At 62.5% G+C, this 57,671-nt stretch carries 49 protein-coding genes (1 of these 49 only partly in view); 21 read left to right on the top strand and 28 right to left on the bottom strand.

The annotated features are described in order from the left end of the window. The first annotated feature begins 101 nt into the window (after positions 1–101). The 5 genes from ACRTG1_RS05000 to pdeM all read left to right on the top strand — a co-directional run bounded on the left by ACRTG1_RS05000 (position 102) and on the right by pdeM (position 5,901). On the top strand, positions 102–809 hold the full coding sequence (locus ACRTG1_RS05000) for a DUF1045 domain-containing protein (RefSeq protein WP_206544476.1): 708 nt from the start codon (positions 102–104) through the stop codon (positions 807–809). A gap of 2 nt (positions 810–811) precedes the next feature. Then, entirely contained in the window at positions 812–1,951 is a 1,140-nt protein-coding gene (locus ACRTG1_RS04995) for an alpha-D-ribose 1-methylphosphonate 5-triphosphate diphosphatase (RefSeq protein ID WP_297564263.1), read from the top strand. Next, entirely contained in the window at positions 1,948–2,580 is a 633-nt protein-coding gene (gene phnN, locus ACRTG1_RS04990; protein ID WP_206544474.1) for a phosphonate metabolism protein/1,5-bisphosphokinase (PRPP-forming) PhnN, read from the top strand. The genes ACRTG1_RS04995 and phnN overlap by 4 nt, the downstream gene beginning before the upstream one ends. Positions 2,581–2,665: 85 nt before the next feature. Next, positions 2,666–5,197, top strand: a complete 2,532-nt coding sequence (locus ACRTG1_RS04985; protein ID WP_432515842.1) for a ligase-associated DNA damage response DEXH box helicase — start codon at positions 2,666–2,668, stop codon at positions 5,195–5,197. Further along, complete coding sequence (gene pdeM / locus ACRTG1_RS04980) at positions 5,194–5,901, top strand: ligase-associated DNA damage response endonuclease PdeM (RefSeq protein ID WP_432515841.1); 708 nt, start codon at positions 5,194–5,196, stop codon at positions 5,899–5,901. Before ACRTG1_RS04985 ends, pdeM begins: the two co-directional genes overlap by 4 nt. Before the next feature lie 24 nt (positions 5,902–5,925). Here pdeM and ACRTG1_RS04975 read toward each other — a convergent pair whose 3' ends face one another. The 3 genes from ACRTG1_RS04975 to ACRTG1_RS04965 form a co-directional block, all read right to left on the bottom strand. Next, a complete protein-coding gene (locus ACRTG1_RS04975) occupies positions 5,926–6,714 on the bottom strand; it encodes a TIGR02186 family protein (protein ID WP_432515840.1) in 789 nt (262 codons plus the stop codon). A 3-nt stretch (positions 6,715–6,717) separates the two neighbouring features. Continuing rightward, complete coding sequence (locus ACRTG1_RS04970) at positions 6,718–7,638, bottom strand: sulfite exporter TauE/SafE family protein (RefSeq protein ID WP_113156140.1); 921 nt, start codon at positions 7,636–7,638, stop codon at positions 6,718–6,720. A 208-nt stretch (positions 7,639–7,846) separates the two neighbouring features. Beyond that, positions 7,847–11,602, bottom strand: coding sequence for a peptidoglycan-binding protein (locus tag ACRTG1_RS04965; RefSeq protein WP_432515839.1), 3,756 nt, complete (start codon positions 11,600–11,602; stop codon positions 7,847–7,849). 429 nt (positions 11,603–12,031) lie between these two features. Between ACRTG1_RS04965 and ACRTG1_RS04960 the strand changes: the two genes are divergently transcribed. From ACRTG1_RS04960 to ACRTG1_RS04935, 6 genes are all read left to right on the top strand, one after another. Then, positions 12,032–12,547, top strand: a complete 516-nt coding sequence (locus ACRTG1_RS04960; protein ID WP_432515838.1) for a MerR family transcriptional regulator — start codon at positions 12,032–12,034, stop codon at positions 12,545–12,547. 190 nt (positions 12,548–12,737) lie between these two features. Further along, positions 12,738–14,534, top strand: coding sequence for an acyl-CoA dehydrogenase C-terminal domain-containing protein (locus ACRTG1_RS04955; protein WP_432515837.1), 1,797 nt, complete (start codon positions 12,738–12,740; stop codon positions 14,532–14,534). A gap of 223 nt (positions 14,535–14,757) precedes the next feature. Then, a complete protein-coding gene (locus ACRTG1_RS04950; RefSeq protein WP_297564251.1) occupies positions 14,758–15,966 on the top strand; it encodes an acetyl-CoA C-acetyltransferase in 1,209 nt (402 codons plus the stop codon). Between the two features lie 22 nt (positions 15,967–15,988). Beyond that, a complete protein-coding gene (locus ACRTG1_RS04945; protein ID WP_432515836.1) occupies positions 15,989–18,208 on the top strand; it encodes a 3-hydroxyacyl-CoA dehydrogenase NAD-binding domain-containing protein in 2,220 nt (739 codons plus the stop codon). Between the two features lie 219 nt (positions 18,209–18,427). Beyond that, positions 18,428–18,982 (top strand): thioesterase family protein, encoded by a 555-nt coding sequence (locus tag ACRTG1_RS04940; RefSeq protein ID WP_113153961.1) that lies wholly within the window; start codon positions 18,428–18,430, stop codon positions 18,980–18,982. A 53-nt stretch (positions 18,983–19,035) separates the two neighbouring features. Beyond that, on the top strand, positions 19,036–19,653 hold the full coding sequence (locus tag ACRTG1_RS04935; RefSeq protein WP_432515835.1) for a 2-hydroxychromene-2-carboxylate isomerase: 618 nt from the start codon (positions 19,036–19,038) through the stop codon (positions 19,651–19,653). 3 nt (positions 19,654–19,656) lie between these two features. Here the strand turns inward: ACRTG1_RS04935 and ACRTG1_RS04930 are convergent, their stop codons facing one another. Together ACRTG1_RS04930 and cueR are read right to left on the bottom strand one after the other, a co-directional pair. Then, complete coding sequence (locus ACRTG1_RS04930) at positions 19,657–20,157, bottom strand: MmcB family DNA repair protein (protein ID WP_113153959.1); 501 nt, start codon at positions 20,155–20,157, stop codon at positions 19,657–19,659. 38 nt (positions 20,158–20,195) lie between these two features. Further along, a complete protein-coding gene (gene cueR, locus ACRTG1_RS04925) occupies positions 20,196–20,585 on the bottom strand; it encodes a Cu(I)-responsive transcriptional regulator (protein ID WP_113153958.1) in 390 nt (129 codons plus the stop codon). Between the two features lie 212 nt (positions 20,586–20,797). Between cueR and ACRTG1_RS04920 the strand changes: the two genes are divergently transcribed. Continuing rightward, a complete protein-coding gene (locus ACRTG1_RS04920) occupies positions 20,798–21,421 on the top strand; it encodes a L,D-transpeptidase (protein WP_113153957.1) in 624 nt (207 codons plus the stop codon). A 97-nt stretch (positions 21,422–21,518) separates the two neighbouring features. On the opposite strand, the gene ACRTG1_RS04915 is transcribed toward ACRTG1_RS04920, so the two are convergent. The 6 genes from ACRTG1_RS04915 to ACRTG1_RS04890 form a co-directional block, all read right to left on the bottom strand. Further along, positions 21,519–22,091 (bottom strand): NifU family protein, encoded by a 573-nt coding sequence (locus tag ACRTG1_RS04915; protein WP_113153956.1) that lies wholly within the window; start codon positions 22,089–22,091, stop codon positions 21,519–21,521. Between the two features lie 206 nt (positions 22,092–22,297). Continuing rightward, entirely contained in the window at positions 22,298–22,789 is a 492-nt protein-coding gene (locus ACRTG1_RS04910; RefSeq protein WP_113153955.1) for a universal stress protein, read from the bottom strand. A gap of 93 nt (positions 22,790–22,882) precedes the next feature. Next, positions 22,883–23,950, bottom strand: a complete 1,068-nt coding sequence (trpS, locus tag ACRTG1_RS04905) for a tryptophan--tRNA ligase (RefSeq protein WP_206553572.1) — start codon at positions 23,948–23,950, stop codon at positions 22,883–22,885. Positions 23,951–24,022: 72 nt separating this feature from the next. Then, positions 24,023–25,216, bottom strand: a complete 1,194-nt coding sequence (locus ACRTG1_RS04900) for an acyltransferase family protein (protein WP_432515834.1) — start codon at positions 25,214–25,216, stop codon at positions 24,023–24,025. Positions 25,217–25,292: 76 nt separating this feature from the next. Beyond that, positions 25,293–26,861: a murein biosynthesis integral membrane protein MurJ gene (gene murJ / locus ACRTG1_RS04895; RefSeq protein WP_432515833.1), complete on the bottom strand. Its 1,569-nt coding sequence runs from the start codon at positions 26,859–26,861 to the stop codon at positions 25,293–25,295. A gap of 477 nt (positions 26,862–27,338) precedes the next feature. After that, positions 27,339–30,137 carry a [protein-PII] uridylyltransferase gene (locus tag ACRTG1_RS04890; RefSeq protein ID WP_432515832.1) on the bottom strand — a complete coding sequence of 933 codons (2,799 nt, stop codon included), beginning with the start codon at positions 30,135–30,137 and terminating at the stop codon, positions 27,339–27,341. Positions 30,138–30,271: 134 nt separating this feature from the next. Between ACRTG1_RS04890 and ACRTG1_RS04885 the strand changes: the two genes are divergently transcribed. Next, positions 30,272–31,231 (top strand): small ribosomal subunit Rsm22 family protein, encoded by a 960-nt coding sequence (locus ACRTG1_RS04885; RefSeq protein ID WP_432515831.1) that lies wholly within the window; start codon positions 30,272–30,274, stop codon positions 31,229–31,231. 169 nt (positions 31,232–31,400) lie between these two features. Here the strand turns inward: ACRTG1_RS04885 and ACRTG1_RS04880 are convergent, their stop codons facing one another. Then, complete coding sequence (locus tag ACRTG1_RS04880; RefSeq protein WP_432515830.1) at positions 31,401–31,691, bottom strand: GIY-YIG nuclease family protein; 291 nt, start codon at positions 31,689–31,691, stop codon at positions 31,401–31,403. Positions 31,692–31,928: 237 nt separating this feature from the next. Further along, positions 31,929–34,622 (bottom strand): DNA mismatch repair protein MutS, encoded by a 2,694-nt coding sequence (mutS, locus tag ACRTG1_RS04875; RefSeq protein ID WP_297564384.1) that lies wholly within the window; start codon positions 34,620–34,622, stop codon positions 31,929–31,931. Positions 34,623–34,806: 184 nt separating this feature from the next. On the opposite strand from mutS, the gene ACRTG1_RS04870 reads away from it, so the two are divergent. Further along, complete coding sequence (locus ACRTG1_RS04870) at positions 34,807–37,092, top strand: NADP-dependent malic enzyme (RefSeq protein ID WP_113153949.1); 2,286 nt, start codon at positions 34,807–34,809, stop codon at positions 37,090–37,092. 116 nt (positions 37,093–37,208) lie between these two features. Here the strand turns inward: ACRTG1_RS04870 and ACRTG1_RS04865 are convergent, their stop codons facing one another. The 12 genes from ACRTG1_RS04865 to sppA form a co-directional block, all read right to left on the bottom strand. Continuing rightward, complete coding sequence (locus ACRTG1_RS04865; protein ID WP_432515829.1) at positions 37,209–38,579, bottom strand: ATP-dependent nuclease; 1,371 nt, start codon at positions 38,577–38,579, stop codon at positions 37,209–37,211. Next, the gene (locus ACRTG1_RS04860; RefSeq protein WP_432515828.1) at positions 38,489–38,914 is read right to left on the bottom strand and encodes an AAA family ATPase; all 426 of its coding nucleotides are present in this window, start codon (positions 38,912–38,914) and stop codon (positions 38,489–38,491) included. The genes ACRTG1_RS04865 and ACRTG1_RS04860 overlap by 91 nt, the downstream gene beginning before the upstream one ends. A gap of 582 nt (positions 38,915–39,496) precedes the next feature. Further along, positions 39,497–40,369, bottom strand: a complete 873-nt coding sequence (locus tag ACRTG1_RS04855; protein WP_206994356.1) for a GNAT family N-acetyltransferase — start codon at positions 40,367–40,369, stop codon at positions 39,497–39,499. A 201-nt stretch (positions 40,370–40,570) separates the two neighbouring features. After that, entirely contained in the window at positions 40,571–42,874 is a 2,304-nt protein-coding gene (locus ACRTG1_RS04850) for a PAS domain-containing hybrid sensor histidine kinase/response regulator (protein WP_113153946.1), read from the bottom strand. A gap of 72 nt (positions 42,875–42,946) precedes the next feature. Continuing rightward, positions 42,947–43,939 carry an MDR family oxidoreductase gene (locus ACRTG1_RS04845; protein ID WP_432515827.1) on the bottom strand — a complete coding sequence of 331 codons (993 nt, stop codon included), beginning with the start codon at positions 43,937–43,939 and terminating at the stop codon, positions 42,947–42,949. 66 nt (positions 43,940–44,005) lie between these two features. Further along, entirely contained in the window at positions 44,006–44,512 is a 507-nt protein-coding gene (gene lspA, locus ACRTG1_RS04840; RefSeq protein WP_113153944.1) for a signal peptidase II, read from the bottom strand. Then, positions 44,509–45,369, bottom strand: coding sequence for a TrmH family RNA methyltransferase (locus ACRTG1_RS04835; protein WP_206544455.1), 861 nt, complete (start codon positions 45,367–45,369; stop codon positions 44,509–44,511). Before ACRTG1_RS04835 ends, lspA begins: the two co-directional genes overlap by 4 nt. After that, positions 45,366–46,394 carry a class I SAM-dependent rRNA methyltransferase gene (locus tag ACRTG1_RS04830; RefSeq protein WP_297564230.1) on the bottom strand — a complete coding sequence of 343 codons (1,029 nt, stop codon included), beginning with the start codon at positions 46,392–46,394 and terminating at the stop codon, positions 45,366–45,368. The genes ACRTG1_RS04835 and ACRTG1_RS04830 overlap by 4 nt, the downstream gene beginning before the upstream one ends. A gap of 70 nt (positions 46,395–46,464) precedes the next feature. Then, positions 46,465–47,427 (bottom strand): ornithine cyclodeaminase family protein, encoded by a 963-nt coding sequence (locus ACRTG1_RS04825; RefSeq protein ID WP_206548719.1) that lies wholly within the window; start codon positions 47,425–47,427, stop codon positions 46,465–46,467. A 24-nt stretch (positions 47,428–47,451) separates the two neighbouring features. Beyond that, entirely contained in the window at positions 47,452–47,775 is a 324-nt protein-coding gene (locus tag ACRTG1_RS04820) for a LapA family protein (RefSeq protein ID WP_113153940.1), read from the bottom strand. 61 nt (positions 47,776–47,836) lie between these two features. Then, a complete protein-coding gene (locus ACRTG1_RS04815; protein WP_113153939.1) occupies positions 47,837–48,127 on the bottom strand; it encodes an integration host factor subunit beta in 291 nt (96 codons plus the stop codon). Positions 48,128–48,204: 77 nt separating this feature from the next. After that, the gene (gene sppA / locus ACRTG1_RS04810) at positions 48,205–49,167 is read right to left on the bottom strand and encodes a signal peptide peptidase SppA (protein WP_206544452.1); all 963 of its coding nucleotides are present in this window, start codon (positions 49,165–49,167) and stop codon (positions 48,205–48,207) included. A gap of 403 nt (positions 49,168–49,570) precedes the next feature. On the opposite strand from sppA, the gene lptC reads away from it, so the two are divergent. From lptC to ptsN, 6 genes are all read left to right on the top strand, one after another. Further along, complete coding sequence (gene lptC, locus ACRTG1_RS04805; protein WP_206544451.1) at positions 49,571–50,272, top strand: LPS export ABC transporter periplasmic protein LptC; 702 nt, start codon at positions 49,571–49,573, stop codon at positions 50,270–50,272. 34 nt (positions 50,273–50,306) lie between these two features. Beyond that, positions 50,307–50,864 (top strand): LptA/OstA family protein, encoded by a 558-nt coding sequence (locus tag ACRTG1_RS04800; RefSeq protein WP_113153936.1) that lies wholly within the window; start codon positions 50,307–50,309, stop codon positions 50,862–50,864. A gap of 27 nt (positions 50,865–50,891) precedes the next feature. After that, positions 50,892–51,674, top strand: coding sequence for an LPS export ABC transporter ATP-binding protein (gene lptB, locus ACRTG1_RS04795; protein WP_224873525.1), 783 nt, complete (start codon positions 50,892–50,894; stop codon positions 51,672–51,674). A 102-nt stretch (positions 51,675–51,776) separates the two neighbouring features. Further along, on the top strand, positions 51,777–53,270 hold the full coding sequence (gene rpoN, locus ACRTG1_RS04790) for an RNA polymerase factor sigma-54 (RefSeq protein ID WP_432515826.1): 1,494 nt from the start codon (positions 51,777–51,779) through the stop codon (positions 53,268–53,270). Between the two features lie 224 nt (positions 53,271–53,494). Beyond that, positions 53,495–54,070 carry a ribosome hibernation-promoting factor, HPF/YfiA family gene (gene hpf / locus ACRTG1_RS04785; RefSeq protein ID WP_113153933.1) on the top strand — a complete coding sequence of 192 codons (576 nt, stop codon included), beginning with the start codon at positions 53,495–53,497 and terminating at the stop codon, positions 54,068–54,070. Between the two features lie 71 nt (positions 54,071–54,141). Beyond that, positions 54,142–54,606, top strand: coding sequence for a PTS IIA-like nitrogen regulatory protein PtsN (gene ptsN, locus ACRTG1_RS04780; protein WP_113153932.1), 465 nt, complete (start codon positions 54,142–54,144; stop codon positions 54,604–54,606). A gap of 54 nt (positions 54,607–54,660) precedes the next feature. Here ptsN and ACRTG1_RS04775 read toward each other — a convergent pair whose 3' ends face one another. The 3 genes from ACRTG1_RS04775 to ACRTG1_RS04765 form a co-directional block, all read right to left on the bottom strand. Further along, positions 54,661–55,716, bottom strand: a complete 1,056-nt coding sequence (locus ACRTG1_RS04775; protein ID WP_432515825.1) for a C45 family autoproteolytic acyltransferase/hydolase — start codon at positions 55,714–55,716, stop codon at positions 54,661–54,663. Positions 55,717–55,915: 199 nt separating this feature from the next. Then, positions 55,916–56,173 carry a DUF1150 family protein gene (locus ACRTG1_RS04770; protein ID WP_113153930.1) on the bottom strand — a complete coding sequence of 86 codons (258 nt, stop codon included), beginning with the start codon at positions 56,171–56,173 and terminating at the stop codon, positions 55,916–55,918. Positions 56,174–56,281: 108 nt separating this feature from the next. Beyond that, positions 56,282–56,707 carry an Hsp20 family protein gene (locus ACRTG1_RS04765; protein ID WP_113153929.1) on the bottom strand — a complete coding sequence of 142 codons (426 nt, stop codon included), beginning with the start codon at positions 56,705–56,707 and terminating at the stop codon, positions 56,282–56,284. Positions 56,708–56,821: 114 nt separating this feature from the next. On the opposite strand from ACRTG1_RS04765, the gene ACRTG1_RS04760 reads away from it, so the two are divergent. After that, positions 56,822–57,671 carry the 5' portion of a nucleoside hydrolase gene (locus tag ACRTG1_RS04760; RefSeq protein ID WP_432515824.1) on the top strand. Its footprint extends 92 nt past the window's final position, so 850 of the gene's 942 nt are visible here — the first part of the coding sequence; the start codon lies at positions 56,822–56,824; its stop codon lies off the right edge, out of view.

The following is a 57,671-nucleotide window of genomic DNA, read 5'->3' as shown; positions in this document are numbered from 1 at the left end:
ACGCAGGGGAAATTGGCTGCTAGCCTTCGCGGTCCTTTTGAGGGATTCGTTAACCTGTCACACAAATCGCCTATTGCATCGCTTTCGGCGAGGATATGCTCATGCGCTACGCAATCTACTTCACACCCGAAAAAGACGACCCGCTGACGCGGGCCGCCGCACGCTGGCTCGGCCGGGACGCCTTTACGGGCCAGTCCATCGCGCCCGTGGAGGCAGGCCCCTTCTCTGCTGCGGAGATTTCCTTTCACACCGCAGCCGCGCGCCGCTACGGCTTCCATGCGACGCTGAAGGCCCCGTTCCATCTGGCGGAAGGTCAGAGCGAACAGAGCCTGATCGCCGCGCTGGCGGACTTCTGCGAGCGCACGGAGCCCGTGATCATTCCGCGTGCGGTCGTGCGTCGTCTCGACGGTTTCTTTGCGCTGGTGCCCGAGGACCGCTCCCCACGGCTGGATGCGCTGGCCGGCAACATCGTGGAGGCGTTCGAGCCCTTCCGCGCGCCGCTGACCCAGGAAGAGCTGGAGCGCCGCAACCCCGAGGGCCTGTCGCCCAGCCAGCTCAAGAACCTTTACAAATGGGGCTACCCCCACGTGTTTGAAGCATTCCGCTTCCACATGACGCTGACCGGCCGCGTGCCGCAGGCAGAAGCTGTCCGCATGGAGCGCGCCATAGACGCCTTCTTCGGGCCGCTTTTGTCGGAACCATTGGAAATCGGCTCGCTGGCGCTGTTCATCGAGCCTGAGCCGGGCGCACCTTTTCAGGTGAGATACTCCCACGCGCTCGGCTGGAACAAGACAAGAAAGACCGCCTGATAATGACGCAAGAACTGGTTTTAAGAAACGCCCGCATCGTGCTGCCCGATGAGGTCATCGAAGGCAGCGTGGTGATCCGCGACGGGCGCATCGTCGACATTGCCGCCGGCACTGCATCCATCGGCGAGGACATGGAAGGCGACTACCTGCTGCCGGGCCTTGTCGAGCTGCACACCGACCATCTGGAACGCCACTACGCCCCGCGCCCGAAAGTGCGCTGGAACCCCATCGCATCGGTGCTGGCGCATGACGCGCAGATCGCCGCTTCGGGCATCACCACCGTGTTTGACGCGCTGCGCATCGGCCTCGACGAGGACAGCAATCTCGGCGCGGAAGAAATGCGCGAACTGGGCAACGCCATCGAGAACAGCGTGGAGGCCGGCCGCCTGCGCGCCGATCACTTCCTGCATCTGCGCTGTGAGGTTTCCGCACCCGATTGCCTGGAAGGGTTCGAGCTCTTCAAGAACGACAGCCGCGTGAAACTCGCCTCGCTGATGGACCATTCGCCGGGCCAGCGTCAGTTCACGAGCATCGACACCTACAAAGTCTACTACATGAACAAGACGGGCATGACGGAAGAGGACTTCCGCCAGTTCTGCGAAAAGCGCGTTGCGCAGTCGCAGACCTATTCCAGCCGTCACCGCAACGCCATCTCCGACATCTGCCGCGAGCAGGGCATCATTCTGGCGAGCCATGACGACGCCACGATGGAGCATGTGGACGAGGCGGCGACGCAGGGCGTGCGCGTGGCCGAGTTCCCGACCACACAGGAAGCGGCAACCGCCTCGCGCGACGCCGGCATGCAGGTGCTGATGGGCGCACCCAATGTGGTGCGCGGCGGCTCGCACTCCGGCAATGTCTCCGCCCGCAGCCTGGCCGAGGGCAACACGCTCGACATCCTGTCTTCCGACTACATTCCCTTCAGCCTCGTTCAGGCCGCTTTCGCGCTGGGCGAGACCGTGGACCACATCTCGCTGCCGCAGGCCGTTGCCATGGTTTCCAAGAACCCGGCAGAGGCCGTGGGTCTCGATGACCGCGGCATTCTTGAACAGGGCCGCCGCGGCGACGTCATCCGCGTGCGGGTGGACGAGCATGTTCCGATCGTGCGTTCGGTCTGGCGCGAGGGGGCGCGGGTGGCATGAGGGCATCGGCCACGCTGGAGCGTGTCATCGACGAGCAGGACGTCCCGATCCGCCATGGCGTATTCATCGCCGTCGCCGGCCCTTCGGGGGCCGGCAAGGACTCGGTGATGGACTATGCGCGCCAGCGGCTCGGGCCGCAGGACAGCGACGTGACCTTTGTGCGCCGTGTCATCACCCGTGAGATGGACGGCGCAGGCGAGGCCCATGACTGCCTGACGCGCGCCGATTTCGATGAAGCCGAGGCAAAGGGCGCATTCGCCGTGAGCTGGGAAGCGAACGGACTGAAATACGGTCTGCCGGCAAGCGTGGATGACATTGTGCGCGACGGGCATGTGGCCGTGGCCAACGTGTCGCGCGCCGTCATTCCGCTCCTGCGTGAGCGCTATGGCAATGTGGTCGCCGTGATCGTGACCGCCGCCCGCGATGTGCTGGCCGAGCGACTTTCGAGCCGTGGCCGCGAAACCCGCGAAGAGGTTCTGGCGCGGCTCGAACGGGCGCACGCAAAGGAATTGACCGTCGAAGGCGCAACCGTGATCGACAATTCCGGCACGCTGGAAGAAGCGGGCGAGCGGTTTCAGGACGTTCTGCGCCGCGCTGCAGCCTGGAGCGCGGTAAGCGATTCCGTGTGAGGCTCCGCCCCCGTTTCGGATATGTGAGTAGATACTGAAAGCGCCTCTTGGCGCTTTCTCTGTTCTGGTTTAGTTCTAGTTTATCTTGGAACACCGGACGCACCCCATCGACGGCATTGCCGCCCCGTTTCTGCCAGCGCCCTTCAGCGCGTGGTTCGCCACGCGCGGGTGGCAGCCCCGCGCGCATCAGCTCGAACTTCTGGCGCGCACGCAGGCCGGTCGCTCCGCACTGCTGATCGCCCCCACCGGTGCGGGCAAGACGCTGGCCGGCTTTCTGCCCACCCTCACCGATCTCGCGGCGCGGCCGAAGCGCAAACCCGGCGCAGCGCGGCGTGGCGTGCACACGCTCTACATCTCGCCGCTCAAGGCGCTCGCCGTCGACATTCAGCGCAATCTGAACATGCCTGTGGCCGAGATGGAGCTGCCGGTAACGATGGAGACGCGCACTGGCGACACACCCACCCACAAGCGCCAGCGGCAGAAACACGCCCCGCCCGACATTCTGCTCACCACGCCCGAACAGCTCGCCCTTCTGATCGCCTCGCCCGATGCGGACAGGTTCTTCTCGGATTTGCGTTTCGTGGTGTTCGACGAATTGCACTCGCTGGTGATTTCCAAGCGCGGGCATCTGCTTTCGCTGGCGCTGGCGAGACTGCGCCGGATGCGGCCGGAGCTTCAGACCATCGGTCTTTCCGCGACGGTGGCCGAGCCCGATGAGCTGCGCCGGTGGCTCGTGCCGCAGGATGCGGCCCGCGCCCTGTCCGATATCGTGACCGTGTCGGGTGGCGCAAAGCCGCACATCACCATTCTGGAGACGGAGGAGCGCGTGCCCTGGGCCGGGCACTCCGCGCTCTACGCCATTCCGAAGGTCTATGAGGCGATCAGGGCCCACCGCACCACGCTGCTCTTCGTCAACACGCGCAGTCAGGCGGAGCTTCTGTTCCGCGAATTGTGGCGCGCCAACGATGACAATCTGCCCATTGCTCTGCACCACGGCTCGCTCGATGTCGGCCAGCGGCGCAAGGTGGAAAAGGCGATGGAGACCAACAGTCTGCGGGCCATCGTCGCCACGTCGACGCTCGACCTCGGCATCGACTGGGGCGACGTGGATCTGGTCGTGCATGTGGGCGCGCCAAAGGGGGCGAGCCGGCTGGCGCAGCGCATCGGCCGCTCCAACCACCGCATGGACGAACCGAGCCGCGCCATTCTCGTGCCGGCAAACCGTTTCGAGGTGATGGAGTGCCGCGCCGCCCTTGAGGCGAACTATCTGGGTGCGCAGGACACGCCGCCACTGGTGGAAGGCGCGCTCGACGTGCTGGCGCAGCACGTTCTGGGCTCGGCCTGCGCCGCCCCCTTCGACGCCGACGTGCTTTATGGCGAAGTGGCGAGTGCAGCCCCCTATGCCGCGCTCGACCGGGCAACCTTCGACCGCATCGTGGATTTCGTGGCAACCGGCGGCTACGCGCTCAAGACCTATGAGCGCTACGCCCGCATCCGCAAGACGAAAGACGGGCTGTGGCGCATCGCCAATCCGCGCATCGCCCAGCAATACCGGCTGAATGTCGGCACCATCGTGGAATCCCCCATGCTCAACATCCGCATGGTCAGGCGCGGCCGGGGCAACGCCTCGCGCGGCGGACCGGTGCTGGGCAAGGTGGAGGAATATTTCCTCGAAACGCTCACGCATGGCGACACCTTCCTTTTCTCGGGCCGGGTGCTGCGCTTCGAAGGCATTCGCGAGAATGAGTGCCTCGTCTCGGCGGGCGGCGGCGAGGATGCAAAAGTGCCCTATTACGCCGGCGGCAAGTTTCCGCTCTCCACCTATCTGGCGTCCGAAGTGCGGGCCATGCTGGCCGACCCGAAGCGCTGGAAGGCGCTGCCCGAACAGGTGGCCGAATGGCTTTCCATCCAGCGCGACAAGTCGATCCTGCCGCGCCGCGAAGACCTTCTGGTGGAGACCTTTCCGCGCGGCGAGCGCTTCTACATGGTGCTCTACCCGTTCGAGGGGCGGCTCGCGCACCAGACGCTTGGCATGCTTCTGACCCGCCGGCTGGAGCGGGCAGGCGCACACCCGCTCGGCTTCGTCGCCAATGATTACGCCATCGCCGTGTGGGGCCTGAACGACATGGCCGCCATGCTGAAGGACGGACGGCTGAGCCTCGCCGCGCTCATGGACGAGGACATGCTGGGCGACGATCTGGAAGCATGGATCGCCGACAGCTGGCTTTTGAAGCGCACCTTCCGCAATTGCGCGCTGATCTCGGGACTGGTCGAAAAGCGCCACCCCGGACAGGAGAAGACCGGCCGGCAGGTGACCGTTTCCGCCGACCTCATTTACGACGTTTTGCGGGCTCATGAGCCTGACCACATTCTGATGCAGGCCACCTGGGCAGACGCCGCGCAGGGCCTGCTTGATGTCAGGAGACTGGGGGAGATGCTGTCGCGCATTCGGGGTCGAATCGTGCATAAATCTCTCAGTCGCATTTCACCGCTGGCCGTGCCCATCATGCTCGAGATCGGCAAGGAGGCCGTGGCCGGCGACGCCAATGAGGCGCTGCTAGGCGAAGCCTCACGGCTTTCCGGCGAGGAATTGATGCAGGAGGCTCTTGAGGCATGAACAGCCTTGCACCCGCAACCGGGACAAGCACCGCGCTGACGATCCGCATCGCCGGACACGAGGCCGTGTGCGACTGGCGCGGCGTGCTGTTCTTCCCGGAAATGAGCCTCATGGTCGTCTCCGACCTGCATCTTGAGAAGGGCGCGGCCTACGCCCGGCGCGGGCGCATGCTGCCGCCCTATGACACCGCCGCCACACTGAAGCGGCTGGCAACAACGTTAGCCGACTACGATCCAGAGATCGTCATCAGCCTTGGCGACAGTTTTCACGACGATCACGGCGCGGCGCACATGCCCGGGCCTTTCCGCACGCGGCTGGTCGAACTCATCGGCGCGCGCGACTGGCACTGGATCGCCGGCAACCACGACCCTGCCCCGCCGCCGGACCTTCCCGGCCACTGCGCGCAGGAGATCGCCATTGACGGGCTGATCTTCCGTCATGAGCCGGCAAAGGGAAGTGCCCGTGGCGAGATCGCCGGGCATCTGCATCCCGGCGCGCGCATCGTGCGCCGCGGCCGCTCGGTGCGGCGCGCCTGCTTCGCCTCGGACGGTAGCCGGCTTATTATGCCCGCATTCGGCAGCCTGACCGGTTCGCTGAACGTGCTCGACCGTCCTTTTGACGGCCTGTTCGCGCGCGAGCGGCTGGCCGCCTACATGCTGGGCCGGCAGGGCATTTACGCCATCGCAGGCAGCATGCTGCGCTGAAGCACAGCGCCGGAGCGCGCGCGCTCAGTCCTTGCGGAAGATGATCCGTCCCAGCCAGCCGGTGATGATGGCGATCAGCACGGCGGCGATGCCGTAGATCAGGCTGTTCTGATGGGCGAATTCGTAAAGCCGCTGCTCAAGCCCAGCCTTTCGGATGGTGAGCTGGGCCGATGTCTCGCGCAGGAACACGCTGTTGCGGAACAGATAGGCGCGCGCCCTGTGCGTGCCGACGGCCACATTGGGGGCCAGCTTGAGGGACGCGCGGAACAGGCTTTGCGAGAGGAAGCGCACGCCGCCGGTCTGCGTCGAGTAGAGCCCGAGCGCCTCCTTGCGCTGAAGCAGCGCCTCGGTGAACTCCTCGATGGTTTTCGGATCGCCATCGGCCTTGAGCGGCTGGAAGTGCAGATTTTCCGCACCCAGCGCGAGCCTCTTGTATCCGTCGGGCGTGCTGATGTCCTGCGGCGCGCGGGTGAGCGCCATGGAATAGGATTCCGGCACATCGCGGAAGATGACCGATTCCGTGTTGATCCACATGCCCAGCACGCGTGTCTTCTTGCGCACCGTGACGGCGCGCGGCGGCCCTTCCAGAACCACCACGACATCGTAACGCCCCTGCCGCGCCACCAGCGGGTCGGCATTGTCGAGCGCGCCGAAAATGGTCAACTCCGCACCGCTGAAATCGGACGTGATCGACACCTGATCGGTGGAAAGGCCGATCTGGATGTTCTCGGGGATTTCGTCCTGCGCCCGCACCGGCAGGGCCGGCAGGAGCAGAAGAAGCGAGGTGGCGGCTGCCAGGAAACGCGCGCGCATGGCTCACATCGCTCCCGTGGACAGGCTGTAGACACTCTCCGGCTGCACGAACAGGTCGAAGCCGAGACGCAGCGCCACCGCCAGAACCAGAAGCGCCAGAAGCGCACGCAGTTGCTCGCCGCGCAGACGCTGCCCCACCCGCGCGCCATATTGTGCACCGGCCACGCCGCCGACCATCAGCAGGAAGGCAAGCACGACATCGACGCTCTGGTTCGCTGTGGAGTGAATGATGGTGGTGAAGGCCGCCACGAAGATGATCTGGAACAGGGATGTGCCGATCACGACATTGGTCGGCACTTTGAGCAGATAGATCAGCGCCGGCACCATGATGAACCCGCCGCCGACACCCATGATCGACGCCAGGAAGCCAATGAACGCACCAAGCACCACCACGGGAATGACGCTGACAAACAGCTTCGACGCGCGAAAACGCATCTTGAGCGGCAGACGGTGAATCCAGTTGTGCTGGCCGGGCTTTCTGAGCGTGGCCGTCTGGCCACCGCGCGAACGCCGGATGGCGCGCACGCTCTCCATCAGCATCAGGCCGCCAACGACGCCCAGAAACACCACATAGAGCAGCGAAACGATGAGATCGAGCTGGCCCAGCCGGCGCAGATAGGCGAACACGAACGCGCCGATGGACGCGCCGACAATGCCGCCGGCGAGCAGGACAGTGCCCAGTTTGACATCAAGAGACTTGCGCTTGAAATGCGCCAGCGCGCCCGAGAAGGACGACGCAATCACCTGATTGGCGCCGGTGGCGACAGCGATCGCAGGCGGGATGTTGTAGAAGATCAAGAGCGGCGTGATAAGAAACCCGCCGCCAACCCCGAACATGCCGGACAGAAAGCCCACCGCGCCGCCCATGGCAAGCAGCACGAAAACGTTGACGGACATTTCGGCGATTGGGAGATAAATACCCACCCGCGGCACCCGAATAATTGTTTGCCCGGCAGCGGCGCCGGACGAGGTGTGGAAGCATTAATGCGTGCTTCCGTTCTGCGCCCTACCGCCCGCGAAGTCAAACCGGGAGGTGGCAGAAACCGGAAAAGTTTGAACGGCTTGCCACACAAAGATGACGTGCGTCTTCCGGGACACACATCAACCTGCCGGCAAACGATGCCGCGACAGCTTACTGAGCGCTTACAGCCGCTTCATTCTTCTCCAGAAGGGCACGCACCAGCGCCTCATCGACCTGCCCCGTCGGGTTCAGGCCATTGGCCTTCTGGAACTGCGTGATCGCAGCCTTGGTCTTGGCGCCCATGATGCCGTCAGGCGTCCCCGCATCAAAGCCTTCCTTGTTCAGGATAAGCTGGATGTTGGTGATCGCCTTGGTCATGTCGACGCTCGCCGTGAGCTCGCGGCTTTCACGCCAGGATTCCGGAATATCGACCAGATTGACCGCCGGATCGATCTTCTTGACCTTCCAGAGCGCCGTCTTGTTTTCTGCCTGTTTCAGCTGCTCGGGCGACAGCGCAGCGGCGATTTCGTCGCGCTTGGCGGCTGCATCCCTGTCACCGCCCTGGGCGACGATGGCGAACCATTTGTAGGCTTCCGTCAGGTCCTGCTGCATGCCCATGCCCTTGGCCGAAAGGATGCCCAGATTGAACTGGCTGTCCTTCACGCCATGCTCGGCAGCTTCTATGAACCAGCGGGCGGCGGACTTGTTGTCGGCCGGGCCATCCGCACCCATGGCGAACAGCACACCGAGATTGTGCATGGCGCTGGCATTGCCCTGCTGGGCTGCAAGCTGGAACCACATCTTCGCCTTGGCGGCGTCACGGTCCACGCCATTGCCCTTCTGGTAGAGGTCGCCCAGTCGATACTGAGCCGGCGCAAAACCTGCTTCGGCTGCCTTGGTGTACCATTCAGCGGCCTTCGCCAGATCGGCCTGCGTGCCACGACCTTCCGCGTAGCGGCTGCCGATCTCGAACAGCGCCTTGGGGTCGCCCTCGGCTGCGGCCTCGCGAAGCGGCACCGGACCGGCATCCACCGGAACCGTGTCCAGCGAAATGGGCTTGGGTGCTTCAGGGGCAACATCTTCCGGAATGCTGACGGTCTCGTTGCCCGTCAGGGTTTCCTCAAACTTGCCAACCGGCTCTTCCAGCGGCGCGTCCATTTCGGGCATGGAGGCCAGCGTGTCGACGACGCCATCCGTTGCCTGCTCTTCGGCAGCAGCAACCCTGGCCGGTTCTTCATCCAGCACGCGCACCTTGCGCTCGACCGGGGCAGGCTCGGCCTGCGCCATCACCGGCGCAGGCTCTGCGCTGGTGGTCTCATTGGTCATCTGCGTCGGAATGGCGGTGGAATTCGCAAGATAGGTCTTTCCGACCTGATAGCCGCCCGCCGCGACGATGCCCGCGCCGAGCATCACCACCAGAGGCTTCTTGCTCCGCTTCAGAAAACGTTTGATCCCGAAGCCGCCGGTATCTTCCGCAGCATCGCCCTGACGCTTTTTCAGGATCTCGGCCTCGGCCGCAGCCGCCTGCGCCGCACGGCGCGCCGCCGCGATGAAATCCGACTTGGCCGCATCATCCGTTTCCGGACGGACGGTCGCTTTCTTTTCGTCACGAACACGACGCAGGATCGCATTCAGGTCCGGCGCGCCGGAACCCGGTTCCAGCGGCTCGTTGATACGGTCGTCATCCAGATCGATGGCTTCAAGGCTGGCGTCCAGTTCGGCGGGCGCCTCGTTCTCGACCTCATTCCGGGGCTCGTCGCGCTGCTGACGGTCGCGACGGTTTCCAAGAGCGCGCGTCAGCCCGCCCAGAAGCGATGATTTGCCGGGGGCCTTTTCCGTTTCCTGCGCATCCTCGTCCAGCGCAGCGCGCGCGGCGGCGGCTGCCGCTTCGGCGGGCGAGCGCTTCGGCATCGCCTCTTCCGCAGCGCGTGCAGAAACCGGAGACACGTCATTGCCGGGATCGATGGAAGGAGCGGCAGCGACCGGAATTTTTGCCGGCTCTGCCTGCACAGCCACGCCCTCGCCAGCAGTTCCTTCGACAGCGCCAAGCCGGTCCACGATCTTGAGCAGCGTGTCATGGATCGCGCCGAACGTCTTGGTGTTGCGCTCGTCGGACTTGCGGGTCAGCGCTTCGAGCGCCTTCAGTTCTTCGCGCAGTTCACGGTCGAAATTGCTGTCGAAATTCTGCGTGTCGCCCAGCGCGCCGATTGCCTGCTCGGCTGCCTGCCGTGCGGCTTCGACCACCGAAGCGCGGTTTTCCTGAATGGAGCGTTCGATGTTCTCCAGGCGGGGCCCAAGATCCTCGAACTCCGGCAGGTCCGCCGTCGGGCGGGAGAAATGTTCGGAGAGGCTGCGCACCTGCGCCTCGAGATTGTGGATCACCTCCGGATCGATGGACGATACCTGCGACGAAGACGTCTGCAGGCGACCGGAAATGTCATCAAGCCGCATCTCGAGGGCGCGCAGAGCCTCGTTGCCCGGCGCTTCACGTGTGCTCGTGTCGAGCCGCGCCGCCAGTTCGTTGAACCGGGCGTCGATGGTCGCCATGAGATCGGCCTCGTTGCGCATGGGCTCGCTGCTGCTGCGCTCGTCGATGCGGGCGGCAATGTCCTGCAGCCGATGCTCGAGATCGTGAACCAGTGACCGACCCTGCTCCGCGGCGTCGCCATGGCGCTGTTCGATCATCTGCGAGAGATGCGCGAACCGGTCTTCAATGCCGCGCAGCATGTGCTCGGGGATCTGCGGCTCCGGTGCGTTGTCCAGCTTGTGCGCGATACCGGCAATCTGGCTGGCCAACCGCTCAACCGTCTGCTCCGGCATGTCGATACGCGCAGCGATTTCGTCCACGCGCTGCGACAGCGAATACATCTGCTCGCTGAGATGCCCGACAGCCTCGCCACCCGGGCGCTCGTTCAGAAGCTCGCCCACCTGATTTGCCAGCGAAGAGATGCGCGCCTCAATGCGCTCGAAGGGCTGCGGGTCGAACGAAGCAGCCTGTGTCTTCGGCATGGTCGCAGCAATCGCGCGGCTGATCTCGTCAAGCCGCTCATCGATGGCGGCATAGAGTTCGGGATTGTCCTGCTGCTTGCGCTCAAGAAGCTGATCCAGCGCGCCTGCGAGCGTGCGGACACGATCTTCCAGAGACTGAAGCGACAGCGATTCCGGCAGGCTGTTCACCGCATGCGCGATCTGCTCGATCCGCTGGTGCAGCATGTCGATGGCGGGGCCGCTGCGGCTCAGATCGCTGGAAACGCGGTCTTCGAATGCGCTCCACCTGTCGTCGAAAGCATCCCAGCGCTGATCCACGGCGCGCAGCGTTTCTTCACGCGCGAGACTGGAAATGGAAGACTTCAGCTCTTCCATCTCGAGCCGCAGCATCTTGACGTTTCTGTCGTCACCGCGCTCGGCGAGATGGGCAATGGCGTTGGACAGGCGTTCGAATTCGACAACCAGCTCGCTGCTGAGCGCGCTGTTGGGAACGGAGGCCATGATGCCTGCCAGCTCCTTGCGTAGCGCGCCGAACTCGTCGCTGATGCCCGAACGCATCACGTCGCGCAGATCCCTGCGCAGCGTCTTGAGTTCTTCGGCAATGTTGCCGATCGAATTGAACTCGCGTTCCTGACGGCGGGAGCGCTCAAGCTCATGCGCCGCGTGTTCGAGCGAGGCGCGCGAAGCCGGCTCCTGCCGGGGCGCGGGCATGCGGCCAGCCGGTCGCACATAGGAATGCGAGACCGTCTCCGACAGTTCCTGAATTCGCCGGGCGACGTCATTTTCGTCCACCTGCTGGTCGAAACGCCCGGTCGCTTTTCCAAGGCGGTTTTCCAGGTGGTCCAGCGTCCGACTGATCTCGTCAAGCGACGCATCTGTCCCGGGCCGCCGCCGGCGACCGGCATTGATATTTTCCAGATAGGAACGCTTATTGTTCATCGGAACGCCCGCCTCTCCACCGTGTACCGGTTGGCCGTCGAGATTTCTTGCCACGCGGGACTTTCAGCCTTGAAATGCCGGAAGGCAGAAAACAAACACTGTTAAGACACCCACGGTCAGCAGCGGACCTCGAAGCGAATGCAAACAAGCACCGTGTGCTGACGGTTCACATTTCGCTGATCGTGGTAAACACGGAGTTAACAATCCTTACCGAAGGTTAAGTCTTCGGTGAGGAATCCCGTAAAAAGATTGTTGGCAAGCCGATCACATTTTGCGCTGCGGCCCTTGTAATGCCGCATTCTGCACCGCATAAGCGCGCCCTTTAGAGCGTGTCTGGGCGGCACAATTTTGCCACTGGCGAAAACTCAACGTCAGACATGCCCATCCCGGTCCCCCCGCCGGAGCGCACATCAGTACGGAACAGTGATCATGACGAACATTGCAGTGGCAGTCGAAAAGACGGCCGAGGGAAATGATTTTCCTGAACAGTCCCCAGAGCATGCCCCGGAACACGCCGGAGAACACGCCGGAGAACACGCCGGAGAACACGCCGGAGAATACACCCGCATCGGCGAGATGGCTCGGGAGTTTGGCGTAACCCTGCGCGCCCTGCGCTTTTATGAAGACAAGGGGCTTTTGCAGCCCGAGCGCGCCGGCACGACCCGTCTTTATTCCCGCACGGACAAGCTGCGCCTGCAGCATATCCTGCTCGGTCGGAAGATCGGCTTCTCGCTGAACGACATCAAGGAAGTGCTCGACATGCACGAGCCGGATGGCGGAAACGTGAAGCAGCTTCAGCTCGTTCTGAAGAAGTCCGAACGCCAGATGGTCCGGCTCGAGAAGCAGCGCGCTTCCATCGATGACGCGATCTCCGAGCTGAAGACCCTGATCGGCGAGGTCTCGACCCGCCTGGACGGTGCATCGCCCCTGCGCGACGCAGGCTGACCACCTCCGCCAGCTACCCCTCTTTCCTTCCGGTTCATCACAAGACCCCGCGCGGACACGCACCGCGCGGGGTCTTGTCGTGCGCTGCGTCGTTTTTGACGTTTACGCAAACGTCAAAATTTGTTAGAGCGACTGTAACGCTGCGCGAATGGCCTCTTCGCGCCTTTGTTACGAGAGCTGGAGGATTCTCATGCCAACCTATCAGGCGCCCGTGCGCGACACGCTGTTCGTGCTGAACGATGTTCTGGGCTATGGCAATCACGACAATCTGCCGGGCTTCGCCGACGCCTCGCCCGACATTGTCGAGGCGATTCTCAGCGAAGGCGCGAAACTGGCTGAGAACGTCATACAGCCGCTCAACCGCATCGGCGACATGGAAGGCTGCACCCGTCATGCCGATGGTTCGGTGACGACGCCCAAGGGCTTCGACGGCGCCTATCGTCAGTATTGCGAAGGCGGCTGGCTTGGCCTTTCCGTGCCGACGGAATATGGCGGCCAGGGCCTGCCCTACACGGTGCACACGGCGGTGAGCGAGTACCTCGTCTCGGCCAATATGGCGCTGATGATGTATCCGGGCCTCACACAGGGCGCCATCGCCGCGATCCTCGCGCATGGCACCGATGAGCAGAAGCAGAAATGGCTGCCGAAAATGGTGGAAGGCACCTGGACCGGCACCATGAACCTGACGGAGCCCCATTGCGGCACCGATCTCGGCCTTCTGAACTCCAAGGCCGTGCCGAACGGCGACGGCAGCTACCGGATTTCCGGCCAGAAGATCTTCATCTCGGCCGGCGAGCACGACATGGCCGAGAACATCATCCATCTGGTGCTTGCACGCATTGAGGGCGCGCCGGCGGGCGTGAAGGGCATCTCGCTCTTCATCGTGCCGAAGGTGATGGTCGATGACGAAGGCGCGCTGGGCGATGGCAATGCCGTTTCCTGCGGGGCAATCGAAGAGAAGATGGGCATCCACGGCAACGCCACCTGCGTCATGAATTATGACGAAGCCACCGGCTATCTTCTGGGGGAGGAGAATGGCGGCCTGAAAGCCATGTTCACGATGATGAACGAGGCGCGCCTTGGCGTCGGCCTGCAAGGCCATGCCATCGGCGAAGCCGCTTATCAGGGCGCGGTCGAATATGCCCGCGAGCGCCTGCAGGGCCGCGCGCTGACCGGACCGAAAGCGCCGGAGAAGAAGGCCGATCCGATCATCGTTCACCCGGATGTGCGCCGCAACCTGATGACCATCCGCGCCTTCAACGAGGCCGGCCGCGCGCTGATCCTCTGGACCGCGCTGAAATCCGATGTCGCCCATCTCTCCGAAGACGACAAGGAACGCGAGACGGCGTCCGACCACATGGCGCTGATGACGCCGGTGGTGAAAGGCGTGCTCACCGACAAGGGTTTCGAGCATGCGGTGATGGCGCAGCAGATGTTTGGCGGCCACGGCTACATCGAAGAGCATGGCATGAGCCAGTTCGTGCGCGATGCCCGCATCGCCATGATCTATGAGGGCGCGAACGGCATTCAGGCGCTCGACCTCGTGGGACGCAAGCTGCCCGCCAATGGCGGTCGCGCCGTGCAGGCCTTCTTCAAGGAAGTGGGCGATTTCTGCGAAGCGCACCGCGAAGACGAGACCATGGCCCCCTTTACCAAGGCGCTCAAGAAGGGCCTCAACGATCTGCAGGCCGCATCACTCTGGCTGATGCAGAACGCCGTTCAGAAGCCCGACAATGCGGGCGCTGCCTCCCATGACTACATGCACCTGATGGGCCTCGTGGCGCTCGGCTACATGTGGGGCCGCATGGTCAGGACGGCGCAGGAGCAGCTTGCCGCCGGGGCAAATGGCGACGCCGCCTTCCTCGAAGCCAAGATAACCACCGGACGCTACTTCATGGAGCGCGTCATGCCCGAGACCGCCGCGCATCTTGCGCGCCTTTCGAGCGGTGCGGACACCATGATGGCGCTTCCGGAAGAGGCGTTTTGACTGGCGTAACGGCCACACCCGTTCTAGCTTGCACGTGCCAGCGTGCAAGCCGGTCCCTGAGGAAGCGCGACGTGTCAGACCCGCAGCCCGACTTTGACCATCTCCGGCCCGCCGGCCCGCAGCGCACCTGAAGCGCCGAACAGATTCCGGGGCTGGCGATTGCCAGCCCTCTTTGAACCAATTGCACGACCCCGCGTTGGGTCCATAAAGCAGGGAGACCGATATGGCTGACGCTTATGTATATGACGCCGTGCGCACGCCGCGCGGACGCGGCAAGAAGGACGGTTCGCTGCACGAGGTGCCCGCCGTGCGCCTTGGCGCAAAAGTTCTTGAAGCCGTGCGCGACCGCAACGGCCTCGACACCGCAAAAGTGGACGACATCATTTTCGGCTGCGTCGATCCGGTCGGCGAAGCCGGTTCCGTGATCCCGCGCTCGGCTGCCTTCGAGGCGCGCTACGCGAACGCGGCTCCGGGCATACAGATCTCGCGCTTCTGCGCGTCGGGCCTCGACGCAATCAATCTGGGCGCGGCCAAGATTGCCGGCGGCTCCGACGAAATCGTCATTGCCGGCGGCGTGGAAAGCATGTCGCGCGTCGGCATGGGCATGTCCGGTGGCGCATGGTTCATGGACCCGTCCGTCGGCATTCCCTCCTATTTCATGCCGCAGGGCGTGTCTGCCGACCTGATCGCCACGAAATACGGCTTTTCCCGCGACGACGTGGACGCCTATGCGGTGGAAAGCCAGAAGCGCGCCAAGCACTCCTGGGACAAGGGTTATTTCAAGAAATCCGTGATCCCGGTGGAAGACCAGAACGGCCTGACCATTCTCGATCACGACGAGCACATGCGCCCCGGCACCGACATGCAGGCGCTTGGCCAGCTCAACCCCTCCTTCGTGATGCCGGGTGAAATGGGTGGTTTCGACGCCGTCGCCGTGCAGCGTTATCCGGAGCTTGAGAGCATCAACCACGTCCACCACGCCGGCAATTCGTCGGGCATCGTCGATGGCGCGGCCGCAGTGCTGCTCGGTTCGCGCAAGGCCGGCAAGTCCATGGGGCTGGAGCCGCGCGCAAAAATTCGCGCCTTCACCAATATCGGCTCCGAGCCAGCGATCATGCTGACCGGCCCGGTCGACGTAACGGAGAAGCTTCTCAAGAAAGCCCGGATGAAGCTTTCGGACATCGACCTGTTCGAGCTGAACGAGGCTTTTGCCTCGGTGGTGCTGCGCTACATGCAGGCTTTCGAGATCGACCACGAGCGGATCAATGTGAATGGCGGCGCAATCGCCATGGGCCACCCGCTCGGCGCAACCGGCGCGATGATCTTCGGCACGGTTCTCGACGAGCTGGAGCGCCGCAACCTGAATACGGCGCTTGTCACGCTGTGCATCGGCGCGGGCATGGGCACCGCAACCATCATCGAACGCGTTTGAGCTGTCGGGGAGAGATCAGACCATGACCGACTACAAGAACTTTACCGTTGACGTGGACGCAGACGGCGTCGCGCTCGTCACCTGGGACATGCCGGACCGCTCCATGAACGTCTTCACCGAAGAGGTGATGAACGAGCTGGATGCGATCATCGATCACGTTGCCGGCAGCGATGCGATCAAGGGCGCTGTCATCACCTCCGGCAAGGAGACCTTCTCCGGCGGCGCGGACCTGACCATGCTGCAGAAGATGCTCGGCCTGTTCGAGAAGGAAAAGGCAAACGACCGCAAGAAGGCGGTCAAGCTGCTGTTCGACAATGCCGGCCGCATGGGCTGGCTCTGGCGCAAGCTTGAAACCTCCGGCAAGCCCTGGGTCTCGGCCATCAACGGTACCTGCATGGGCGGTGCGTTCGAGCTGTCGCTCGCCTGCCATGGCCGTGTCGCAGCCGACAGCCCGGCAGTGAAGATGGCGCTTCCGGAAGTGAAAGTGGGCATCTTCCCCGGCGCGGGCGGCACCCAGCGCGTGCCGCGTCTGGCCAAGCCGCAGGAAGCCTTGCAAATGCTCACCACCGGCCAGACGCTGACGCCGCAGAAGGCGAAGGCCATGGGTCTGATCCACGAGATCGCCGCGCCGAAGAAACTGGTCGAGACCGCGAAGAAGATGATCCTCGACGGCCTCAGCCCGGTTCAGCCATGGGACGAGAAGGGCTTCAAACTGCCCGGCGGCCCCGTCTACTCGGCGGCGGGCGCGAATCTCTGGCCGCCGGCAATCGCCATTCTGCGCCGCGAGACCTACAACAACTACCCGGCAGCAGCCGCGATCCTGAAATGCGTCTATGAGGGCATGCTGGTGCCCTTCGAGACGGCGCTGACCATCGAGCAGCGCTATTTCACCGAGATCATGCAGACGACCGAAGCGAAGATGATGATCCGCTCGCTCTTCGTCTCGCTGCAGGAACTCAACAAGGGCGCGCGCCGCCCCGACGACGTGCCGGTCAGGAAGTTCAGGAAGATCGGCGTTCTCGGCGCGGGCTTCATGGGCGCGGGCATCGCCTTCGTCACGGCCAAGGCCGGCATTCCGGTCGTTCTGATCGACCGCGACACGGCGTCCGCTGAAAAGGGCAAGGCGCATTCCGCCGAGCTGATGGACAAGAGCATCAAGCGCGGCCGCGCCACCGCCGAGGACAAGGAAAAGCTCCTCTCGCTCATCACCCCGAGCGAGGATTATGCGGAGCTTGAAGGCTGCGATCTGGTGATCGAGGCCGTGTTCGAGGATTCGGAGATCAAGAAGGCGGCGACGGAGAAGGCCGAGGCCGTTCTGAAGCCGTCGGCCGTGTTCGCCTCCAACACCTCGACCATTCCGATCTCCGGCCTGGCGAAAAACTCCAAACGCCCGAAGAACTTCATCGGCATCCACTTCTTCTCGCCCGTCGACAAGATGATGCTGGTCGAGATCATCATGGGCAGGAAGACCGGCGACAAGGCGCTTGCCATGGCGATGGACTATGTGCGCGCCATCAAGAAGACGCCCATCGTGGTGAACGACACGCGCGGCTTCTACGTCAATCGCTGCGTCCTGCGCTACATGCAGGAGGCCTTCTCCATGGTCATTGAAGGCGTGCCCGCCCCGATGGTCGAGAATGCGGCGAAGATGGCTGGCATGCCGGTCGGCCCGCTTGCGCTCACCGATGAGACGGCTGTCGACCTCGCCCAGAAGATCATGAAGCAGACCGTGCGCGATCTTGGCCCCAAGGCCGTCGATCCGCGCCACATGGAGCTGATCGACACGCTGGTCGACAAGCATGGCCGCCTTGGCCGCAAGAATGGCAAGGGCTTCTATGACTATCCGGCAAAGCCCGCGAAGAAGCATCTGTGGGCCGGCCTGAAGGATCTCTATCCGCAGAAGAACCCGGACAAGATCGACGTCGAGGAATTGCAGGAGCGCTTCCTCGCCACGATCGCGCTGGAAGCGGCCCGCATCATGGAAGAAGGCATTGTCGTCGATCCGCGCGAGGCGGATGTCGGCTCCATTCTCGCCTTCGGCTTCGCGCCCTACACGGGCGGCGCCCTCTCCTATATCGACGGGATGGGAGCAGAAGCCTTCGTCGCCATGACCAAGCGCCTGCAGAAGAAGTACGGCAAGCAGTTCAAGGCTCCGAAACTCCTTCTGGACATGGCCGAGAGCGGCGAGACTTTCTACCAGCGCTTCGCGCCCGAAAAGGCGGCGGAGAAGAAGGCCGCCTGAGGCGCGCCGACTGAAATGAAAACCATCGTCCCGGGCGCTTTCCGCATCCGGGACGGTGAACAGGACAACACCCAAAAATCGCGTTTTCCCCAAAGCGCCTGAAGCGCTCTGATTTGTCGTTTTTGAGCAATTCCAGACGGAAAACCGGCTCCCGCTTTTCCTGGAATTGCTCTAGGACAAGCACCGACCGCAACGCCAACCTCCCCGGGATAGAAAATCATGTATGTCTGGATGCGTCTTCTTCGCGTGGCCGCCACACGCAAGAGCCGGGGCGTCTATCGGCTGGGCGACGAGAGCAAGCTTTCCTTCCGCTGCCTGCCCACCGACATCGACATGAACATCCACCTCAACAACGCCCGCTACATGATGCTGGCGGATATGGGGCGGATCGACATCTTCCTGCGCAGCGGGCTGGTCGCCGCAGCCCGCAAGCGCGGCTGGGCTCCCTTGCTCGGCGGCCTCCAGACGGCCTATGTGCGCGAGGTGCGCTTATGGCAGCGCTTCGAAGTCGTCTCCACCATCGAAACATGGGAAGACACGCAGATCATCGGCCAGCACCGTTTCGTGCTGGATGACGGGCGCGTTGCCGCCATGGTGCTGACCACGGGCGGGGTCTACGACAAGCGCGGCAAACGCTTCGTGCCGGTCGACGAGTTGATGCGCACGCTCGGCCACGATGGCGCGCCCCGTGCGCCCAATGCGGAAGAGAAAGCCTTCATCGCCTCGCATCAGGGGCTGCGCGCTCGCGCAAAAGTGTTGTCCTCACACCTTTAAGTCGCCAGACCGCATCGCTACTCTCCGGCCACCAACATGCACCGGAGACATCGATGACAGCGACCGTCGACTATTACTTCACTTCCGCTTCGCCCTTCACCTATCTCGGCCACCAGGCTCTGCGCACCGTGCTTTCCAAGCATGGCGCGGATGTGCGCGTGAAGCCGATCAACCTGATGGGTGTCTGGGAGATCTCCGGCGCAGTTCCCCCGCCCAAGCGCCCCCCGGTGCGCCAGCGCCAGCGGCTGGTGGAGATCCAGCGCATCGCCGATTTTCGCGGCCTGCCGATCAACAAGACGCCCAAACACTGGCCCGTCGACCCGGAGCTTTCCGACCGTGTGATCGCAGCACTAGCGGCAGAGGGCCATGACCCGCTGAGCTATATGGAGCGCGTCTTCGCCGCCGTGTGGGCCAATGAGGAAAACATTGCCGACCCGGACACGCTGACCAGATATCTGGAACTGGAGAAGTTCGACGCCGCGTCCATTCTGGAGAAGGCGCAAAGCGAGGCGATTGCCGAAATCCGCGCGCAGAACACCAGGGACGCCGTAGAGGCCGACGCGGTGGGCGTGCCCACCTTTGTGCTGAACGGCGAGGCCTTCTTCGGGCAGGACCGCGTCGAGTATCTCGACCATGCACTTGCGACAGGCCGTCAGCCGATCACGCCGTAAGCCTCAGCCTGTCTCACCCTCGGCCAGCGGCACGTCGATGCCCGCAAGTTCCGCAGCGGTGAGACGCGCCGCCCCCGCCCGCGCAAAGCGCAGCATCATCGCCTTGCGGGTGGCGGCGGCAAGGCGGTGCTCGTCCGGCTCGCGCAGGATCTCCGCGCCATAACCGTCCGACAGGATGAAACCGCATTCCTCGGGAAAAATCTCCGCCGGCACTTCCGGGTGGGTGGCGAAGAAGAAGCGGTCGGAGTGCAGGCGATAATCCGGCCATTTCCGGTCCACCCGAAAATCCTCCACCGACGACTTGATCTCGATGATCCAGATGTCGCCCTTCTTCGTCAGCGCCACGAGATCGGCGCGCCGGCCGGTGGCGAGCGTCAGCTCCGGCAGAACAACGGCGCCCATGGTGATGAGCAGGCGCTGCACGCCCCGGCGAATGACCATGGCGCGTTCCGACTGGCGACCATCGGCCAGCGGGTTGACGGGAATCGGTGAAATGATCGGCATGGAAATATTATGCCATCAACGGTGAGCCGCTTGAAGCGTCACTGCGCCCCGGCAATATCGTCCAGGATCGGACAATCGGGCCGGTTGTCGCCATGGCAGGCATTGATGAGTTTGCTCAGCGTGGCGCGCATGGCCTGCAGTTCCGCAATTTTCTCGTCGATTGCCACCACATGGGAAATGGCGATGCCGCGCACATCATGGCTCGCCCGGTGCTTGTCGCGGTAAAGCGTCATCAGCTGGCGGCATTCCTCGATGGCGAAGCCGAGACCGCGCGCGCGCTTCAGAAAGGTCAGGAAGTGCAGGTCTTCATCGCTGTAATCGCGGTAACCGTTTCCGGCCCGCGCCGGCGAAACAAGGCCGATTTCTTCATAATAGCGAATCGTCTTTGCTGGTAGGCCCGAACGACGGGCCGCCTCGCCAACGTTCATGACACGTCTCCTGAACTTCCACGCTTGCTGAATTCCGCCATCTGAAACTGGGGATTGTGTTGCGCGTTTGCAATATCACGCGGCAATAACGGGATTACGCAACGTAAGACGCATCCAAATCTTGTCATTTCATTAACCAGGAATTTAAGAATGATGGTCAAAGTGCGGCGCAATTCAGGCACACTTAACAAATTGGGGGACCGGGGGAACATATGAGATTCAAATCAATCGTCGTGGCTGCGGCACTGGGACTTGCAACCGCTCTTGCCGGGTGCACGACGGGTGGGCCTCTCAAGGTGTTCACCTCCGACTACGGTACGGTGAAGGATGCGGGCTACCAGCTGCCGCGCATTCCGATCAGCCAGGTTCCGCGAAAATATCATCGCCAGATCGTCTCCTACGAGACGAAGGAAAAGCCCGGCACGATCATCGTCGATACCAAGGACAAGTACCTCTATCTGGTGCAGGAAAACGGCAAGGCCATGCGCTACGGCATCGGCGTTGGCCGCGAAGGTTTTGAGTGGTCCGGAACGGCGCGCGTTGCGATGAAGCGCGAATGGCCCACCTGGACCCCGCCCGCAGCCATGATCGGCCGTCAGCCCGAGCTGGCGAAATGGCGCGGCGGCATGCCGCCCGGCCTGTCCAACCCGCTTGGCGCGCGCGCGCTCTATCTCTTTAACCGCAGCGGCGACACGGGCTATCGCCTGCACGGCACGCCGGAATGGCGCTCGATCGGCAAGGCAATGTCTTCCGGCTGCATCAGAATGATGAACCAGGACATCATCGACCTTTACAACCGTACCGAAATTGGTGCTAAAGTAATCGTTAAGCGGTAGTAACCGTCTCAGCAACAGGGGTCGGCCTTGGTCGACCCTGAAAAAAACCGGGCCTCAGAGCCCGGTTTTTTCGTATCTCGATTTTTATCGATCAAGGTCAGACGACCTGTTCGACCTCCCGGACTTCCGGCACGAAGTGGTGCAGAAGGTTCTGGATGCCGTGCTTCAGCGTCGCCGTGGAAGACGGACAACCGGCGCAGGCACCTTTCATGTGCAGGAAAACCGTGCCCTTCTCATAACCGCGGAAGGTGATGTCGCCGCCATCCTGCGCCACAGCCGGACGCACACGCGTCTCCAGAAGCTCCTTGATGGTGGAGACGATGGCCTCGTCGGCCTCGTCGTAGAACTCGCCATCCTCGGAGGCAGGCAGGCCCGGACCGCCCGTGGCCATGACCGGCTGACCGGACATGAAATGCTCCATGATCGTGCCGAGAATGGCCGGCTTCAGATGCTGCCAGTCGGGACCGTCTTCCTTCGTGACCGTGATGAAGTCGTAGCCGTAGAACACGCCCGTCACGCCGGGCACGGCAAAGAGGCGCTCTGCCAGAGGCGATGCCTCTGCGGCCGTTTCCGCCTGACGGAAATCGGCGGTGCCTTCTTCAAGAACAACACGGCCAGGCAGGAATTTCAGCGTCGCGGGATTGGGAGTCGCTTCGGTCTGAATGAACATTGTAACTTTCCGATCTGGCGTTTCTTGGAATAATTCTAAAATAAGCAGAAAGCCTGCCGCATTCAAGCATGCATGTGGCCAGACCGCCCTGCGCCATGCCGACGCAGAAAAGACGACCCGAACCACTGGGGAAGCATCGGAACAGCCGAAAACGGGGGCCGCTTTCGGTCCGGCGCTCCGGAGCACATATGGGAAGCGCCCCGCCCCTATGCCAGGCTTTCGATTTCCTCGTCGCTCAGATTCTGCGGCACGACCGTGACGGGAATCGGGAACGCGGCCGTTTTCCCGGCGATGGAGGAGACGAGCGGACCCGGCCCTTCCTTGGAGCTGCCGGCGGCCAGAACCAGGATCGCAATGTCCTGATCCTCTTCGATCAGCTTGTGGATCTCGTCGGCCGATGCGCCTTCACGCACCACCAGTTCCGGCTCGATGCCGACCGTTTCGCGCACCTTGGTGGCGTGGGTGTCGAGCGCGGCGTTTGCCGTCGCGGTCGATTCTTCCCGCATGATCTGCTCGACGCCGAGCCAGTGCTGAAAATCGCCCGGCTCGATGACGAAGAGAAGGACGAGCGCGCCGCTGGTGGCCTGGGCGCGCCGCGCCGCATAGGCCACGGCCCGTTCGCATTCCGGAGTGTCATCGATGATGGCAAGGAACTTGCGGCGGTGCCCTGCCTCGCGGATCAGTCGCTTAGAGACCATTCACACGTCCTGTGTTGCAGGCGAGTGCCCCGCCCCATTCCGCGCAATCTGCCATCGCGAAAGGGTTTCGGCAAGACGATGCGTAAAAGGGGCTCACCCGTCGATGAGCCCGATGATTTCACGCACCATCTTCATGGTCGTCTCGGCCTTTTCGCGCGCCCGGCCCGCGCCCTCGCGCAGAACGCCGTCGATATAGGCCGGGTCGGCCAGGATGCGGCGCATCTCGCCGGCGATGGGGGCGAGTTTGTCCACGGCAAGTTCGGCCAGAGCCGGCTTGAACTCGGAGAACTGGCGACCGCCGAACTCAGACAGCACATCGGCCTTGGAGACGCCGGACAGCGCGGCATAGATGCCGACAAGGTTTTGCGCCTCGGGACGGTCGGCCAGACCGTCGACCTCGGACGGCAGAGCCTCGGGGTCCGTCTTCGCCTTGCGGATCTTCTTGGCGATGGCGTCGGAGTCGTCGGTCAGGTTGATGCGCGACAGGTCGGACGGGTCCGACTTCGACATCTTCTTGGAACCGTCGCGCAGGCTCATCACCCGCGTGATCGCGCCTTCGATAAGCGGCTCGGTGAGCGGGAAAAAGCCGTTCACCTTCTCTTCGCCGACTTCCATCTCGACCCCATAGCCAAGCTCGGCAATGCGCTGGGAGAAGTCGTTGTTGAATTTCTGCGCAATGTCGCGCGTCAGCTCAAGGTGCTGCTTCTGGTCGTCGCCCACCGGCACGTGGGTGGCGCGGTAGACGAGAATGTCAGCGGCCATGAGGCTCGGATAGGCGAGCAGACCAAGCGAGGCGTTCTCGCGGTCCTTGCCGGCCTTGTCCTTGAACTGCGTCATGCGGTTCATCCAGCCGATGCGCGCAACGCAGTTGAAGATCCATGCGAGTTCGGCGTGCTGCAGCACCTGGCTCTGGTTGAAGACGATGTTCTTCTTCGGGTCGATGCCGCTCGCCAGGAAGGCGGCGGTGATCGAGCGCGTCTGGTCGGCCAGATCGGCATGCGCCATGGTCGCGGTCAGCGAGTGCAGATCGACGACGCAATAGATGCACTCATGACTGTCCTGCAACGCCACAAACTTCTGCAGCGCGCCCAGATAGTTGCCGAGGTGAAGATTGCCCGTCGGCTGAACGCCGGAGAAGACGAGCTCCTTGAATTCGCTCATGGATCTTTCCTGAATGCCTTTTGGAGCGCGAAAACCGCGCGCCTTGGCTTATGAACGACGCGAAACCGGCAATCAAGCCCCACGGGCCGATTGCGTTTCCGCGCCACCGGCCGGAAGCGTCTTGCCGCGCGGCGCAAGCCCCACCAGAAGGCCCGTGCGGCCGGGCAGCCATTCGGCCGCGATGGCGAACAGGAAGGAGCCTGCAAACGTCGCGATCAGCACCAGCGCATATTCGGTCCAGACATCGAGCCCGAGCGGCAGCACGTAGTAAAGCGCCGCCACCACCACGGTCTGATGCACGATGTAGAGCGGGAAGACCTTGCGGTTGAGCCATGCGACAACGGCGCTCGGCGCGTTGAGATATCTCGCCGAGAAGCCGCACAGCGCCAGGATCATCGTCCATGCGAGCGCCATGAGCAGCGTCTTGAAAAGCGGCGTCATGGCCTCGTAATCACCAATGGAGAAGCCGCCCGCGCCCGTCCAGGAGAAGAGGTAAAGCGCCACAGTCAGCGCCATGGCAAGCGCAGCACTTCGCCAGCGCAGGGCGATTACATTGCCAATCAGCGCCTGATGATAACGCGCGAAGAGAAAGCCCAGCCCGAACCAGCTGGCCCACACCGCAAACCATGCCCCGTCATTGTAGAGCGCATTGGTCTGGCGCGGGAAAATGGGCGACAGCGCGAGGTTGAGCACAAGCGGCAGAAGGAAAAGCAGATAGACCCACCCCGATGCGGCAACCCGCTGGAACCAGTCATTCACCGGCTTCATGAAGGGCTGATCGATCAGCCGGAACACCGGATAGCAGACGAAGGTCATCGCCAGCAGATAGGCAACGAACCACATATGCGCCCATGTGAAATTGCCGTCTGGATATTTGCCTTCGGTGAAATAACGCGTGAGCCAGAAGGTCAGGAACGAGCCCTGATAGCCATCTTCATACATGCGCTCATACCAGACCTGCGGCACGATGATGACGCACATGGCGAAGATCAGCGGCGGGAAAAGCCGCATAAACCGGCCCGTCAGGAAACCGAGATCGTGGCAGCGGCGATAGACGAACCACGTGCCCATGCCCGACACGAAGAACAGGAGCGCCAGCCGCCAGGCGCGCGGGAACTTCATGATCAGCGACAGCGCGGCGCTGCCTTCCGGCGCTTCGATCAGCCATTTCATGTCCGGAAAGAACGCCACCGACGCATGGTAGACGATCAGCAGCATGAACGCCGAGACGCGCAGGAAATCGATATAGTAGAGCCGTTGCTGCATGCCTCTCCCCCGAAATGGCAAAGGCGATGCTACACGCACCGCCTTCGAATTCCGTTAATGAGAGGGATGAGCGGTCTCAGGCGTTTTTGCGCCGGCGGCGCGCAACGCGGGCAAGCTCGCCCCGGTCGACCCCGCCCGTGAGAAGGGCGACGCCGAAATAGGCAACCACCGCCACACCGACAATGGCGGCGACCGTGAGAATGCGCACGATCAGCAGATCGTGGCCGACGAATTGCGGCAGGGCCGCGAGCAGCGCCCACACGACGCCTCCCATCACCACGCTTGCAACCAGCATGAATGTGATCCGCCTGAGCGTGACGGGCGAAGGCCGGAAATCGCCCCGCCACCAGAGTGTCGCCGCCAGAAGCAGGACATTGACCCATGCCGAAAGCGCCGTCGCCCCGGCAATCGCCACATGGCCATAGACGGGGAAGAAAAGCAGGCTCGCCGCAATGTTGACCACGACCGTGACCAGCGAGAACCACATCGGCGTGCGCATGTCTTCACGCGCGAAGAAGGCCGGCTGAAAAACCTTGGTCAGCACATAGGCCGGCAGGCCGCTGGCAAAGGCGGCGAGTGCCGCAGCCGTCATCGCCGTGTCGATGGCGGTGAACTGGCCGCGCTCGTAAAGAACAGCGACGATGGGCGCCGGCATCACCATCAGCCCGACGGCAGCCGGCAATGTGAGCCCCAGCGCGAACTCCATCGACCGGTTCTGCAAATGCTGTGCGTCGGCCTGATCGCCGGCCTTCAGCGCGCGCGAAAGTTCTGGCAAAAGCACCACCCCCACCGCGATGCCGATCACGCCCAGCGGCAACTGGTTGATGCGGTCGGCGAAGTTCAGGAGGCCGATGGCGTTTTCCTGCGTGGAGGCGATGATCTGCCCGACCAGAAGATTGATCTGCATGATGCCGCCGGTCAGGAGCGCTGGCGCCATCAGCACCAGGAGGCGCTTGACGCCCGGCGTGAGACGCGGGCGACGCACCCGCATGGAATAGCCTGCCCGCCGCGCGCCCTGAATGAGGAAAAAGAGCTGCGCCAGACCCGACGCGAACACGCCCCAGGCAAGCCATACACCCGTCTGACGCGGATCGAACTCCCAGAAGAGTGCGGCCAGAAGAACGCCGATCAGGATCACATTGAGCAGCGTCGGCACCAGCGCGGCCAGAAAATAATGCCGCATCGCATTGAGGATGCCGGAAAACATGGCCACCAGCGACATGCAGAACAGATAGGGGAACATGATCCGCGTCATGACCACCGTCAGATCGAACTTCTCCGGCGACGCCGCAAAGCCCGGTGCGATGATGGTGGAGACCAGAAACGGCATTGCGAGCATCGCCGCCGCCGAAAGCGCCAGAAGCACCGTCATCAGAACGGCCAGCACATCTTCGCCGAACCGGCGCGCGGCCTCCACGCCGCCGCCCTCCATCTCCTTGGCGAAGAGCGGGATGAAGGCGGTGTTGAACGCACCCTCGGCAAAGAGCCGCCGGAACAGGTTCGGAAAGCGGAACGCGGCGTAAAAGGCGTCCGTCACCGGACCAACGCCGATGGCGGCGGCAATCAGCGCCTCGCGCGCAAAGCCGAGAATGCGACTGGCCATGGTGGCGCTGCCAACGCTGGCGAATTTTCCGATAAGGCTCATGGATGGAAAGACCTGAAAATGGGGGCCGGACAGGGGCTGCAATTGGAACGATGGTGACGCTGAGATGCGCTGGCATGGCCCCTCGGGTCAAGCCCGAGGGTGACGAACGTCATGGGTGGCCTGTGCGGCACAGCATCCAAACGCCGGCAAACACCACCCCTTTTCGTCATCCTCGCTCCCTCTTCGTCATCCTCAGAGCTCCTGCACCATCCCGGACCACCATCATCAGCCCGGCCGTTTTCGCAATGGTCAGACGCTCTTCCTCACCCCGAACCACCTTCATCGTCCTCTGAGCTCCTGCGTCATCCCTGGCCACCATCGTCAGCCCCGGCCATTTTCGCGCCCCTCAGGCGTCCGCCATCATCTCAGGCGCTCGCCCTCACGGCCCCACCCTTCGTCATCCTCGGGCCTGACCCGAGGATCCATGCCGGAACACTGCTCCCCCGCCACCCTGCGAGATAAAGCCCACCACCCCGTTCATTCGGCAGCCGCCTGCGACTTGCCCTTTGCCGGACGCTCCACCCTGCTCTCCAGCGTCTTGAGAAGAGCCGTGCGGATAGCCTCCAGCCGGTCGGCGCTGACGATCTTCTGGCCCGTCAGATCGGTGACGTAGAACGTGTCGATGACCTTTTCGCCAAAGGTGGTGATGTGCGCCGAGGCAATGTCCAGCGACAGGTCGGAAAGCGTTTCGGTCAGTTCCGAAAGCAGGCCCGGCCGGTCGAGCCCCTTCACTTCCACCACGGAAAAACGGTTCGACAGCGTGTTGCCGATCTCCACCCGTGGCTGAACCCGGAAAGCCTTTGTGCCACGGCGCGGCTTTGCGCGCTTCTCGATCACCTCGGGCAGGTAGGACTTGCCGGACAGGACATCCTCAATGAGCCTGCGCACACTTTCCGCACGCCGGCGCTCATCCGCATCGAAATCGAACTCGCGGCTGATCAGGATCGTGTCCAGCGCGCGGCCATGCGTTGTGGTGAAGATCTGCGCATCGACAATGTTCGCCCCCGCCGCCGAACACGCCCCTGCGATGATCGACAGGAGACGCGGATGGTCGGGCGCAAAGATGGTGATCTCGGTCACCGCCTCGAATGTGTGCGGCTTGACCATGGTGGCAAGCGGACGCTCTTCCTTCTCCGCTTCGCGGATGAAATCCGCATGGCGCAACTGGTCTTCCAGATCGACGGCGAGCAGATAGGCCGAGTAATGGAGGCCGAGATAGTCCTCGATCTCCTTTTCCTGCCAGCCGTTTTCTGCAAGGGCTGCGGCAAGCCGCAGGCGTGCTTCCTCGGCGCGGGTGGCGCGCGAGGCTTCCGAGAAACCGCCGGTCAAAAGCACTTCGGTTTCATAATAGAGCGTGCGCAGGAGCTGCCCCTTCCAGCCGTTCCAAACGCCGGGGCCGACGCCGCGAATATCGCACACGGTCAGCACCAGAAGCAGTTTCAGCCGCTCTACCGACTGCACCTTGTCGGCAAAATCCTGAATCGTCTTGCGGTCGTTCAGATCGCGCGTCTGGGCGACCATGGACATGTCGAGATGATGTTCCACCAGCCAGGCGATCATCTCTGTTTCCTTGGGATCGAACCCCATATGCGGGCACAGCCTGCGGGCGATGCGCGCGCCCGCGATCTCGTGGTCTTCGGGCCGCCCCTTGGCGATGTCGTGCAGAAGCACCGTGGTGTAGAGCACCTCGCGCCACGATTTCAGCGACGGCATCAGCGAGTGCGAGAGCGGATGCAGCTTCTCCCCGTCGCCATGCTCGATTTCCGAAAGCACGCCGATGCAGCGGATCAGATGTTCATCGACCGTGTAGTGGTGGTACATGTTGAACTGCATCATCGCCACGATCTTGTTGAAATCGGGGATGAGCTTGCCGAGCACGCCGGCCTCGTTCATGCGACGCATGTTGAGCGCGGGATCGCGGTCTGACGTCAGCACGTCCATGAACAGGCGATTGGCTTCCCTGTCGCGCCGCAGATTGCGATCGATCAGCTTCAGCGAGCGCGTGAGCAGCTTCAGCGCCTCGGGGTGATATTCGAGCCCGTGCCGGTCCGCGAACCAGAACAGCCGCAACAGGTTCACCGGATCGCGCTCGAAAACGCCTTCATCCGCCACGTTGATGCGGTGATTGTCGACGATGAAATCGCTGGTGCCGGCAAGTTTGCGCCGCCGCCGCGAGAAATTCATGAAGAAGCGGTTGAAGCCGGGCACATGCTTGCCCTGCTCCTCCTCCAGCGCTGCGCAGAAGATGCGCGTCAGGTCGCCCACGCCCTTGGCCGTCAGGAAGTAGTGCTTCATGAAGCGCTCGACATCCGAGAGGCCGGGATGGCTCAGATAGCCAAGCCGCTCGGCGATATCGCGCTGAATGTCGAAATGCAGCCGCTCCTCCGCCTTGCCGGTGAGGAAGTGCATGTGGCAGCGCACAGCCCAGAGAAAATCCTCGGCCTTGCGGAACTGGAGATATTCCTTGCGCGTGAAAACGCCCTGCCCCACCAGATCCTCCGCGCGGCGCACGCGGTAGAAATATTTGCCGATCCAGAACAGCGTGTGCAGATCGCGCAGGCCACCCTTGCCGTCCTTCACATTCGGCTCGACCAGATAGCGGCTTTCGCCCGCCTTGGCGTGGCGCAGGTCGCGCTCGGCGAGCTTGGCCTGGCTGTATTCCGCGCCCGTGTCCTTCACCACTTCTTCGTCAAAGCGGGTGACCATCTCTTCATAGAGAGGTTTTTCGCCACAGATGAAGCGTGCTTCCAGAACCGCGGTGCGGATCGTCATGTCGGTGCGCGCCTGGCGGATGCACTCATCGATGTTGCGGGTGGCGTGGCCGACTTTCAGCCCCATGTCCCACAGCATGTAGAGCACATATTCCACGATCTGCTCGCCCCAGGGCGTCTGTTTGTAGGGAAGCAGGAAAAGCAGGTCGATGTCGGAACCCGGCGCAAGCGTGCCGCGCCCATAGCCGCCAACGGCGACAATCGCCAGACGCTCGGCGGAAGACGGGTTTTGCATGGGATAGACATGCGTGGCGGCGAAGTGGTGCAGCTCGGTGATCACCACGTCCATCAAATGCGACAGCCGCGCCGCGCAGGCCGTGCCGCCGCCATCGTTCATGAGCATGGTTTCGGCCGCCTTGCGGCCTGCCGCGATGTGCGCCTTCAGCGACGCCATCACCTTCGAGCGCAGCTCTGAGCCGCCCGTGTTTTCTGCAAAACTGTCCAGTTCGGCGCGCAATGCCGCGCCATCGACGATCTGATCGAGCTTGAGTGGAACCTTGGCCATGAGCATCCCGGATTGGCGGCGCTGTATAGCGTGTTTTCGCGCGCCGCGAAACGACTGTCAAAAGATGCGGTTGCAGCGCTGACGCCCTGCCGCTATGTCGCACGGGTTTCGCACACCAAGGACACGGGTTTCAAATGGAGCTTCCCGCCCCGCTGCGCCAGGCAGTCGACGCGTTTCTGGAAGGCACGCCGCTTTCCGAAATTCAGGGCGCTGCCCAGCGCCTTTCGAAGCGCTACCGCGCCGAAACCCGCGATGGCAGCCTGCATGTGGGCGATGCGCTCGCCGCCAAGGCCTATCTGGCAACCCGCCTGCCCGCCACCTTTGCCGCCGTGCGCCAGTGCCTTTCGGAAACGGCCGCCCGGCGTGAGGATTTCGCGCCATCGCGCCTGCTCGATGTGGGCGCCGGCCCCGGAACCGCGCTCTGGGCGGCCCGCGCCGAATGGCCGGAGCTCGGCGCGGCCACGCTGGTGGAAACCAGCCGTGCGATGCGTGACGCCGGTGCAAAACTGGCCGAAGCGCTCTCCATCGACACGGACTGGCAGGCAGCCAGCGTGAAAGACGGGCTTGCGGACATCGCGCCGGCGGATCTCGTGACGCTCTGCTATGTGCTGGACGAGCTTGCCCCGGCAGCGCGCAATGCGCTGGTGGACCGCCTCTGGGCGCTGACCGCCGACACGCTGGTAATCGTCGAGCCCGGAACGCCTGCCGGCTGGCAGCGCATTCTTGCCGCGCGCGACCGGCTGACTGCTCTTGGCGGGCACATTCTGGCCCCCTGCCCGCACCATGCGCCCTGCCCGGTGAAAGCGCCCGACTGGTGTCATTTCTCACGCCGCGTCGCACGCTCGCGCCTGCACCGCACCGCCAAGGGCGGCGAAGTGCCGTGGGAAGACGAGAAGTTCAGCTATCTGGCGGTTTCACGCCATGCGCCCGACGACCGCCCCGACCGCGTGCTCGCCCCGCCGAAAACGGCCAGCGGCATGGTGCGCCTGAAACTGTGCACCAGCGACGGCGCACTGGACGAACGCCTCGTCACCCGCCGCGAAGGCCGCACCTTCAAAGCCGCCCGCAAAGCCGACTGGGGCGACGCGCTTTAGGGGCGCTGGAGGGGTTGGGATGCTCAGGCATGGATCCTCGGGTCAAGCCCGAGGATGACGAAGGGAGGAATGTTCTCCACCCCGGCCCGGATACGGTTGCGAACAAGCGTCTAAACACACTCGTCATCCTCGGGCTTGACCCGAGGATCCATGCCTGACCGTCAAAGCGTCACGACCAACCCCACCCACGCAAAAGCTCGTTCCATTCGGGATTGGTTTTCTCGATCAAATCGATCTTCCACTGACGCGACCAGCGTTTCAGCGACTTCTCGCGCTGAATGGCGTCGCGCATATCGAAATGCTCTTCGTACCAGACAAGCCGGGTGACCCCAAACCGACTGGTGAAGCCAGGCATCTGGCCCGCCTTGTGCTCGACGATACGCCGCCCCAGATCGTTGGTAACGCCGATATAGATCGTTCCCCGTTTCTGGCTTGCGAGCATGTAGACATAGCCGGTCACAGAACAGCCTTTCCCGTTCAACCCGGCAATAACACCTCAGCAGGGGAACATCGGCAAGCGCAACCCGTCTCTTCGTCATCCTCGGCTCAAGCCGAGAATGACCAGTATGTTCTGACGTTTGTTCGCAGCCGTATCCGCGCCGGGCTGGACATCAAACCCTTTCGTCATCCTCGGGCCTGACCCGAGGATCCATGCCAGACCGCCAAAACACCAGCCGCCGCGCGGCCTACGCCCCGCCTATTTCTCCGCAGCCAGCTGCTTCAGCCGATAGAGCGCGTCCAGCGCCTCGCGCGGGGTCAGGTCGTCGGGATTGATCGCCAGCAGTTCCTCGCCAACGCGATCCGGCGTCTTCGACGCTTTCGCTTCCTGCTTTGCCGCCACCGAAAACAGGGGGAGATCGTCGATCAGCTTCGACGCCTTGCCGGAGGTCTCGCCCTCTTCGAGCTGCTGCAGCACTTCGCGCGCCCGCTCCACCACCGCATGCGGCAGGCCGGCAAGCCGCGCCACCTGCACACCGTAGGAGCGGTCGGCCGCGCCGCGTCCCACCTCGTGCAGGAACACCACGTCGCCCTCGAATTCCTTCACCCGCATGGTGACATTGGAAAGCCGTCCGAGCTTTTCGGAAAGCGCGGTCATCTCGTGGAAATGGGTGGCGAACAGCGCCCGGCAGCGGTTCTGCTCGTGCAGATACTCAACCGCCGCCCAGGCGATGGACAGACCGTCGAACGTTGCCGTTCCCCGGCCGATTTCGTCGAGGATCACCAGCGCGCGCGGGCCCGCCTGATTGAGGATCGCCGCCGTCTCCACCATTTCGACCATGAAGGTCGAGCGGCCGCGCGCCAGATCGTCGGATGCGCCGACACGGCTGAACAGCCGGTCCACCACGCCGATGCGGGCAACGGCAGCCGGCACGAAGGAGCCCATCTGCGCCATCACCGCGATCAGCGCGTTCTGGCGCAGGAAGGTCGATTTACCGCCCATGTTCGGACCGGTGAGAAGCCAGATCGCGCCGGCCTGCTCTTCACCCGTTGGCGACAGGTCACAGTCATTGGCGACGAATGGCTCGGCCAGCTGCCGGCGCAGCGCCTGTTCCACCACCGGATGGCGTCCGCCCTCGATGTGAAATTCGAGACTGTCATCCACCTGCGGGCGGCAATAATCTTCGGCCTCGGCAATCGTGGCGAGCGCGGCTGAAACATCGAGCACCGCCAGTGCATCGGCGGCGGCGCGAATGGCGTCGGCAGCCGCCACGGCTTCTCCAAGCAGCTTCTCGAAGGCCGCCAGCTCGATCTGCTGCGCCCGGTCGGCGGCATTGGCGATGCGGGTTTCCAGCTCGGCGAGCTCGGTGGTGGTGAACCGCATGGCGTTGGCCATGGTCTGGCGGTGGATGAAGCGCGCCTTGGCCTCGTCCGTGCCGTTCATTGCCGCCGCGTTGTTGGCCGTCACCTCGATATAATAGCCGAGCACATTGTTGTGCCGGATCTTGAGCGACTTGACCCCGGTTTCCTCGGAAAGCTGCCGCTCCATCTCGGCGATCACCCGGCGCGACTGGTCGCGCAGCGCGCGCATCTCGTCGAGTTCTTCATTGTAGCCCGCGCGGATGAACCCGCCGTCGCGCTTCAGAAGCGGCAGCTCATCGGAAAGCGCCCTGTCGAGATGGGCCGCAAAATCCATCGGCAGGCCGGCAATGCCCGAAAGCGCCCCGGCGATCTCTGCGGGAACCTCCCTGCCCTGAAGCAGCTCGGCCACGCCATGCGCCGCCTCAAAGCCGGAGGCAAGCGCGCCAAGGTCGCGCGGGCCGCCACGGTTGAGCGCCAGCCGCGAGAGCGCGCGGGCAATGTCCGGCACGCCTTTCAGAAGCCGGCGCGCATCGTCGCGCAGCCCTGCCTCGGACAGGAAGAAGGACACGGCATCAAGCCGCCCGCCAATCGCGTCCGGGTCGGTGAGCGGCGACATCAGCCGCTCGTAGAGAAGCCGGCTGCCCGCGCCCGTCACCGTGCGGTCGATCGCCTTGGCGAGACTGCCATCGCGGCTGCCCGAAAGCGTGCGGCCAAGCTCCAGGTTTGCGCGGGTGGCCGGGTCGATGAACAGGCTCGCGCCCTCATCGTCACGCTCCGGCCGGCCAAGCGGCGGGCGTTCCGCCTTCTGTGTCTTCTCCACATAGGCGACCGCACCCGAAATGGCCGAAAGCTCGGCGCGCGAGAACCGGCCGAACCCTTCCAGCGTCGCCACGCCGTAAAAGCGCGTCAGGCGCATCTCGGCGGATGCGGAATCGAACATATTTGCCGGCTGCGGATTTGCCGTCCGCCCCAGCACGTCGAACACCGGGCGGTAGGACTGGTCGTAATAGAGCGCTTCCGGCACGATCAGCTCGCGCGGGTCGATCCGCAGCACATCGGCCAGAAGCCGGTCGGGCCGCGTGGGCGCAACGCGGAACGCGCCGGTGGAAATGTCGATCCAGGCCAGCGCCAGGCTCTCATCCCCGCCCTTCACCCGGCCAAGGGCCATCAGGTAGTTGGCTTCTGAAGGATCGAGCAGCTTTTCCTCGGTGATGGTGCCCGGCGTGACCAGCCGGATCACATCGCGCTTCACCACCGATTTGGAGCCGCGCTTCTTGGCCTCGGCGGGATCTTCCATCTGCTCGCAGACGGCCACGCGATGGCCAAGCCCGATCAGCTTCTGCAGATAATCGTCGGCCGCGTGCACCGGCACGCCGCACATGGGAATGTCGTCGCCCTGATGCTTGCCGCGCTTGGTGAGCGTGATGCCCAGCGCCCGGCTGGCGATCTCCGCATCCTCGAAGAACAGCTCGTAGAAATCGCCCATGCGATAGAACAGCAGCGAATCGGGATTCGCCGTCTTGATCTCGATGAACTGGGCCATCATCGGCGTGGCCCCGGCGGCAGCGGCCTGCATCGCCTTTTGGCGCATGGGCGTTTCGTCGTTCAAGGAAGGGCTCCCCGGCCTTTGCATTGGCTTTGTACTGGCTTCAAATCAACAGCTTCAAACTGCTTGGCCATTTACTGGGCAAAAGTGTAGCCTTATGCACCCGTCACTGGCAAAACTCCACAGAAAGCACATGCCAGAGCCCGTCTCCCGGAGGAAACACACCGACATGCCCGCCAGCAACAAGCCCGAACGTCAGGGACCGTCCGTCAGCCCGCAGGAAGCCCTCGACTTCCACTCCACCGGCAGACCCGGCAAGCTCGAGATCACGCCGACCAAGCCGATGGCGACCCAGCGCGACCTTTCGCTGGCTTATTCGCCCGGCGTGGCCGTGCCCGTTCAGGCCATTGCGGAAGACCCCAGCCGCGCCTTCGACTACACGACGCGCGGCAACATGGTGGCCGTCATCTCCAACGGCACGGCGATCCTCGGCCTCGGCAATCTGGGCGCGCTCGCCTCCAAGCCGGTGATGGAGGGCAAGTCCGTGCTCTTCAAGCGCTTCGCCGATGTCGATTCCATCGACCTTGAGGTCGACACCGAAGACGCCGACGCTTTCGTGAACTGCGTCAAGCTGCTCGGCCCCTCCTTCGGCGGCATCAATCTGGAAGACATCAAGGCGCCCGAGTGCTTCATCATCGAAAGCCGGCTGCGCGAGCTGATGGACATTCCCGTCTTTCATGACGACCAGCACGGCACCGCCATCATCGCCGTTGCCGGCCTCATCAACGCGCTGCACCTCACCGACCGCGACATCAAGACGACGAAGCTCGTCTGCAATGGCGCCGGCGCTGCCGGCATTGCCTGCATCGAGCTTGCCAAATCGCTTGGCCTCGCGCCTGAAAACGTCTTCCTGTGCGACACCAAGGGCGTGGTCTACAAGGGCCGCGAGCAGGGCATGAACCAGTGGAAGTCGGCCCACGCGGTGGAGACCGACAAGCGCACGCTGGCCGAAGCGCTCGAAGGGGCGGATGTGTTCTTCGGCCTGTCGGCCAAGGGCGCGCTGACGCCGGCCATGGTGCAGTCCATGGCCAAGAACCCGATCATCTTCGCCATGGCCAATCCCGATCCGGAAATCACGCCGGAGGAAGTCGCCGAGATCCGCACCGACGCCATCATGGCGACGGGCCGCTCGGACTATCCCAACCAGGTGAACAATGTTCTCGGCTTCCCCTACATCTTCCGTGGCGCGCTCGATGTGCGCGCGACCACCATCAACGACGCGATGAAGGTGGCCGCCGCCGAAGCGCTGGCCGAGCTCGCCCGCCAGGACGTGCCGGACGACGTGGCCGCCGCCTATCAGGGCAACCGCCCGAAATACGGCCCCAACTACATCATCCCCGTGCCGTTCGATCCGCGCCTCATCTCCGCCGTTCCGGTGGCCGTGGCAAAGGCCGCGATGGATTCGGGCGTTGCCCGCCGTCCCATCCTGGACATGCAGAAATACACGAACGAGCTTTCCGCCCGTCGCGATCCGCTCGCCTCCACCCTGCAGCGCATCTACGACCGGGTGCGCCGCCAGCCCAAGCGTGTGGTCTTCGCCGAGGGCGAGGAAGAACAGGTGATGCGCGCCGCCGCGTCCTATGTGAACCAGAAGCTCGGCACGGCCATTCTGGTCGGCCGCGAAGAGCAGATCCGCGAGACCGCGCGGCACGCGGGCGTGGACCTTTCCAAATCCGGCATCGAGATCATCAATGCGCGGCTTTCGCGCCGCAACGCCATCTATGCCGACTATCTCTATGAGCGCCTGCAGCGGAAGGGCTATCTCTTCCGCGATGCGCAGCGCCTGATCAACAACGACCGCAACCACTTCGCCGCCACCATGGTGGCGCTGGGCGATGCGGATGCGATGGTGAGCGGCGTGACCCGCAACTATTCGACCGTGCTGGACGATGTGCGCCGCGTGATCGACGCCCGCCCCGGCCACCGGGTCATCGGCGTGTCGCTGGCGCTGTGCCGGGGCCGCACCGTGCTCGTGGCCGACACGGCGGTGCACGACATGCCCAATGCCGAAGAGCTGGCCGACATTGCCGAGGAGGCCGCAGGACAGGCCCGCCGCATGGGCTATGAGCCGCGCGTGGCGATGCTCGCCTACTCCACCTTCGGCCACCCGCCGGGCGAGCGTTCCGACCGTGTTCAGGAAGCGGTAAAGATGCTCGACAAGCGCCGGGTCGACTTCGAATATGATGGCGAGATGGCCGCGGACGTGGCGCTGAATTCGAGCCTGATGCAGCAATATCCGTTCTGCCGCCTGTCAGGCCCGGCAAACGTGCTCGTCATGCCCGCCTTCCACTCCGCCTCCATCTCCACGAAGATGCTTCAGGAACTGGGTGGCTCCACCGTCATCGGCCCGCTTCTGGTGGGACTGAACAAGTCAGTGCAGATCGTTCCGCTGAACGCGAAGGATTCGGATATCGTGAACATGGCGGCGATTGCGGCTTATAACGCGGCGGTTTGAAGGGGCGCCTTACCTTCAACGTAACCTACACCTCAGCGTCTCATCCAACTGGTGAGGCGCTGCTCCACGTCGCTTGTGCCAATACACGTAAACTAAAGGGAGAATACAAAAACAATCTAATATCTAGAAGCCTTCACTAATTCGGGCAGCTTCTTTCGGATCCTCTTATAGGAGTTTGGCAAACTCCCAGGCGGCAGGCTTCGGGTGGCACCCAAAACTACCTCCTGTTTTTTTAAGCGGTTCTTTCGGTTAACTAATATCTCAAAAGAGTTCATCGCATCCCCTTCGATACCCATCACCTCAAAAAGAATATTTTTGGCAGTATCAGACCCAACCAAATCAATATCCATTGAATATCTAAAACAGAAAACACCATATTTCTCCAATACCCCCATTGCCCGAGAGTGATTCGAGTGGAAGTACTCTAAAAGGTCATCCCTCATTTTTTGATCTGGGATCATTTCCTCAATGAGGCATCTTCGTTTAAATTCTTTCTTATATTTAGGAAATCCTCGCGCGTCCCTGCTCATCTCCAGTTCATCATTCAGATAAGGAAGGAAATAATCCTTATCCACGATTGAAGAGAAACCTATATTAAGCTCATTAAGAAGATGATATGCATACGGAAGAGACTCCACACCATCCAAGCTAACAATAGAAACGCTATTCTTCGAAAAATCCAACCCGCCATCCGCGGAAAGATATTTGACCAACTCCGAATCTATAGGACTCTCAGTGAGAACAACATAGTCAGCAAAGAAAAACTCCGAGTTCCTCCTTCTATAGAAAGAGTAATACTTATCACGATCTATTCCTTTGCTTACCCAAAAATCACTTGATATCTGCGTAACGGTAACTTCAAACCCACGAGTACTTGAAGGAACTCTTCGGCAAAGAGCGACCTCTTCATGTTCAAGACTGTCCAACATAGCTGTAGAATGAGTAGTAAAAAGAACCTGAAGCGGCACATCTTTCAGGGCCGCCAATAACGATCGTTGCGCCTGTGGATGTAGATTTTGCTCTGGCTCTTCAATCCCCAAAATATAGGTACCATTTAGCACTTCAGCCAAATATGAATACAGACCAATAGCCGCTAAGCTCTGTGTTCCGCTTCCGCAATCAGAAATATCGACAGATGTCTTCCCGTCGACAACCCTTAAAATAAGGTCTTGTATTAGAAGACTATAATCCGGCGGCGTAGCATAGTCCAACTCAAATTCAAAATCTCCATTTAGATGAGTCAAACTCCTAAGATGCTTTGCAAGACCTTTAAAAGTTCTATTCTTAATAATAGAAGTGACCTCAGCTACTTTCGGTGAAATTCTATCCCTTCTTTTGATATGATCCCCAACCCAAGACGCAACTGCTGCCTGTAAAATACTCCCCTGCCCCCAATTCAATATCTTTTCGTTACGAGCGACAGGAATGTAGACGTAGCGAACAAATCTCTGCAAGATATCTTGAAATCCCTGCGGAGCAGCCCCCATACGCCGTTTTCAAACACCTCCCACGTAGCAGATTTTTTATACTTCAAGCGCAGCCTAACACCAGCCGAGCCCGCCTCAATGCGAGGCAAAGTACACGTGTCCGGGGCATTGGAGAATTCCAAATCTACAACTGCTGTTGACGTCTTTTGGAAAGCATGCCGCGAATTCTCAAAGTGTTCCCTCTCTTCGGAGAAATTGAAGAACGCATTCAATGCCCTCAGTATTGAAGATTTTCCTCCACTATTTTGACCGACCAACGCCAGCTCAGAGCCGAATTCGATCTCTGCCTTACGAATCGCTCTGAACTTCTCAATCCTGATCTTTCTCAGCTTCAATACGACCTCCCGGACTCATGTGATCACCTTCCTCGACTCCAAGCCTACTCGAGATATTATTTTTGAAATCCTAAACGCCCCCTTTCCACAAATCATTCAAGCCTCGTAGGCTTGCCGTTTTTTTTAGATCTTAAAAGCTAATCATCTTTCTTTTTTTTAACGGACAAACAATATCAAATTAATTATTTAATATAATAAAAATCAGCATTTACTTTACGAATAAACACGAAACGTCAAATCGACATATATTAGATAAAACTATTTATTTTAACGCAATACTCATACTGACGCGTGATAACAGGAAAAGAGAGATCGCCGGAAGACTTTATTCCTTCGAATTCTTGCGACAAAATAGCCGTGAAAATCAGACCTTCCGGATGGACGCTCGACAGACCAGCAATCTGCCGCGCCAAAGCCCTCGACCGAGGAACGCCCCCGCTCTATCGGCTTTTCCTTGCATCTCATGGTCTATCGAACGCCATCGCGGTCATATTAATAGGTCGTGACCCTAAGAAAAACGGGTGACGCATCACCCGGCCTTCGTGCCTTGAAGCCTTAGTCGCGCATCAGCGCGACCATCACTCAAGCAGCAAAACGCTGCGCTTCTGCCCCGTAGTAATTGATATACCGGTCCGAGATCGCCTCCACCGGCAGGACCACGAACACATCCGTGGTGCCGAAATCATGGTCGATCACGCAGCCTTCGCCGAAGCGCGCGCCGAGGCGCAGATAGCCTTTTACCAGCGGCGGCATGGCGGCGAGCGCGGTGCGCATCTGGATGGCTTCCTTCGGCATCAAATCCATCGGCGCATAGCGGCTGGCCACAGCGCGCACATGCCAATCGGCCTCCACCTGGCAGAAATGCCCGAGGAAGGAGAGCGCCTCCGCATGGGCGGCCGGCACCACGCCGGGGAATGAGGCGCAGCCCATCATCACGTCGATGCGCTTCTTGCGGCAATAGGCCCAGATGCCCTGCCATAGAAGCTCGATGGTGCGCTTGGTGCGATAGGCCGGCAGCACGCAGGAGCGGCCAAGCTCCAGAAAGCGGCGGCCATCATGGCGGGCCATCAGCGTTTCGATGGCGAATTCGTCTTCGGAATAGAACTTTCCGGCCCGGCGCGCGCCCTCCGGCGTCAAAAGCCGGTAGGTGCCCACGATCCGGTCCACATCCTTGCCCGGAAGCGTGGTGTCCAGCACCAGAAGATGGTCGCAGACGGCGTCGAAACCGTCCATGTCGCGCTCTTCGGCCATGCCGCCCTGCGGCGCGCGCGCGCCCATCTCCTCGTAGAACACGCGGAAACGGATGGTCTGGGCGGCGGCGACTTCCTGCTCGCTGCCGGCAAGGCGCACTTCAAGCGGCCCGATGCGGCCGAGCAGTGCACCGTCGGCGCCGTCAAGCAGCGACGCTGCGGCCCGATCATTCAAAGAGGTCTGGTTCAGCGCGATGCCCTGCATTGCTCTTACTCCTCCGCGTGGCGTTGACGCTGAAATACTGCTCTGCTGCGACAGAACTGTGACACTAAAGCATCGGACCGAAAAGTGGAATCCGGCTTTCGGCCATTCCGATGCTTCATCATTATTTGTGATTGTCCTTCGTGCGTCCGCATGAACACACGACGATCTGGCGTCGAGGTCGTGATTCACGAGAGGCAGGTATCAGACCACCGCGTGCATATCCAGTGCGGTGAGCAATTCATCCGGGTCCAGCGGCTTGGTGACGAACCCGTTGGCCCCGTGCGCCAGGACGCCATGGCGGGTTTCTTCCTGCCCGTCGGCGGTCAGAACGAGGATTGGCAGCGGCGCGAGGCCCGTTTCCTCCTCATGCCGGCGGATCGCATTGATGGCGTCCAGCCCGTCCATCACCGGCATGTGCAGATCCATCAGAACGATGTCGTAGCGCGCATGCGCCTCGTCGTTCACCGCTTCCACCGCCTCGCGCCCGTTCGACACGATGCGCACCCGGTGGCCGGCCTTGCCGAGAGCGGCGCGCGCCAGCATGGCGTTGATCTCGTTGTCCTCGGCCACGAGGATGTTGAGCCCGTTCTTGCGGTGCGCCTGGCGGGGCGCGCTGCCGGCCTCTTCGCCCGCATCGGCCACGGGCCAGGCGATTTCGCCATGCGCGCTCAGAAGCTGGCGCACCAGCGTGTTGCAGCGAACCGGGCGGGCGAGGAAGGCTCCGTAGCCACTGGCGCGGAAAGCCGCCAGACGCCCGCGCTCCGAGGGCGTGATCAGGGTGAGCGCGCGCCCGCCGCCCACGCCAAGCCCATGCAGCCGGGTGATCAGCGCGCCATCGTCGCTTTCAAGCGAGGCGTCCACCAGAACCGTGTTGAACGGCGCGCCGCCATCTTCGGCCAGCCGCGCCGCATCCTCTGCGCTGGCGGCAATTGCCGCGCGCCCGCCATGGACGCGGATCGTCATGGCGATGGTCTCCGCCTCCTGCGTGAAGGGCGAGAGGATGACCGCGTTCACCTCTTCCAGAATGGGCTCCACGCGCATGCCCTCATCATCGCTCTCGCCAAGCGGCAGGAGCACGGCGAACTCCGAGCCCTCGCCCGGCGTGCTGGCAACGGTGATGGAGCCGTTCATGGCGTCGATGATGCGCTTGGTGATGGCAAGGCCAAGCCCCGCGCCGCCATGGCGGCGGGTCGAGCTGCCATCCACCTGCTCGAAATCCTTGAAGATGCGGTTGATGTCGTCCTTTTCCAGGCCCGGCCCGGAATCGGCCACCGCAATGCGCAGCGCCGGCTGGCCGTTCTTCTCCGCCCGCGTCACCGCCACGGTCACGCCGCCCTCATCGGTGAACTTGACCGCATTGCCGAGCAGGTTGAGCAGCACCTGGCGCAGACGCCCCGGATCGGCCGTGATCGTCTTCGGCAGGTCGGGCGCGATGTAGCAGCCAAGCCCGATATCCTTGGCGAAGGCGCGGGCCGCCAGAAGCTCCACCACGTTCTCCACCATCTCATGAACCGAGAGGCGGCGCGGCTCCAGCTCCAGCCGCCCGGCCTCGATCTTGGAATAGTCGAGCAGATCCTCGATCAGCGCCACCAGCGCGCTTGCCGAGGTGGAAACCGCCCCCACATAGGTGCGCTGCTCGGGCGTCAGCTCCGTGTCGGCCAGAAGCGTGGCCATGCCCATAATGCCGTTCATCGGCGTGCGGATCTCGTGGCTCACCGTCGCCAGAAAGCTGGATTTCGCGCGGCTCGCCTGCTCGGCCCGTTCGCGGGCGTTGATCAGCGCCGTCTCGGCCCGTTTGCGCGCCGTGATGTCGCGCGCGATGGCGCGGTGCGAGACCGAGTCCGCCTTGTCGTCACGCACCGAATGCTCGATCCACGAATACCAGCGAATGCCGTTGCGCGTGTGGATCGCCACATCGGTGGAGCTCAGGCATTCGCCATCGGAGAAGGCAGCGTCCGGCACGAGGCCGATATCGATGCCAAGCTGGCTAAGCGTGTGCCCCATCAGCGAAGACGGATCGCGGCCCAGCAGGTCTGCGAACACCCGGTTCACATAGACGATGCGGCCACCCCGGTCGCGATGCACGATCAGATCGCCCAGCGCGTCGACAAGCCCGTGAAAGCGCTCTTCGCTTTCGCGCAGCTCCCACATGCGGTCCGCCAGATCTTCCAGCTCGCCGCGATTGACCGCTTCCTTCTCCGCCAGTTCCGAGACAAGCCGGCGGTCCATGGTCGAGGCGCGGAAGGCCACCGCCAGCGCGATGCCGCCCAGGATCACCAGCATCATGCTGATGAGCGGCGAAGCGCCCGTCAGATGGCTGAGCCCCGCAATGAAGATGATGGCAAGCCCGACCGCGACCTCGCCGTAATGCGTCTGCACCGGCAGCGTCAGCGACACCGGCGCGAGCGCCGGCGGCTTGATGCGGATCCGTTTGCGTGGCTTCGTCTCTGTCGCGAGCTTCTTCGCCGGCTTTGGATCGATTATGTGCTTCCCCGCCCTTTTCATGGCCGCGACTTTACGCGACGGGAATTACGGAAGCTTTTGGCGGATCGCTCGCATTTTAACGGTTCCGCGCCGTTACGGCATCTCCACCACCACCCGGCCGCGCACCCGGCCCTCGATGATGTCTTCCGCCGCCGAAAGCACGTCGCCAAATGGGATCACGCTGGCGATGGAGCTGAGTTTCGCATGGTCGAGTTCGGTGGCGATGCGCCGCCAGGCTTCCAGCCGCAGCGCTTTCGGGGCCATCACGGAATCGATGCCCAGCAGCGACACGCCGCGCAGGATGAACGGCGCAACGCTTGTCGGCAGGTCCATGCCCTGCGCCAGCCCGCAGGCCGCCACCGCCCCGCCATAGGAGGTCATCGACAGAACATTGGCGAGCGTGTGGCTGCCCACGGCGTCCACGCCGCCGGCCCAGCGCTCCTTGCCTAGCGGCCGGGCGGGGCCGGAAAGCTCTTCCCGGTCGATGATCTCGGCAGCACCCAGTTCCTTCAGATAATCGGCTTCGGAGGCCCGCCCCGTCGAGGCGATCACGTGATGCCCCTGTCCGGCAAGCAGCGCCACGGCGACAGAGCCGACACCGCCGGCAGCGCCCGTCACCACCACCGGCCCGCGCTCCGGCGTGATGCCGTGGCGCTCCAGCGCCATTACGCACAGCATGGCCGTGTAGCCGGCTGTGCCCACCGCCATCGCATCCTTCGCGCTCATGCCGTCGGGCAGCGGCACGAGCCAGTCGCCATTGACCCGCGCGCGCTGGGCATAGGCGCCGTAATGCGTCTCGCCCACGCCCCAGCCATTGAGGATGACGCGGTCGCCTTCCTTCCAGTCGGGATGGCTTGATGTCGTGACCGTGCCGGCAAAATCGATGCCGGGAACAAGCGGAAAGCGGCGCACCACCGGGGCCTTGCCGGTAATGGCGAGCCCGTCCTTGTAGTTCACCGTGGTCGCTTCGACGGCAACCGTAACGTCGCCCTCCATCAGGTCGTTTTCGGAAAGCTCCGTCCAGGCAACGGATTGCTTCTTGTCTTCATCCCGCGAAATCAGAACCGCTTTGAACGTCTCCGTCATCACTCACTCCGGCTGGTTACGGTCTTCAATAATGATGAGAGAGAGTGCGGCGCGCGGGGCGCAAGGTCAATCCGGGCGCGCCTCACCGCCCGAGCGGCCCGGGCGACCACGCCGCCAGTCGAGAAACTCCTCGAGGATCACAAGCCCCGCTCCCACGGTGATGAAGACATCCGCCAGATTGAAGATCGCAAACGACCAGACCGGCGTGTGGAAGTAGATGTAATCGGTGACGAAGCCGAGGGTCAGCCGGTCGATGAGATTGCCCACCGCGCCGCCCAGAATGAGCGCGAAGCCTAGCCGCGCCCAGGTCTGCGAAGCGCCGGTGCGCAGCGCCAGATAGCCGATGAACAGGATCACCCCCGCCATCACGATGCTGAGCCCGATGCCGCTCATGCCCGAGAACATGGAGAAGGCGATGCCGGTGTTGCGCGAATGCAGAAGCGAAAGGAACGGCAAAAGGTCGATCCGCTCATGCAGCGGCATCATGGTCTCGACCAGTTCCTTCACCACCTGATCGGCAAGCGCAAACAGAGCAATCAGAAGGCCGTAGAAACCGATGCTGCGCATGCTCATGGGCCCGCCCTTTCCTCAAGCGGCAGCGCATCGCGCCGGATCTCGTAGAGCATCACGCCCGTCGCCACGGCGAGGTTGAGCGAATCCGCCCGCCCCGCCTGCGGAATGCGCACCAGCGTGTCGCAGCTTTCCGCCAGCACGTCCGGCAGGCCCTGCTGCTCATTGCCCATCAGGAGCAGCACCGGCCCCTTCCGGTAATCGACGGTGCGGTAGTCGACCGAGCCCTTCAGATGCGTGCCGACCACACGGCCGCCAAACCCCTTGCGCCAAGCAAGAAACGCATCCTGGCTCGCGCGCACGATCGGCACGGCGAAAATGGAGCCCATGGTTGCGCGCACCGTCTCGAAGGAGAACGGGTCGGTGCAGTCGCCAACCAGGATGATGCCCTTTGCGCCAACGGCGTCGACCGTCCGCAAAACCGTGCCCAGATTGCCCGGATCACGCACCCGGTCGAGCGCCACCCAGACCTCGCCATCGGCCGGCTTCACGCTGGCAAGCGGCGTCGTCTTCTGCTCGAAAACGCCCACCACCATCTGCGGATTGTCGCGCTTGGTAACGGCCGACATCACCTTCTCGCTGACGATCAGCACGAGGCCGCCGGCAGCCACGGTGCGGGCGGCAAGCCGCTCCACTGCTTCATTGCCGCGCCCCGCCTTGGCGTAGAGCAGTGTGCGGATCGTCCAGCCGGCGTCGAACGCATCGATCACCAGCTTCTGCCCCTCGGCGATGAAGGCGTGTTCGCGGTCGCGAAACTTCTTCTGCGCCAGCGCGCGAATGTCCTTGATGATCGGGTTGGTCAGGCTGGTGACTTCCTTCACCTGGCCCGGCCTGCGCCGCTCGTTCTCATGTCCGCTCATGACGCCACCCAGCGCGAAAACAGCGAGGTCGACAGGGCCCGGCCCGCCGATTGCTCGCGAATGATCAGTTCACCCGATTCCACACGACCGCCATAGCCCGCAAATGTGTCACGCATCAGCGCATGAATGGCAAAGAAGGAAGAGCGGATGGAATAGGCCGTCAGCACCACGGCCAGCGGCTTCGGCGTCAGGATCGAGCGGCAGAGATCCGCCAGATAGGGCAGATCCTCGAACAGCTGCCACACCTCGCCCTTCGGTCCACGGCCATAGGCCGGCGGGTCGAACAGCACGATGTCGTAGCTGTTGCCGCGCCGCGCCTCACGCTCGGCAAACTTCACCGCGTCTTCGCAGATCCAGCGGATCGGCTTGTCGCCGAGCCCGGCCATTTCCTGGTTTTCCCGCGCCCAGCCAATCGCCTTCTTGGAGGCATCCACATGGGTCACTTCCGCGCCGGCGCGGGCGGCCACCAGCGAGGCAAGCCCCGTATAGCCGAACAGGTTCAGCACCTTCACGGGACGGCGCGCCTCGCGCACCAGCGTTTCCATGTGCGACCAGTGGGTCGCCTGCTCGGGGAAAACGCCCACATGGCGAAACGAGGTGAAACGGCCCAGATAGTCGATCCCGTCATGGCGCATGGGCCAGGTCTCGCCCAGCGGCTCCTTCGGAAAGCGCCAGCGCCCCATGCCCTCTTCATCCGTGTCGCCGGTGAAGATGGCGTCCGCCCTCTGCCACTCGGCCGGACCGAGTGCGGGCTGCCAGATCGCCTGCCCCTCGGGGCGCACAATGCGGTAAGGACCGTATTGCTCGAGCTTCTGCCCGCCGCCGGAATCCAAAAGCGCATAATCGTCATTGGGCAGCACTTCCAGAATGACGGGCAAACGCTCGTCAGGAAGCTTGCCCTGACGGCGCGGCGGCGCGGGGCGTGAATTGGGTTCGGACTGGCCCTGCGTCTTCTCGCGGGGGGCCGTCTGTTTCTTTGGGCTGCGCCGGTCATCGTTCCGGCGCTTGGCGCGCGCAGGCTTCAATCGGGTCTCCGCCAATGAGCTATAATGCCCGCGCTTCTGCCACAGGCGCGCGGGACAGGCAACAAAGCCGTCAGCGATGCTTTTCGTAGATCGCGATACCGCCGGCCAGATCTTCGATGGCCGCGCCGACGGATTTGAACAGCGTGATTTCGTCGTCGCTCGTCCGCCCCGGCTTCTCGCCGCGCGTCAGCTCGAAGAAATCCGCCTTGATGTCATCCGCCGTAAGTGCGCCGGCGGCAATCGCCTGAACGACGTCGCCAGCCTCCTTGGTCGCGCCGGCATGCGTGTCCACGAAAACCGACGCACGGCGCATCGCCTCGTCGTCGCTCTCGCGCATGGTCGGCGTGAACGCGCCCACCAGATCCACATGAACGCCGGGCTGCAAAAGCGCGCCCTTGACCAGCGGCACGGTGGAAAGCGTTGCACACGACACGATGTCCGCTTCACCGATTGCGGCATCGAGATCGTCGGCCACGGAGGCGTTCATGCCCTCAGCGCGCAGCGTCTCGGCAACCTTCTCGGCATTTTCGCTGGAGCGGTTCCAGATCCTGATATCGTCAATCGGCCGGATCGCCGAATGGGTGCGCGCCAGCATGGGCGAAAGCGCGCCCGCTCCGACGATCAGCAGCTTCGAGGCATCCTTCCGCGCCAGATAAGAAGCGGCGAGACCGGAGGCGCATGCGGTGCGCCATGCCGTCAGGCGCTGGCCGTCGATCAGCGCCAGCGGTTCGCCCGTGGTGCCGTTCATCAAGAGATAGACCGCCATCACCGCCGGTTTGCCGATGGCGTTGTTGTCCGGCGAGACTGCCGCGATCTTCACGCCGATATAACCGGAATCGTCACCCGCCAGCCGCGAAAAATCGCTCCATGCCGGCATGAGAAGAAGCGTGCTGTCCGCGCCTTCAGGCCGTTCGATATTGTGGTGATGACGCACCGGCTGAACGGCGCCCTTCCTGAAGGCTTCGCCCAATGTCTGCACGAGTTCGGCATAGTCCAGGCACGCGTCGACCTGGTCGGCGGAAATGGAGAGCATTGGCTGGGCCTTCTGGCTGGAGGGTCAGGAGGGGGATTGCGGGATCTGCGGTGCGTTCGGGCTGGCCGGCGGGGCCTGGCGCAGCTTGTCGACTTCCTTCTTGCGCTCGCGCGCATCACGCCGGTAGCGCCCCTGACGCAGCCAGGTGGCGAGACTGCCGACAATCATGCCGAAACCAAGGGCGGCAAAAAGATAAACGAACAGCGGCCACTCGATGGTGAGCGCCGGATTGCCCGGATTGAACGGGTCGATGGTGAAAGGCACTGCCGCGCGGTTCGCCACTGCAAGCGCGATGATGATCACCGCCAGAGGCACGAGGACAAGAACGAGAATGATGCGGTTGGCCATTTCAATCCACTGCTATCTAAAAAGTAAGTGCCCCCTGAAGAGTAAGTGTCCGGGGGAAGGACTAGCTGTCCTTGTCCTCATTGAGGCGCTCGCGCAGCTCTTTGCCGGTCTTGAAGAAGGGAACCCACTTCTCCTCCACCTCAACGGATTCACCGGTGCGCGGGTTGCGGCCCGTGCGGGCGGGACGGTTTTTCACCGAGAACGCGCCGAAGCCCCTTAACTCCACGCGATTGCCTTCTGCGAGCGCGTCCGAAATCTCTTCGAAGATCGCGTTGACGATGTTCTCGACGTCGCGAAGGTAGAGATGCGGGTTGCGATTGGCGATCGTCTGCACGAGCTCTGATTTGATCATGGATTCTTTTCCGCCGCTGAAATGGCCTGTTTAACGCCCGGTCGTTTACGACACAATGGTGATTTTGTTTGCTTTTTTTAGTCAGGCAACCTTCTGTTTTCAGGTTGCCAGACCGACAGCAGACCGTCAAGGAAGATGCGATCCGCGCCCAGCTCGCGCAGGATGTCCGCGCCGCCTTCCGGCACACCGAGGAAACGCGAGGCAAGGTCCGGCAGGAACAGGTTCCCCGTTGTTTCGCGCTTCTTCCACTCCACCACGTCCAGATCTTCGTCCAGCCCCTGTGTGACCAGCCAGGCCTTGGCTTCGCGCTCACCGCCGAGTTCATCGACCAGCCTGAGTTCAACGCCCTGCCGCCCGGTAAAGACCGAGCCGTCCGCAACCTCGAGCACCTCGTCGCGCGTCAGCGGGCGGCGCTCTGCCACCAGATCGACGAACCAGTCATAGCTGTCGAGGATCATTGAGCGGATCATCGCGCGCGCTTCTTCGCTGGTCGGCTTGAAAGGAGAAGGCTCGGCCTTGAGCGGCGAGGATTTGATTTCCTCCAGCTTCACGCCGAGCTTGTCCATGAGGCCGCTCACATCGGGATACTGGAACAGGACGCCGATGGAGCCGACGATGGAAGACTGCCGTGCAACGATGTGATCCGTGGCGCTGGCGATCATGTATCCGGCGGAAGCGGCAAGCGTCCCCACCTGTGCGACAACGGGCTTTTCTGCGGCCAAAAGGCGGATTTCCTCGAAAATGGCTTCACCGCCAGCCGTCGTACCGCCGGGGGAATCGATGGTCAGGATGACGCCCTTGACCGCCGGCGTCTCGCGAATCCGGTCGAGCCGCTCCAGCAGTTCGTCATCCTCGAAGATCGTTCCGGAGATTTTCACCTGCGCAATGTGGCTGGAAGACACGCCGGCCGCATCGCTCATCAGGCGCTGCGTGGCGAAGCCGATTGCCAGCACGATCACCACGAAGGCGGCAATGCGCCAGAAGGTGAGCTTGCGCCGCAAACGCCGACGATCGATCAGTTCATCCGCACGATTGGACATGACAGCCTCGCTTTCACCTTCACAGGGATTTCGTCCTAAACCAGCGCCTTTTAGTCCAAAGCCGCCCCCGGAACCACCGCCTTGTACAAGATTTCGCCGGGAATTCGCGCAACAGCTGCAAACACGAAGAAACTTGCACGTAAATCATTGTCGTTAATCCAAAAATAGCCATATTGGGGTGAGATTTGGAAGCAAGGGGCAAGTTTAGGATCTGAGGCTTTCCGGCTACGCAGTTCTGACCAAGGGGTCGGCGGCATCGTTTCGCCGTCAGGCGCGAGGTGCATTCCTCGATGCGCATCCCTCCGGGGGATGGCGCTGACTGTATCCGGGAAGGGCCATGCCCGGGCGTCCACCCGGGCGTCCAGTTGACTGGCCGCCAAGCTCACGGAAAAGCGCAAAGCACATGAGTAACCCAAAAGACAATGCCGCAGGCGCGGCAAGGAGAGGTCACGGCGACGCGATCCGCAACACCGAGCGCGGCGCCGAAGACTTTGCGCTGGCATCGCGTCACTCCCGGCGCGTGCGCCTTTTGAAGCGCGTGCTGCCGGCTGTTGCAATCGCCATCACGGTGGTCTTCGTTGGCTATTCCTACCTGTTCTCCGGCACACGCGGGGCAATCGATCTGGCCAGCGCCTCCATCGAGGGCGGCTCGCTGGTCATGTCCAGCCCGGAGCTGAACGGCTTCACCAGCGACGACCGCCCCTACAAGATGACCGCCGAACGCGCCCGCCAGAAGCTTGGCGGCGAGGATGTGATCGAGCTGGAAGGCATTCGCGCCCATGTGCCGGTCGATGGCGACAATTTCGCCACCATTCAGGCAAGCGACGGCGTCTATGACCGCGGCAACAACCGCCTCGACATCACCAGCGAAATTGCACTGCGCACCACGTCGGGCATTGTCGCAAAACTCGACTCCGCCGAAATCGACATCGCAAAAAGCAGCCTCTCCTCCTCGAATCCGGTTGAAATCGAACTTGACGGGACGAAGATTGCAGCCGATTCCTTCGCTGCGGAGGAAGGCGGCAAGGTGTTTGTATTCGATAAACGCGTTCGCGTTACAATCGACCCGTCACGGATCCGTGAAACCGCCGACGCACGCAACTGAGGCTGCGGCACAAGAGGGAACGGAAAGGAACATCATGCGCATCAGAAGCTTCTCAGGGCTCGCCACGGGCGCGCTTCTTTTGGCCGGACTTTCGTCCGCCGCACTTGCGCAGGATTCGCAAAGCCGCCTGACCGGGCTGCAGCTTTCCGGCGACAAACCCATTCAGATCGAGAGCGAGCGGCTTGAGGTTCGCGAAGAAGACAATGTCGCCGTGTTCTCCGGCAATGTCTCCGTCGTTCAGGGTCCGACCCTGCTCAAGGCCGGACGCATGAAGGTCTACTACTTGCAGGACGGCGGTTCGGCCGCAACCGGCAGCGCCAATATCGACCGGCTCGAAGTGGACGGAAACGTCTATGTGAAGTCGGAAAACCAGGTCGCCACCGGCGACAGCGCCACATTCGACATGAAGACCGAAGTGCTTGTTCTCTCGGGCAAGGAAGTGGTCCTGTCCGAAGGCGAGAACGTTATCGTCGGCTGCCGTCTCACGGTTCAGATGAAGAACGGCCAGGCCGAACTCGATGGCTGCAAGGACACGAAGGCCGGCGGCCGCGTGAAGATGCTCCTCACTCCCGGCTCCCAGAACAGGCAGTAAACCGCGTTGATTTCCAAGTTGCGTAAAATGCGGGCCGCCAAGGAGCCCGCGGCAGAGAATCCTGCGAGCGGCAAGCTTCCCGAATACAAGGGCACGCTCATCGCGCGCGGCCTCACCAAGGCCTATAAGGGCCGCCAGGTCGTCAGCGGTGTGTCCATCGGCGTGCGCGCCGGCGAGGCCGTGGGCCTGCTCGGGCCGAACGGCGCCGGCAAGACCACCTGTTTCTACATGGTCACCGGCCTCGTGCCGGTGGATCAGGGCACGATCCACATCGACGGCCACGACGTGACCGGCATGCCCATGTATCGCCGCGCCCGGCTTGGCATCGGCTACCTGCCGCAGGAAGCCTCGATCTTTCGCGGCCTGACGGTCGAGCAGAACATCCGCGCCATTCTCGAAGTGGTGGAGCCGAGCCGCAAGGAACGCGACAAGAACCTCGACGCACTTCTCGAAGAGTTCAACATCAGCCATCTGCGCAAATCGCCCTCCGTCGCCCTTTCGGGCGGTGAGCGGCGGCGTCTGGAAATTGCGCGCGCGCTTGCCAGCCGGCCCAACTTCATGCTGCTCGATGAGCCCTTTGCGGGCATCGATCCCATCGCCGTGACCGATATTCAGCAGCTCGTGCGTCACCTGACGGCGCGCGGCATCGGCGTGCTCATCACCGACCACAATGTGCGTGAAACGCTGGGCCTGATCGACCGGGCCTACATCATCCATGCCGGTCAGGTTCTGACCCACGGCCGCCCCAACGAGATCGTCGGCAATGCCGATGTGCGTCGCCTCTATCTGGGCGAAGGCTTCACGCTCTAAGCTGCGGCTTCACTGCTTTCTGGCTTGACAAGCAAAAGTCGGGCCAATTGAATCCCGTTCTGCGGCAGCATTGTTGCCGCACCGAACAGGGGCCAAAACTTCATGGTGCTCGCGCCAAAACTCCATCTGCGTCAGACACAATCGCTGGTCATGACGCCGCAGCTTTTGCAGTCCATCAAACTGCTGCAGATGACGCATGTGGAGCTTGAGCATTTTCTCGACGCCGAGATTGAGCGCAATCCGCTTCTGGAACGGGGCGAAGAGAATTCGGAAGAACGCGCCGAAACCTGGCAAAACGAGCAGGAACAACGCGAAAACACGGCAAAATCCATCTCGGAAAAACTGGATTCTTCGCTCGAAAACCTGTTCCCCGACGATCCCGGCACGCAGGAGCGCATCAGCGCCGACCTCTCGGCCCAGTGGAAATCCGCCGGCGGAAACGGCCTGCAAGGCTCCGGCGGCAGCGCCTTCGACCTCGAAAGCACCACCGCCGCCGCAACCACGCTGCGCGACCATGTGAACGGTCAGATCGCGCTCGCCTTTTCAGACGCGGCGCAATTGCTCATCGCTCATGAACTGGCCGATGGCCTCGATGAGGCGGGCTATCTGGCTGTCGAAACGGCGGAGATTGCCGAACGCATCGGCGCGGAGCCCGCAACGGTCGACGCCGTGCTCGCCACCTGCCAGACCTTCGACCCGCCCGGCATTTTCGCGCGCGATCTGGCTGAATGCCTTGCCCTGCAACTGATTGCGCAGGATCGCTACGACCCGGCCATGAAGGCGATGGTCGACAATCTCGACCTTCTGGCAAAGCGCGACTTCCGCACGCTCGGCCGGCTCTGCGGGGTGGATGCCGAGGATCTGGCCGACATGCTGGCCGAGATCCGCATGCTTGATCCCAAGCCGGGCATGGCGTTTTCCGGCGGCACCGCCGATCCGATCGTGCCCGACATCGTGGTGCGGGCGGCAAGCGACGGAAGCTGGGCGGTGGAGCTGAACCCGGAGACCCTTCCGCGCGTTCTCGTCAACGAGCCCTATTACGCGGAGATTTCTCCCCAGGCGCGCGACAATGAGCGCGAATTCCTGAGCGAATGCCTGCAAAGCGCCAATTGGCTGGCGCGAAGCCTCGACCAGCGGGCCAGAACCATACTGAAGGTGGCGTCCGAGATCGTGCGCCAGCAGGATGCCTTCCTCGTCCACGGCGTGAGCCATCTGCGCCCGCTCAATCTACGCACGGTGGCCGAAGCCATCGGCATGCACGAGTCCACCGTCAGCCGCGTCACGGTCAACAAATACATGATGACCCCGCGCGGCACGTTCGAGCTGCGCTACTTCTTCACCTCCGCTCTCGCATCGGCGTCGGGCGGCGATGCACACTCGTCAGAATCCGTGCGCGACCGCATCCGTGCGTTGATCGACGCGGAGAAACCGGCCGCCGTACTTTCCGACGACGCGCTTGTGGATATGCTGCGCTCGGAGGGCATCGACATAGCCCGCCGCACCGTCGCCAAGTACCGGGAAGCGCTCAATATTCCCTCTTCGGTACAACGCAGGCGCGAGAAGAAGATGCTGGCGGCGGCAGGGGCCGGCTCCTGACCCGAAACCCCGGTCGAATTGACAAGACCGCCGGAAAACACTAGAAGCCCGCCCGCATGGACCACAGGCCTGAGAGCCTTTTAGACTTTTGTCCGTAGTGCCAGCAAACGAAGAAGGGAAACGCGGCAGACCGAGATCACAATCCGCCGCGGCACCTTGTACATGCAAGCCACACGTATAAACTCGATTCGTTCGGTGTCTGATCAGGAAAGGTCTGTATTCAGATGAGCTTACGTATTTCCGGAAAACATATGGACATCGGCGAAGCGTTTCGCTCGCGTATCGAGGGACGCATCGGCGAAGCCGTCGACAAATATTTCGACGGTGGGTTTGCTGGTCGCGTTACGGTAGAAAAGTCGGGTTCTCGTTTTGCCGCCGATTGCATGATCCATCTCGACACTGGCATGGTGTTGCAGGGCACGGGTCAGGCGCAGGAGCCGCAAGCCGCTTTTGATGCTGCCGCAGAGCGCATCGAAAAGCGTCTTCGCCGCTACAAGCGCCGGCTTAAGTCCCACAACAACGGCCAGCATGTCGATCAGATGGACATTGCCTATCGCGTCATGGCCCCGGTGGCCGAAGATGAAGAAGAGGTCCCGGAAGACTACGCGCCGACCGTGGTTGCTGAATCGAAGATGGCCCTGCAGACCATGTCTGTGGCTACCGCCGTCATCGAACTCGACACCAAGGACAATCCCGTCTTCGTGTTCCGCAATGCCGGAAGCAACGAAGTGAACATTGTCTACCGACGCGCCGATGGCAACATCGGCTGGATCGATCCGTCGGTAGTGGCAAGCGCATAAGTTCCGTGCCAGCGTCAGCGCCGGCCATCGAGCATGGCCGGCGGACAGACAAAGCAAAGGATGCATAAGACATGGATCTGAGCGATCTGATCGACCAGAAAGCGGTGATCCCGGCGATGAAGGCCAATTCGAAGAAGCAGCTTTTGCAGCTTCTTGCCGAAAAGGCGGCTGGGGTAACCGGATTGCCGGAGCGCGAGATCTTTGACACGATCCTGCAGCGCGAACGCCTGGGCTCCACCGGTGTGGGCAATGGCGTCGCCATTCCGCACGGCAAGCTGCCCGGCATAGACCGCATCACCGGCGTGTTCGCACGCCTGGAAACGCCGGTCGACTTCGAAGCCATCGACGATCAACCCGTCGATCTGGTCTTCCTGCTGCTTGCGCCGGAAGGCGCCGGCGCTGACCATCTCAAGGCGCTGTCGCGCATTGCGCGCGTGCTGCGCGATGCCGAGAACACCGCCAAGATCCGCGGCACCAAGGATGCTGCCGCCATTCACAGTTTCCTGGCGCAGACGCCGGCTTCCAACGCCGCCTGATCGTCTGCGACAAGCCTGATCGTCTGCGACAGGCAAAATGCCGGAACGGCCTTCTCACATCGAGAAGGCCGTTTCCTTTTGCGTGACCGCAATTTCGACGAAGGGACCCGCCGGATCATTGCCCCGGCGGATGTGCATGCGCCGCTCGGCCAGATCCATGGCGATCGTGCAGATCGTGCCCTTGCGCCCCAAAAACCCGTCACTGTCCCGATACGGGGCCAGGATGGCGTGTTCGGGATGCGCATTGTCGGAAAGCACGGCTTTTAGCCGGGCGAGATCAGCCGGCGTTCCCGGCGCCGTCAGCGCACGGATGCGCTCAAGCCGCGCCGTGGAATTCTCCAGAAGCTCGGCATCGACCGGAGCCTTGCAGGTGACGTAGTGATTGGTGTGCGTGGTCGCCGTACCGCCCGGCTCCATGCGCCGCGCCGCGTCGCCCTCATACTCGATATTGATGGCGCGGCCGTCCCTGCCGGCGACCAGAAGATTGAGCGAGCGCCCCACCCCTGCCCGCTCAAGCGTCTCTTCCACATCGGCCCAGGAGCCGGCGTCGAGAAGTGACCGCAGGAGAATGTGGGAAGGCACGCCGCGCGTGGGCTTGGGCGTCGGCAGGAAGTTCAGGCACACGCCGAAGCCCGCATCATTGAGGCCGACCTTGGCCAGCATGCCGGGCTCGGTCATTGTCAGAAAGCGTTTGCCGCGTTCATCTTCCGAGCGAATGAGAACGACCAGCTCTTCAAGCTTTTCCGACCAGTCCCAGTTCTGCCCCACAAAGGGCGTTCCGGTGTATTGCACCACGGTGCATTCGGACGCTGAGAGTGCGGAGAGAAGCTCGCTGCGCGCATTGAGCGCGACGATCCAGAGAGGATCGACATCCGCACCATCGGCGATGCCATCCATCTCGGCGCAGGCGCGCGGATCGAACGCCGCGATCACATCGCGGAACTGCGCTGCCGCCGCGAGGATTTCGCCTTCGGGGCGGTCGAAATAGGTTTTGTAGATAGAAAGCGTACGGGCGATCCGCTCATTCAAGGCCGAACCGATCTGGCGGCCTCTTTCTTCCGGTTTGCCCCAAACATCAATAAGCGGAAACGTCCTGCTGCTGGCCGGCATGGCCTTCCTCCAGATTTGACGGCAATCACGATGTAAGTGCCTGCGCCATTCCCTGGAAGATCGGCCCGGCTGTCAAGACGAAAAGGAGACGGCTACCGGCAATCTCTCACCGAAATCCGTCACGTAACTGTGACTTTTGACAGTGGCTTTCCATCTGCGCGGAAGCGGCGTCGCCTGTTTCCGCGCAGAACGTGTTCGGTCAGTGGAGACTGACGGTCTCCAGATCGTTCTGCATCGCGCCTGCGAGCGCTGTGTCGCGGGCGTCTGCCAGTAAGATGGGCTGACCGTCTGCGCCGAAAAGCGCCCAGAGCCGTGTGCCCGGCTTCAGGTCAGGCATGCCGGGAAACTTGCCCTGCAGGTCTTCGGCATCCATCTCGCGCATATAGGCCACTGCACCCTCGCCGATGTGGGCAAGCTGCTGCTGGGTAATGGCGATCTTGCTTTCATGTTCGGTCATCGAAGCCTCCTTAACGCAGGCGTTTCCCCTGGAAACCAACCCGCTGAAGAGCCCAAGGTTCCGGGACGGGTCAGCCCGCCCGGTTTCCTCCCGAATAAGACCAGTATGTCAGTCTTTCACGGAAATGTTTATTTTTTGTACCAGCCGTTCCGGCTCGGGTCGGTCCAGGTCTATGGACAGGAGGCCGTTCTTGAGATCGGCGTTCAGCACCCGCATGCCTTCCGCCAGCACGAACATGCGCTGAAACTGGCGCGCGGCAATGCCGCGATGGAGGTACTCACGCTCGCCTTCTTCGGTCTGTCGGCCGCGAATGATGAGCTGGTTTTCTTCCGTTGTGACGTCCAGATCATCCGCACCGAAGCCCGCTACGGCCAGTGTTATGCGGAGTCTCACGCCCTGCCCGCCTTCGGCGCGGATGCGCTCGATATTGTAGGGCGGGTAGCCATCGCCCGATTTCGCAATGCGCTCGAGCGTTTTTTCCATGCTGTCGAACCCTAAAAGGAGCGGATTCGAGAAAGGCGTCATACGCGTCATTTATTACAGTCCTCAAAGAGCGACGTGGATAGAAGAAAACCCGAATGGCATTTTCTCCGTTGCAACTGATATGGTCGCTCAAACCCTGCGTTTCAAGCATTTTGGAGCAACTGCATGACGGCGGCGCGCAAGATTATTATCGACACGGATCCCGGTCAGGACGACGCTCTTGCCCTGTTACTGGCGCTGGCCAGCCCCGAGCTGGACGTGCTGGGCATCACCGCCGTGGCCGGCAATGTGCCGCTGGCGCTGACGGAGAAGAACGCGCGCAAGATCTGCGAACTGGCAGGAAAGCCCGGGACGAAGGTTTTCGCCGGCGCGATCCGCCCGCTGGTGCGCGATCTGGTGACAGCGGAGCATGTGCATGGCCGCACCGGCCTTGACGGTCCCGATCTGCCGGAACCCGAAATGCCGCTTCAGGATGGCCATGCGGTCGATTTCATCATCGACACGCTGATGGCCCATGGCGAAGGCGAGATCACGCTCTGCCCGCTTGGCCCCCTCACCAACATCGCGCTGGCGCTGAACCGTGAACCGCGGATCGCCACGCGCATCCGCGAGATCGTGCTGATGGGCGGCGGGTTCTTCGAGGGCGGCAATGTCACCCCCACGGCAGAGTTCAACATCTATGTGGACCCGCATGCGGCCGATGTGGTGCTGCGCTCGGGCGTGCCGGTCGTGATGATGCCGCTCGACGTGACCCACAAGGCGCTGACCACGCGCGCCCGCATCGCGGCCATTCGCGCACTCGACACGAAGGTCGGCGCGGCATGCGCCGACCTTCTGGAATTCTTCGAGCGCTTCGATGAAGAGAAATACGGCACCGATGGCGGGCCGCTGCACGACCCCTGCGTCATCGCCTATCTTCTGAAGCCCGAACTCTTCACGGGGCGCAGCTGCAATGTCACCGTGGAGACCGGCTCCGAACTGACCATGGGCATGACGGTGATCGACTGGTGGCGGG

Origin of the sequence: Nitratireductor sp. PBL-C9 (assembly GCF_050877045.1) — a bacterium.
Lineage (GTDB): Bacteria > Pseudomonadota > Alphaproteobacteria > Rhizobiales > Rhizobiaceae > Nitratireductor > Nitratireductor aquimarinus.
The sequence above is the reverse complement of the archived record's forward strand: the minus strand, read 5'-3'. Positions and strand labels throughout refer to the sequence as shown.

Coding starts and splice junctions, on each gene's coding strand:
- ACRTG1_RS04820 (WP_113153940.1), bottom strand. CDS start 47,775: ATGGCCAACCGCATCATTCTCGTTCTTGTCCTCGTGCCTCTGGCGGTG.
- ACRTG1_RS04945 (WP_432515836.1), top strand. CDS start 15,989: ATGACCGACTACAAGAACTTTACCGTTGACGTGGACGCAGACGGCGTC.
- ACRTG1_RS04995 (WP_297564263.1), top strand. CDS start 812: ATGACGCAAGAACTGGTTTTAAGAAACGCCCGCATCGTGCTGCCCGAT.
- ACRTG1_RS05000 (WP_206544476.1), top strand. CDS start 102: ATGCGCTACGCAATCTACTTCACACCCGAAAAAGACGACCCGCTGACG.
- ACRTG1_RS04900 (WP_432515834.1), bottom strand. CDS start 25,216: ATGCAGCAACGGCTCTACTATATCGATTTCCTGCGCGTCTCGGCGTTC.
- ACRTG1_RS04870 (WP_113153949.1), top strand. CDS start 34,807: ATGCCCGCCAGCAACAAGCCCGAACGTCAGGGACCGTCCGTCAGCCCG.
- ACRTG1_RS04835 (WP_206544455.1), bottom strand. CDS start 45,369: ATGAGCGGACATGAGAACGAGCGGCGCAGGCCGGGCCAGGTGAAGGAA.
- hpf (WP_113153933.1), top strand. CDS start 53,495: ATGAGCTTACGTATTTCCGGAAAACATATGGACATCGGCGAAGCGTTT.
- pdeM (WP_432515841.1), top strand. CDS start 5,194: ATGAACAGCCTTGCACCCGCAACCGGGACAAGCACCGCGCTGACGATC.
- ACRTG1_RS04770 (WP_113153930.1), bottom strand. CDS start 56,173: ATGACCGAACATGAAAGCAAGATCGCCATTACCCAGCAGCAGCTTGCC.
- rpoN (WP_432515826.1), top strand. CDS start 51,777: ATGGTGCTCGCGCCAAAACTCCATCTGCGTCAGACACAATCGCTGGTC.
- ACRTG1_RS04940 (WP_113153961.1), top strand. CDS start 18,428: ATGTATGTCTGGATGCGTCTTCTTCGCGTGGCCGCCACACGCAAGAGC.
- ACRTG1_RS04775 (WP_432515825.1), bottom strand. CDS start 55,716: ATGCCGGCCAGCAGCAGGACGTTTCCGCTTATTGATGTTTGGGGCAAA.
- ACRTG1_RS04975 (WP_432515840.1), bottom strand. CDS start 6,714: ATGCGCGCGCGTTTCCTGGCAGCCGCCACCTCGCTTCTTCTGCTCCTG.
- mutS (WP_297564384.1), bottom strand. CDS start 34,622: ATGCGCCAAAAGGCGATGCAGGCCGCTGCCGCCGGGGCCACGCCGATG.
- phnN (WP_206544474.1), top strand. CDS start 1,948: ATGAGGGCATCGGCCACGCTGGAGCGTGTCATCGACGAGCAGGACGTC.
- ACRTG1_RS04765 (WP_113153929.1), bottom strand. CDS start 56,707: ATGACGCGTATGACGCCTTTCTCGAATCCGCTCCTTTTAGGGTTCGAC.
- ACRTG1_RS04800 (WP_113153936.1), top strand. CDS start 50,307: ATGCGCATCAGAAGCTTCTCAGGGCTCGCCACGGGCGCGCTTCTTTTG.
- ptsN (WP_113153932.1), top strand. CDS start 54,142: ATGGATCTGAGCGATCTGATCGACCAGAAAGCGGTGATCCCGGCGATG.
- ACRTG1_RS04935 (WP_432515835.1), top strand. CDS start 19,036: ATGACAGCGACCGTCGACTATTACTTCACTTCCGCTTCGCCCTTCACC.
- ACRTG1_RS04950 (WP_297564251.1), top strand. CDS start 14,758: ATGGCTGACGCTTATGTATATGACGCCGTGCGCACGCCGCGCGGACGC.
- ACRTG1_RS04965 (WP_432515839.1), bottom strand. CDS start 11,602: ATGAACAATAAGCGTTCCTATCTGGAAAATATCAATGCCGGTCGCCGG.
- ACRTG1_RS04855 (WP_206994356.1), bottom strand. CDS start 40,369: ATGCAGGGCATCGCGCTGAACCAGACCTCTTTGAATGATCGGGCCGCA.
- ACRTG1_RS04850 (WP_113153946.1), bottom strand. CDS start 42,874: ATGAAAAGGGCGGGGAAGCACATAATCGATCCAAAGCCGGCGAAGAAG.
- ACRTG1_RS04865 (WP_432515829.1), bottom strand. CDS start 38,579: ATGGGGGCTGCTCCGCAGGGATTTCAAGATATCTTGCAGAGATTTGTT.
- ACRTG1_RS04845 (WP_432515827.1), bottom strand. CDS start 43,939: ATGACGGAGACGTTCAAAGCGGTTCTGATTTCGCGGGATGAAGACAAG.
- ACRTG1_RS04955 (WP_432515837.1), top strand. CDS start 12,738: ATGCCAACCTATCAGGCGCCCGTGCGCGACACGCTGTTCGTGCTGAAC.
- ACRTG1_RS04890 (WP_432515832.1), bottom strand. CDS start 30,137: ATGGCCAAGGTTCCACTCAAGCTCGATCAGATCGTCGATGGCGCGGCA.
- ACRTG1_RS04915 (WP_113153956.1), bottom strand. CDS start 22,091: ATGTTCATTCAGACCGAAGCGACTCCCAATCCCGCGACGCTGAAATTC.
- trpS (WP_206553572.1), bottom strand. CDS start 23,950: ATGAGCGAATTCAAGGAGCTCGTCTTCTCCGGCGTTCAGCCGACGGGC.
- ACRTG1_RS04960 (WP_432515838.1), top strand. CDS start 12,032: ATGACGAACATTGCAGTGGCAGTCGAAAAGACGGCCGAGGGAAATGAT.
- sppA (WP_206544452.1), bottom strand. CDS start 49,167: ATGTCCAATCGTGCGGATGAACTGATCGATCGTCGGCGTTTGCGGCGC.
- lspA (WP_113153944.1), bottom strand. CDS start 44,512: ATGAGCATGCGCAGCATCGGTTTCTACGGCCTTCTGATTGCTCTGTTT.
- lptC (WP_206544451.1), top strand. CDS start 49,571: ATGAGTAACCCAAAAGACAATGCCGCAGGCGCGGCAAGGAGAGGTCAC.
- lptB (WP_224873525.1), top strand. CDS start 50,892: ATGCGGGCCGCCAAGGAGCCCGCGGCAGAGAATCCTGCGAGCGGCAAG.
- ACRTG1_RS04815 (WP_113153939.1), bottom strand. CDS start 48,127: ATGATCAAATCAGAGCTCGTGCAGACGATCGCCAATCGCAACCCGCAT.
- ACRTG1_RS04910 (WP_113153955.1), bottom strand. CDS start 22,789: ATGGTCTCTAAGCGACTGATCCGCGAGGCAGGGCACCGCCGCAAGTTC.
- cueR (WP_113153958.1), bottom strand. CDS start 20,585: ATGAACGTTGGCGAGGCGGCCCGTCGTTCGGGCCTACCAGCAAAGACG.
- murJ (WP_432515833.1), bottom strand. CDS start 26,861: ATGAGCCTTATCGGAAAATTCGCCAGCGTTGGCAGCGCCACCATGGCC.
- ACRTG1_RS04885 (WP_432515831.1), top strand. CDS start 30,272: ATGGAGCTTCCCGCCCCGCTGCGCCAGGCAGTCGACGCGTTTCTGGAA.
- ACRTG1_RS04930 (WP_113153959.1), bottom strand. CDS start 20,157: ATGCCGATCATTTCACCGATTCCCGTCAACCCGCTGGCCGATGGTCGC.
- ACRTG1_RS04825 (WP_206548719.1), bottom strand. CDS start 47,427: ATGCTCTCCATTTCCGCCGACCAGGTCGACGCGTGCCTGGACTATGCC.
- ACRTG1_RS04920 (WP_113153957.1), top strand. CDS start 20,798: ATGAGATTCAAATCAATCGTCGTGGCTGCGGCACTGGGACTTGCAACC.